We start from the raw sequence: 57,671 nt of genomic DNA, 5'->3' as shown, positions 1-57,671 counted from the left end.
TCCTAACAACTTATTAATTAAGCCGTTTTGATTATACATCCACATAAAAATGAGGGTTAATACAGCAGAAGATGTTAAGGTGGGTAAAAAGTAAACGATGCGGAAGAACTTCTCTCCCTTTAACCCTGCATTTAGCGTCGCCGCCAAGACCAAGGCCAAAAGAGTTTGGGCAGGAACCACAATCACCACGTACTTTATCGTGTTCCAAAGAGCGATTTTCGCCCGATCATCTTCCATCAGCTTAACGAAATTGTCTAGCCCCCGAAAATCATAAGATGGACCACCTAGCAGCTCCACCTTATGGAAAGATAAGAAAATGGCATAGAGAATGGGGGCAATAATGAAAACAGCCAACACAAAGATAGCAGGCAGCATGAATGTGTATCCTTGTCCAATTTCATACAACGTATATTTTTTTCTCTCTTTTTTCATGTTTATCAGCTCCATTATCCTATTTGTTGCAGTGAAATAAAAAAGAAAATCATGCAGTAGTTCCTAAACGAACTATCAAAAGCTTTTCTGAAAGGGCTCGTCCTCAATCCTTGATTTTACTAGATTTTATCATGAGCCCTTTCAGAGGATGAGCTGAAAGGTAAGTTTTATATACCTTTTTGGTCATCTTCTACTACATATATTCTCATTCATTAATTAGGATTTCCTTGTTTGCTTGTTTTTGAGCTTTCTTCAGTGCCTCTCTTAATGGCTGTTGACCTAAGAAGGCACTTAAAAATTGATTGTTAAAGTTTGTTTGGGCAATAGGCAAGTAAGGCCCATCCTGCCATACCGTTGCATAGGAAGCTCCTGCCACCAACGCACCGCGCAGTGGATCGTCTGCAAATCCAAGCTCCTTGGCTACAGATTTTCTAGTCGGCAACGCATACCCTTTGCTCGTCCATGTTTTCATGCCTTCTTTTCCCGTTAAATATTCAATCAGCCTCCATGCCGCCTCTTTATGTTTCGATTCTTTATTCATCACATAGGCAACCGTAAAAGCCATTGTATTCTTCTTTCCAATGGTCGGTACCTCCGCTGTCCCATAGGAGATATCCGGGAATGTATCGGCTAAATATGGTATGGCCCAATTCCCTTCTAAAACCATGGCTGCCTTTCCTTGCCCAAACATTTCAATTCCCGAATCCGCTCCGACCTCATTTGGCTGTGCAGCCGACTTATCGTTCAACCGCATGTCGAGGATGGATTGCAAACCTTCTGATACTTCTTTACTCGCAAAGCTCGCCTTATTATTCGTCATGACCTGCCCGCCTTTTGATTCTGCTAAAAAGTACAATCTCGCTAATTCAGGCATGACGCCAAAACCGTAGACACCGTCTTTCGTCAGCTTTTTTGCTGCTTCCTGCAACTCATTCCATGTTTTTGGCACCTCTACTCCTGCTTCCTCGAGCATTTCTTTATTATAGAAGAGGGCAAGTGTGGAATAATCTTTCGGAAACCCGTATGTTTTTCCATTATGCTGAAAAGCTTGTAGAAGTGGCTTTTCAAAATCTTCCATATCAAAATCCTCTTTCACATACTTGTCCAGCGGCTCGAGCACTCCGGCTTCCATTAAACCAGGTGCTTCAAATGCATCGAGATAAAAAACATCGGCGGCTGTTCCGCCGATCAAACGCGTTTTCAAAACGTCCATATATTGATCGGCAATGACATCATGCTTTACTTTTATATCTGGATTTTTCTTCTCAAAATCACGAATAGTTTGTTGAAGTAATTTTGTTTCAGTAGGATTTCCTCCCCATCCGCTTAACACAATTTCCGTTCTTCCGTCCGCTGTCTTGGAACTCTCCTCCTGACTGCAACCCGACAAAAGGGAAGCGGAAAACAGAGTAACAGCCAAAAACGATTGAAACCACTTTTTCATTACAACTCCCCCCGTTGGCATTATCTCGTTACAATCTTATAACCAGTCGTATTCTCCGTAATATTCATTGTAACCTTGTCGTTTTCTCTCCTCACAATAAGAGACAGCTTGCCGTTTCCAACTTTAATTCCTTCTAAAGAAAGCACATTCATGGATGGCAGAAGGTGTGGACGAATATGGATTTGTTTTTTTGTGCTGTCCGGAAACATGCCTAAGATGGATTGAACGAACAATAATGGTGTTCCTGCCGCCCATGCTTGCGGCGAGCACGCAACTGGATATAAAACTGGCTTCCATTGCTCTTTGGAATAGCCGCAGAACAGCTCTGGAAGACGGTCATATTCAAAATGAGCAGAGGCATCGATCAGTCCTTGAATCACCTCATTAGCCTCTTCCTGTTTCCCTACTTTACTTAATCCTAGTACAATTAGACTATTATCATGCGGCCAAATGCTGCCGTCATGATAGCTCATTGGATTGTAGCCGGCTTCATTCTCTCCCATCGTACGAATCCCGTAACCTGAAAACATTTTTGAAGAGAGGAGTGTCTTTGTAACAGCTTCCACTCGTTCAGAAGAAAGCATGCCAGACATTAAAAGATGGCCTGGATTTGAAGTGATCGTCCCCACTTGCTGCTTGTTGCCGTCAAGGGCAATCGCATAGAAAGAAACATCGTCCATCCAAAATTCATGATCAAATTTCTCCTGTAAGGCTTTGGCCTCCCCCCGAAGCACTGTTGCTTCTTCCACACGACCGACTGCCTCATAAATATCTGCCAAACCAGTCTTTGCTTGATAGACATAACCCTGCACTTCCGAGAGAGCAATCGGTGTATCGGCATAATCACCACTGCGGTGAACAATGGAATCACCAGAATCTTTCCATCCCTGGTTGGCAATACCCTTGCTTGACTCCTGGTGATATTCCAAAAACAAGTCTCCATCCCTATCTCCATACTCATTAATCCACTTTAAAGCCGCATCAATATTTTTCTGTAATTGTCCGATAATCTCGTAATCTCCCGTCCATTTGACATATTCAACAAGGAGAACTAAAAACAATGGTGTTGCATCAACGGTTCCGTAATAAGGCGTGAACGGAATTTGATTCGTGTTAGCCAGTTCTCCAAAGCGAATTTCATGCATAATCTTTCCAGGCTGTTCATCTCGCCACGCATCTTTATTTTCTCCCTGGTAGTGGGCCATAGTAATTAATGTTCCTTTTGCGATCTCCGAATTGAACGGCAACATTTGCAGGGCTGCAATTAGGCTGTCACGCCCGAATGGGACACCAAACCAAGGCAGACCCGCTACCGGGAACTGTCCATATCCAACATCCGTTAATAACACCCTTAAATCGGTTATCCCTCTTTTCACAAGGCTTTCAAGGGGTTTGTAATCAGTTTGGATCGTTGGAACTTTCTCTTCCCATTCTTTATATGATGATGTCAGCTTTTCTAATGCTTTTTCAAATGGAAGTATCTCTTGCTTCCTTTGCTCGCCAATTTGAGGTACAACCGTTATAATGATTCGATCTTCTTGATTATGTTTTAATGAAAAATGGAAAGTGACATGATTGTCTTCCGCTCTCTTCGCTTCTTTGTCCCATGTAATATGAGTATAACGATTAATTTCATCTGCTCCCTTGTACGCCAATGATAATGTATTGTTTTCCAGACTTTGTCCTGTACGATGCCCTACCTTGCCCGTTTGAAAGCCGCGAACAATAAACATGTCCTGAAAATCTGCATCTACCTCCATTTCCAATTCAAAACTAACCGGTTTTGGGTAGTAGTTTTTTACACTCAATTCCTCATATAGCACATCATCATAAATAAAACGCTTACGCTTGATTTGAATTGATTCTCTCCATAAAATCAATTCTCCCTCTTCCTCCATGTGCGGATTTGTGAGAAGGATGGTGGTCAAATGATTTTGATCTGCATCCGATGATAACAATATCGGATCCTTTCCATTTATCCTTATGTCCCATCTGCTTAAGAACCTTGTATCCTTTGTATATAACCCGAGACCATATGTATGATTTTCAGGAATGTTTCCGCTTTTATCCGTTAATAAAAATAAATCGTTTTCTTTCATCACTCTATAATCCATTTCCATTCCTCCATTTTTAACTATCCGAAACGTTTCGGATAAAGTGTAAAAAAATATTTAACTTCCTGCTGAAAAGCAGGAGAGTTAAACACTTCAAATTCGGGTACAGGATTCCCTTTGTACAAGCTTCGTCTCTAGTATACGATGGCGCTTCTTTGCTTTTCCCTCCAGCATGTCCACCAATAAATCCGCGGCTTCATAGCCCATTTCAAACATGTCTTGTTTAATGGTTGTCAAAGACGGCGTGACGTAGGATGCAAGCAAAATGTCATCATAGCCAATAATCGAGATATCGTTCGGGACAACGAGGCCTTGCTCCTGGCAAGCCTTTAACGCTCCCATTGCCATCAAATCACTGGCACAAAAAATGGCTGTAATCTCCGGAGTGGAAGACAATAAAGACAAAACAACTTCCTTTGCCATTTCTTCTTTAAACTCTCCATCTACAATCCAATTTCTTTTTACTTTGATCCCATTTTCTTTCAGAGCTATCTCATATCCTTTTAAACGCTGCTTACTGACAAAAGCCTGGTTAGACCCATTAACCATGGCTATGTTTTGATGGCCTAATTCAATAAGGTGTTCCACGGCTTTTTTAGCTCCTAGCACATTGTCTGTGGTGACATACCCTACCGTGTTCGTTTCTACGGGAATATCCACTAACACACACGGTATATCACTCTCCATGACTTCCTTCAGATAAGGATCATCCAGTTTAATCCCCTGAATGATAACACCGTCAACCTTTCGCTCACGACATAGCTGTGTATACGTTTTTTCCCTTTGGCGTGTGGAATCTGTATTAAACAAAATTAAATCATAATTCCTAACAGAAACGCATTCATTTATCCCGCATAACACCTGAAACGTAAGGTTATCCTTTACACTTTCTCGATTCATGCCCGACACAAGCAGCCCGATCGTTTGGGATTTCTTCATCACAAGCCCTCTTGCAAGTGTATTAGGACTGTAATTAAGTTGTTTAGCAATTTCCAATATTTTTTTTCGTGTTTCTTCATTTACATCAGAATAGCCGTTTAGAGCTCTGGAAACAGTCGTAACAGAAACACCTGCTACTTTTGAAATATCTTTAATTGTAGTCAAGATTTTTTCCTCCAAAACGTTTCGGATAATCTTATAAACCTAACTTTACAAGATTTAGAAACCGATTTCAAGCTTTTTTTAACGGTCTTCTTTGTCGTCATTTTCATTCACTATAACACAGTGGCTTATACAATATAAAAATTCCACTTAATCATTCAACACATCATCATTTCATCAAGAGGCAGATTGATATAGATGATTCTCGCTTCATTTAAATTGAATCATCGTGTTCATGGAATAAGATGATGGAGGTGAAGACAATGAGCAGTCAAAATAATGGAAATATTCAACGTCAAAAAAATTAAAGCATTAACCCGTAAGTTCACGGAAAAGACGTTGAATTTTCAAATGAGCCGAAAAGCACACTTGAAAACAGAGGAAAAATATCCAATATAAATATTTAAAACAAAAAAACGGAGGGCACGCATTCCTCTCCGTCTTCATCAAAAGCTCAATTTTTATATTTGTTTGTATAGTTCCTCCAATGGTTTCATAATCACCTGATTTAATTCACTAATAATCATACTCATTCGTTGTTCTGCTTCCATAAGCTGAGAAATTTTGGCGTTTTGCTGAACCATTCCAACAGTTGCTTGAGCCTCTTGAACCTCCTGATCGGAAATATCCTGCCCCATCATTTGCTTCTGCTGAAGATTCAGTTGAATTTGACGAAACTGATCAAACATTTGTTTTGCCTCAGAATCAGTTGTAACTGCATGATATGCTTCTTTCAATTTTCTATACTCATCACTTTGACGAATCGCCGTTTCTAATGCATAGGCAGAATCATATAAATTAATTGCCATTTTTAATCCACTCCTTTAAGGTACAATTCCTTACAACTATAACAAACTATTCAAAGAAAAGCGAGAATGTTCAAATCACCAACTTTTCCTTTATTACATAAGATACTATACACGAATGCCTATTTATTTAAGTATAAATGAGGAGTGATTATGTCTTTTCCATTCATCCCGCTCATAATGACGGTCAGAAAATCACCAGACAAACAAGATTGTCTTATACAAATGTCCCATCATTTGTATAACCAATTACAAATAAATCAATGCAATAATATTTACATGAAATTAGGAAGGACTACCATTAAGGCAAATATACAAATAATCGAAATGGTTTCCAATGAGATCATTCTTCCTGAAAATATGTTTCACCACTTTAGACTTCCAATAAATAGATATAAATTGAAAGCGAAATATTGTACAGCAGAAAATACGATCCTGTTGGGGCCGGTAATTGGACTCTTGACTGATTTTCACGTCAAAGAAAATGAAGAACCATTTTTTCGGTCCATTCACAGGTTCTGTGAGGAACTACATTATATAGTAAAAGATCACGGTGGATTTTTTTATGTATTTTCTTATGAATCCTTTGATTCGAAAGGATATTACTTTAGTGAGGGAAAATGGCATCCAGCCTCCCTGCCATTACCAGATGTTGTTTACAATCGCGTCCATTCTAGAAAACTGGAACAAAAAGAGTCATTTAAAAAATTCCGCAATGAACTCGAGAATTTGTCCATACCTATTTTCAATGACCGGTTTCTTTCTAAATGGGAAGTATTTGAACAGATAAAGAATGAAAATAAACTTTTAGACTCTATCCCTGATACGAAACTATTTTCAAAGGAGAATTTATTAGAGTTTGCTCAAAAATATGAAACTGTTTTTATAAAGCCGATTCACGGTAGCCAAGGAAAAAATATTATTAAATTAACCAAAGAAAGGGATGACTTATTTTCCATTCAAACCTCCATTAGTCCACCACCAGCGAATTCTAGACAAATATTTACACTAGATCAACTATATCAACAAATTAAATCACTTCAGCAAAATCGTATTTGCATTGTCCAGCAAGGGATTCATTTTCTTCCCTATCAATCTCGTCCACTAGATTTTAGAGTTCTAGTCCATAAAGATTTAAAACATAGGTGGAAAATTACTTCAATTGTTGCAAGAGTAGGAGCAGAGGATGAATTTGTATCAAACATGGCAAGGGGTGGTATAACCATGCGGCCACATGTCGTGTTTCAAGAATCCATGACTCGAAAAAAATCCATGGAAACTATCAAGAAAATAAAAAAACTCGCCATTGAAACGGCTGAGGGAATCAGCAAGAATACTTCAGGAATTACCGGTGAGCTTGGAATTGATATTGGAGTAGACAAAGAAGGTAATCCTTGGATAATTGAAGTCAACTCCAAACCATCTAAATTATTCCATGATGATGGAAAAATTAGGCCATCAGCAAAAGCCATTATTCAATTTAGTACGATACTTGCATTTGAATCCATTTAGGATAAGGAGGCTCATTAAATGTTAGCCCTTGGAATTATGTCATTACACCTAGATAGCGAAGCAACTTATATAACGGAAATGGCAAAACATTCACATTCATGTGGTGTGGAATGCTTTCGTTTTGTCCCTTCTCAAATTAATCCTCATACCCTACAAGTATCAGGTCTTAGATTTGATTCTGAAACCGAGAATTGGAGAAAAGATACTTTCACCATTCCTTCCATTCTTTATGACCGATGCTTCTATGGAGAAGATGAACATTCAAAAAAATGTCTGCCCATTGTATCCTGGCTAAAGAATAGAAAGGATATACATTTTTTAGGATATGGTCTTCCTAACAAGTTGGATTTATATGAATCATTAAAAACTACCGAATTATCTCCTTACCTCCCACATAGCCAATTGATCGAAAAAGCAGATCTCGTTATGAAGGAATTAGATGAAGGAAACAAAATTATTTTAAAACCAGTTAATGGTTCACAAGGATTTGGCATTTATTATGTAAAGAAATCTAATAAGTCCTTTCACGTAAAAACAGAAAAACAAAGAAAGATCATTTCAAGAATTTTTCCTACGGAAAGTAAACTACTTCAATGGCTCCAACCTCTTATTAAAAAGTACAACTATCTTCTACAGCCATATTTGGAATTATCAAATGAGGACCACCAACCATTCGATATTCGCATTCTATTGCAAAAAAATGAACATGGAATATGGAAAGAGCTTGGACGCGGGATACGAATTGGAAATACGGGAGGGATTTTATCCAATTTAAGTGCAGGAGGAACCATTGAAACATTTTCTAATTGGATCACTTCTATTCCGAAAAACAAAGCCGATTATATCCGGTCCGAACTAGACTACATTATAAGTGCCCTGCCCCGTCTACTTGAAGATCAGTTCCCACCGTTGTTTGAAATTGGAGTGGACATTGGTATCGCCAAAAACGGTTCTATTTGGATTCTCGATATCAATTCCAAACCTGGAAGAAAAGTACTTTTGTATACTTTTCCAGAACTAAAGGAGCAACTTTTCAAAGCTCCACTTCTTTACGCAAAACACCTTTCCGAAACAGATCATCAAGAAAGGAAGGACTTTTATGCGAAAACATTATCTCATTGAGTTCGTACAAAATGATCAAATGATCGTTTTTTGTCCACCATCTATTTTTCAAGATAAAGAGCTAACAAGAATTGCCTTTGGTTCTAAATCAGTGGAAGCAGAATTTCTTCCTCACCCAGACAGTGACAATTGCATTGTCATCAATAGGCACATTCAACATGCACTGCAAATTCCGGATTTCAAGCAGCCTTATCATCTTTTTATTAATGGAAATACACTTTTCATTGGTCCACTGGTTGGTATCTTTACAGCAGGTTTTACCGATATTGATGAACAACCGATCGGTGAAAGAACACAGTTTTTTTCTAAACTCTTATCTGTAAATAAAACGGTTGGTGCCCTATCTTTTGTGTTCGGGGAACAACATATTGATTGGAAACAAGGAACTATTGAAGGGTACTTTTATGAAAACAATCGATGGCAGCAACTTGAAGTCCCCTTTCCAAATGTGATTTACGATCGACTTCCTAACCGAAAAAGTGAAAGAATTCCAAAATTAATGAAGGTAAAAGAACGGCTTCAAAAAGAATATCTTATCCCTTGGTATAACCCTGGCTTCTTTAACAAACTAGATATTTATGAAAGACTAGAACAAGATAGCTCGGTTGAAAGATATCTCCCTGAAACTCATCCATTTACATCCTTCTCTATTATTGAAACCATGCTTTCCAAATATGGTCACGTGTTTGTCAAACCGAGAAATGGCAGCCTTGGATTAGGAATTCATCAAATCATCTATGATCGTGAAACAGGTAAATATTACTGCCGGTATCAAGATTCAGAAGAAAGAAATCGACTAAGAAAATTTCCAAGTCTAGAATTATTATTTAAATGGGTATTTAATAACCAGTCACTTGAAAATATGATCGTCCAGCAAGGAATACATCTTATCCGTAAAGGCCGACGTCCCATAGATTTTCGTGTTCATACAAATAAAGATGATACAGGAAATTGGAAAGTAAGTGCCATTGCAGCAAAAGTTGCTGGGCAAGGTAGTGTAACAACCCATAAAAGAAATGGTGGAGATGTCAAAACAATTAATGAAATATTTAATAAAGAAGAATGTAATCTATACACTGAAAAGCTTTCAAAAGCTGCATTGGACTTAAGCACCGTGCTTGAGCAAAATATTGAGGGTATTATTGGAGAGATCGGTTTCGACTTAGGAATTGACCGAAATGGTGATGTTTGGCTATTTGAAGCAAATTCTAAACCAGGCCGGTCGATTTTTAGCCATCCGAAAATGAAAGATTTTGATCTATTAACCCGTAAATTATCTCTGGCCTTTGCAGTTTTTCTGACAGAACAATCCTTACTTCATCCTGAGGAATTGTACAAATGAATAACATACAATCACGACCGCTTATCGGAATTTTATCAGCGCAAAATAAAGATGGATCATTAGCGGGAAATATTCCGCTATTTAAAAAGATTCAAAAAAAGCTTATTTCACTTCATGGAATAAGCTTTATCTTTACTTTGGAAGGGGTTCATCATGATTGGATTGAGGGTTTCATTTATTCCCCTGAACATAATAAGTGGAATAAAGCCTCATTTCCTTATCCGGATGTCATATATAACCGAATTCCGTTTCGAACAACTGAGCAATCCGAACTATGCCAAAAATTTTTTACCTCTTTAAAGGATCGAAAAATCCCGTATTTTAATCCAGGTTTTATTGATAAGTACAAATTTTATCAACTTATGGGTAATCATCCAAAAATAAAAAAATATATACCTGATACTATTCCTATACATGAAAAAACAGAATTTTTTTCCTTCCTTAATAAACATAAAAACATTTATCTTAAACCTGCTCAATCATCCAAAGGAGCTGGAATTTACCGTTTAAATACATCCACTACGAATCAATTGCTATTAGAAGGACGCTCAACACAAAAAACTTACTTATCGTACCAACATTTTTGGGATGTGTGGGGGGAAACTTTAATAGCCAAAAATTACTTGGCTCAAATGGATATCCACTCTGCCGAATATGAAGGTAAACGTTTTGATTTTCGAATCCTCGTTCATGCTGATCCATTGGACTACTCCTTAACTGGTGTTGGCATCCGCCAATCCCAAAGACAAGATATTACTACCCATACCATTTCAGGTGGCAGGATCGTGCCTTATCCATTATTGCAAACGGAGGAACATGATCAATTTATTCAATCGATCATTTCCCCAATCGGAAATACATTGTCAAAAGAGTTCGGTTTTTTTGGTGAATTTTCCATTGATGCGGGAATTAGCAAGGACGGCCGGTATTATATATTTGAAGTCAATTCAAAACCAATGAGTTTTAATGAACCGGAAATAGAAGAAGAAAAAATTGAACGACTATGCCGTTTATTTTATCAGATAACAAATTTTACCTAATTACATTTTTTTCTTTCCTTCCACTGTGTAAACAGGTAAGCTTGAAGTAAAGATGTTACAAACTTGTACACAGGGGGGAATTGGGACATGATCATGCATTTTCAGTTAAAGCCGTTATTTGAGAATAAGAACATTCCTGGATGGAATTTTTCCTTCTATTATAAGAAGGAACGATACACCGGAATTTATCATCAAACTGGAAAAATTGAATGGACGACAAATACCCCGGAACAAGAAGAAATCGAATTTCTGACAAGTCAAATTCATGAACTTATGCTGTACCATGTTTATGAATAATGGTGGATCTTGTATGAAAATGCCTCCATTCTCACAAAATATAATAAGATTTGGGAAAGGGATGGTAATCGTGCAAGAAAAAAATAAAGAGCTTATTAAGGAAGATACAAAATATGAAGGCAGAGACAAAGCCTACTTGGATATAGATAGAATGATAAATGAAGGATTGTCCGGCGGAACTGTTCACATACGTCAGAATGGAACAAATATTGAAGAATCCCATGTATTAGAAAATGAAGAGCCGCCCTATGAAGCGAAATAATTCTATACTACATTACAGGCTGAGCCAATAAATCGGGCTCAGCTTTTTTAATAATTAAAAATTTATTTGTTCCATTTCAAGAATTATCTAGCTCCAACACTCTTGCTGCGATACTCCTTCGGTCTCTTCCCTACGATAAGTTGACATCGATTCGCCTTTCGGCTATTCATGTTTCCTTTATCTCGGTTGGAGACCACCACAAGGAAGGATTCGGTAGCATCATCATCGCACGACCGAAAGCGATAGCTTTTGGGAGGAGGCCATACGAAGCTAAGCAGGGTGCTTGCGCTTTTCTAATGTTATAATAGATCTAAGATAAAAAATGGGGAAATGAATGATGTTAAGAAAGCTATTAACAATATATGAAGACGCGGTTTTGTTTTCTGAACCGCCAGTAAAACCTTCTGAACAGTTTTATATCTTTTATGATAAGAATGAAAATGACTGGGTCGGTATTCCGAAATCTTCTATTTCAGATAAGGAATTCACACTGCTTAAAACACTATACGAATTAAAGGAATTTCAAACCTCCTCTTACTCTACTGTAGCAGGACAGTGGCAGGAATACTTATTTTTAAACGGACCGAGCCCTACAAATAATAACAATACTTCATATCGTTTTATTCAATTTCAGATTTACGGAAATGAACCGGACCAAATAGAACTGGAATCAGCATTCAAAGGTTTTTTTTCTGATGAAGTCATTATTGTTTGGGAAAATCGCAATAAAGGAATCATTATTGAAGAAAAAAAACAAATTTCACTCTCTGAAGATGAATTAGTGACAGCTTCAGAGACTCTCGAAAGTGATTTTTTTGTAAAAATTTCCTTTTTTCTAGGAAAGCTTTATTCCATGTCAGAACAGCTTCGTGATAATTATCAACAAGAGAGAAACTATTTTACATTTGCCTTAGCCATATTGGGTTTCTCAAATCTTTATACATTTGAACGGGTTTTTCCAGCATACTTAGCTTACCATTCATCTTCAGATTTGATGACACCTGAACTAAAAAAAATGTTTGACCTATTTGAACAAGATCCGGATTTATTTTCAACGATACTTATTTTTTTAGAAAATAATTTAAACTCTAGTTTAACTGCAAAAAAACTATATATCCATCGTAATACATTGCAATACCGAATTGATAAATTTGTTGAGCGAACAGGAATCGGATTAAAGGATTTTTACGGAGCTTTTACCGTATTTTTTGCCTGCCAAATGTATATAAAACAACAAAAATAACACATTGAACAAAAAAGCGCTTTCATTTTTTGTGCAGAGTGTCCATATAGATTTTCAGCCAATGCCTGTAAACTGAAAATAACAAAAATTAGGGAGGCTTTCAAAATGGCTGAATTAAAATTAGATCATATTTATAAAATTTATGATAACAAAGTAACAGCTGTTAAAGATTTTAACCTACACATTCAAGATAAGGAATTCATCGTGTTTGTCGGCCCTTCAGGTTGCGGTAAATCTACCACTTTAAGAATGATTGCAGGATTAGAAGAAATCTCAAAAGGTGATTTTTATATTGACGGCAAAAGAGTGAATGATGTGGCGCCAAAAGATCGGGACATTGCAATGGTATTCCAAAACTATGCGCTTTATCCTCATATGACCGTATATGATAACATGGCATTCGGATTAAAATTAAGGAAATTCCCTAAGGATGAAATTGATCGTCGTGTAAAAGAAGCTGCAAAAATTCTTGGTCTTGAACCTTACTTAAACCGTAAGCCAAAAGCTCTCTCCGGCGGTCAGCGCCAGCGTGTAGCACTTGGACGCGCCATTGTCCGTGATGCAAAAGTCTTCTTAATGGACGAGCCATTATCAAACCTTGATGCCAAGCTTCGTGTTCAAATGCGTGCTGAAATTGCCAAGCTTCACCGCCGCTTAAATACAACGACAATCTATGTAACCCATGACCAGACTGAAGCGATGACTATGGCCACTCGATTAGTTGTCATGAAAGACGGCGTCATTCAACAAGTAGGGGCACCAAAAGAGGTATATGAAAAACCGGAAAACGTTTTTGTTGGAGGTTTTATCGGATCACCAGCTATGAACTTTTTAAATGGAAAATTAGAAGATGGCAAATTTATCATAGGCAATCATTCAATTACAGTTCCTGAAGGAAAAATGAAATATCTTCGCGAGCAAGGTTATGTTGGCAAATCCATGATCCTTGGAATCCGCCCAGAAGATATACACGATGAACCAGTTTTTATTGAAGCCTCATCCGGTACAAAAATTAATGCTCAAGTAGATGTTGCAGAATTAACAGGAGCTGAATTAATGATTTATTCAAGCATCGATGGCCAAGAGTTTGTTGCCCGACTTGATTCACGTTCGGATGTAAAACCTGGCGAAACATTAGAACTAGCTTTTGATTTAAACAAAGCTCATTTCTTCGATGCAGATACAGAAGTACGCGTACGTCCATCTAGTGAGATGTAAAATTCGATTTAAACCCTGTTCTTTGGAACGGGGTTTTATTCTCTAATAAACATTACTTCTTCATTTGCACACTTCGGACAGCGATACAAATGTGGACATTTATGGCCAGTAAAGGTGTCCGTAAATCCATCCTCCATTTTCATTAAATCAATATCCATATATGGGCTATAATCATCGTAATAATCTTGAAGCCTACCGCTTTCCAACATAGGTTCTCCACAGTTTGTACATAATACATATACTTCCCTTAATCCATTGCAAACCGGGCAAATGGACATATCAAATCACCCTTTATATTTAGAATATATCCTTAGTTTGTGTTAATGGATTGCCTCTATTACTGGGAATAAATTACCAAACCCAACAATCGAATAAGCCTTTAGAAATAAATCATAATAAAGAATACAAACAACAAAAAAACAAAAATTGATGGTTGAAAGGAAATCTTCATCAAACTGAAGATCATCTAATTAACAAAACAATCAGCTCCTTTATTTGCTAGATGGACAAGTTTTCCTAGTAAAAATCATTAATAATATGGGTTAGGCCAAGGCGGCTTATAATATGGTTCAATTCCATACTAACCCCAAACTTATTAAGAGGAGTGTTAACTACTATGCCTAACAACAACAACTCTAACCAACTTTTAGTACCAGGAGTACAACAAGCACTTGAACAAATGAAATATGAAATTGCTCAAGAATTTGGTGTAACTCTTGGCGCTGACACTACTTCTCGTGCAAATGGATCTGTCGGTGGAGAAATCACAAAACGCCTTGTACAAATGGCTGAATCTCAACTTGGCGGCGGATTTCAACGCTAAGAAAAAGTAAAACACATTATACAAATTAATAATATGGCTTAGCCCCCTCCATTTTGAGGGGGCTTTCATTGTTCCTTATTTTTTTACTATCCCCTTCCTCATTTCGGCTAACTTTATCAATTTTTTAATACAACACAAATTATCACTAGAAATTAAAAATAAAAAAGCTGCGGATATAATGCCCGCAGCCTATGCTTTTAAAATGGTATAACTAATATAATAAGTAAGTATTAAAATACTACCGATTGCAAGTACAACAGAGTAATCTGACATCAATACCCACCCCATCTTCCTTAATAAATATCTATAAACTACCATAACACTTGGTTTATTCCAGTGATAAAAATCACGCCATAGACAAAGTAACATGAACATTTTGTGAACATTGGGATTAAGATTATATATAGGTTAAATCTTTAATTATTTCTAGGGAATAATAGACCTGTCCTTTCGATAAACATATCTAGACAGTCAAAAATTCTTAAAAAAGACATTTCCCTATAAGGATCTAAAAAACGTTTTTAGCCCAGCTATATAATTTTACACATTATTATCATTTGGCTCCCTAATATTCAGATAAGATTCCGAGTAATATAAAAAGAGGATGCCCATTAAAGGTAATACCTTTGAGACACCCTCTTTTCCCTATTAATGTTCTTGGACAACCATTCGCTTAGGCATAGCTGCAATAACCAAAACAACGATTATTGCACTGATTATGAAGCTTGGAAGCATGTATGTTCCATTATATAACAATGAGTAAACGGCAACCGGCTGGCCTTCAGGGGCATATTCACCAAAAAAGACAATTCCAGATATGACATGACAAAAATAGCGAAGTAAGCTTCCTACAAATATTCCTACTACAACATAAACCATCCATTTCGATTTATCCCCTGATTCTATTGCTTTTCTAACGGATCCGGCAAAAACACCAGCAAAGCCCACTACAGTAAAGGCAATAAAATAATCTATGATTGCTTGGAGAATCGTGTAGATTTGTGCAAAACCAATTATGAATTGTAGAAGTCCCAGTAAAAATCCAGTTAATAAACCACCTTTTATTCCCCAGCGGTACGCGATCAAGAATACAGGAACCATAGCGATAGAAATGGAACCACCTTGAGGCCAAATCTTTAATGAAAGAATATTGGCTGCTAAATCCAATAAATAGGCTAATGCAGAAAATACGGCCACTTCAGCCATAAATCGAGTATTACTCCTTTTTTTGACCATAATTAGTCCTCCTCATAAATGTATCAATCTTGATTTTAGATCACATGTTTTTGCATTTTTTAATAAAAAAAGCAATGCAAGACGAAAGGATTTGTCTGCATTGCTAAATTTTAATCGGCAAATCCACATCCCTACGCTAGTGCTAACTAACAGGTTCAAAGGGTCAGAACTCGAACATTCACTCTCAGCCGCATGTCGCAGCCCCCCTTGTGGAACTATTCAATTATTACCATAACGAATATACTATTCTTTTCATCTCTTGACAAGAATCCTTATGGATTTTAATAAAAAAAAAGGATTTTTTCTTTCCTTCAGCGAATTATGTAAGTAATTAGTTATTTCCATAGGGGGATACAACATGTTTACGGGTGAAAAAACAGAATTAATGACTTATTTTGAAAAAAATGAGGAAAAGCTACTGAAAGAATGGGAAAGGCAAATTATTGTGTCGGAAAATGACCCTTTTAAAACAAAAATAACCAAGAACGCTAAATCCCTATTTCATGTTATTCTGAATATTTATCAACGCTCAGAAGACGAAATATTAAAAATCGTGAAAAAACTAGCTAATGAAATTTCAGAAGAAAGAGTAAAAGCCGACATTAACATAGGCGAATTCGTATATAATGTCAGCCTTGGCAGAACGGTCCTCTATAGTTGTATCAGTCAGCTAGATGTTCCATTATCAGAGCTGCAGGAAACAATGAATAAAATCAACTTTTGTTTTGATAAATTCTTATACTATGCCGTTTCGCATTATACAGAAGCAAAAAACAAAATTATTGAAGAAAAGAATATGTTTATTGATTCGACACACCAGGATAGGTTGACTTTACTAGGACAAATGACATCCAGCTTTATTCATGAATTTCGTAACCCTCTAACCTCCATCCAAGGATTTATTCAATTGCTTAAAGCTGATTATCCAGACATGAAATATTTAGAAATTATTTCAAGTGAATTAGATCAGCTAAACTTCCGAATTTCACAGTTCTTACTTTTATCAAAAAAAGAACTGATTGGAAAAGAGAAGGAATTTTTCAAAGTTAATAAACTAATAGATGAAGTGTTAAATTTCCTATATCCAAGCATTTTAGATAGTAAAGTGAAAATTAAGCAGTCATTATTAGGCGATGTTACATTATATGGCTATGCCGATGAAATTCGCCAAGTCATTATTAATATTATTTTTAATGCAATTGATGTATTAAATCATCATAACAACACAAATCCAACCATTGAAATCATTAGCAGTATACATAATCAAAACCTAATGATTGCTGTTTCAAACAATGGGCCAATGATTCCCGAAGAATTAAGAGAATCGATTTTTGAACCATTCTTTACAACAAAAAAACTTGGAACAGGCCTTGGATTGTTTGTATGTAAAGAAATTATTGAAAAACATAAAGGGACACTTTCTTGTGATTCTTCCCCTGAAAAGACAACATTTTCCATAACACTACCGATTAATATTCCATCGCCTGAAATAGAACAGCGAACATAGGAACAAGTCTGATCCCTCTTTCAAATTGGGATCTTTTTTCATCTAAATGTTATACTTACACGCTCATTTATAATTGCATATGCTGTAGTAAAAAAGATTGGGAGTTTTGCCCTTATGTTTACATTAAAAGTTGATCATGAAATTGAGCTTCAACTGTTTCAAATACAGCATGCAGAACAACTTTATCAGCTAATTGAGAAAAATCGCGGGCACTTACGCCAATGGCTTCCTTGGGTTGACAGCATTACTTCCCCCTATCAATTAATGTCCATTATACCTGTTTGGCTCACGCAATTTTCTGAGAACACTGGTTGCAATCTTGGAATTCTTTTTAGAGGAGAACTTGTCGGTTCCATTGGTCTCCATCAAATTGACTGGTATAACAAAATGGCAAGTATCGGATATTATCTTGCGAAAAAAGCAGAGGGTCATGGTATTATTACAAGATCTGTTCAAGCTCTGCTGAGTTATGCTTTCTTCGAGCTAGGATTAAACAGGATTGAAATTCGCTGTGGGATCAATAACCATAAAAGCAGAGCCATTCCCGAAAGATTAGGCTTTCAAAAAGAAGGAATTATTAGAGATGGTGAACTTCTGAATGGTTATTATCACGACATCCTTCTATACAGCATGCTTGCACGTGAGTGGAATAATCGCCCATTAATAAAACGTAACCAGTAACTCTGTTATTAAATTTCGTTAATATAGATGCTTCATTCATATTAGCTATATTCTCCCATAAAATGTAGATAACACTACCTAAAATATCCAGAACGTTTGACTGTACAGTTAAGATTCTTTATAATTATAGTTAATTTATTTTGTTGAGGTGGTAAAATGGGCTGTCTATTGAATGGAAGAGATAGCTAAGCGTACAATGGTTTCGAAGCGGACTAATGATTACTAAACAACTATTATATTAACTTATAAAAAACAGAACGCTCGAATCCAATTACCGCATCTATACGGAAAAGTCACTGGAGGCAATATAATATTAAAGAACGGAAAAAACTCCATTTGCCTTTAGAAGTGATGTAAAGAAACTAGATATAAAGAGGCTAGACGTCAAAGGTTGATAATCACAATCGTGCTCTTTAGAAGCATCACTATCTGTGTGATTTCATCCCGTTTCTTAATCAATTGGATGAAAAGCAATAGAAGTAAATGAACAGTAATTTAAGTCTGCTTAGAACAGCATTATTCAAATGGATTTAGTTAGAGTCATTTGTTATAAAACTAGGAGGTGACACCTTACTCGTTAATTACGAGCTAAGGGCTTATTTGGACATATTTAACTTGGTTTTGATAGCCATTTTAATTGCTTTAACTGCTTTTTTTGTAGCTTCAGAGTTTGCTATTGTAAAAATTAGAAGTTCAAAAATTGATCAGTTAATAGAAGAAGGTAATTCGAAGGCTGTATCAGCGAAGAAAGTAATCTCCAACCTGGATGAATATCTTTCTGCCTGTCAACTGGGTATTACGATCACCGCTTTAGGTTTAGGTTGGATTGGTGAATCAACCATTGAGCACTTGCTTGGTCCTGTTTTTGTTGCCATGCATATTCCAGACAGCGCAACAAAATTATTATCTGTATCTATCGCCTTTGCTTCTATTACATTCCTTCATGTAGTAGTAGGAGAGCTTGCCCCTAAAACATTGGCAATTCATAAGGCAGAATGGATTACACTGACCCTGTCACGTCCGCTCATTTATTTTTATAAGGTGATGTATCCTTTTATTAAGCTACTGAATGGATCGGCACGTCTTGTTTCAAGGATTTTTGGTCTAAAACCAGTTTCAGAAAACGAACTTGCCCATTCAGAGGAAGAGCTTCGAATTATCCTTTCAGAAAGCTATAAAAGTGGTGAAATTAACCAGTCTGAGTTTAAGTATGTAAATAAAATTTTTGATTTTGATAATCGAATTGCTAAAGAAATTATGGTTCCGAGAACTGAAATTGTCTCCTTGTCTAAAGATGACACTTTAGAGACATTTTTAAATGTAATAAAAACAGAAAAGTTTACAAGATATCCAATTATTGATGGTGATAAGGACCATATTATTGGTCTTGTAAACGCAAAAGAGGTTATGACAGATTTTATTGGTATTGAACAACCTTCTCTTCAAACGATGGAAAAGTATATCCGTCCGATTATTCGAGTAATTGAAACGATACCAATCCATGATTTACTTGTGAAAATGCAAAAGGACCGTATGCATATGGCAGTATTAATGGATGAATATGGCGGTACATCAGGGATCGTTACCGTTGAGGATATTCTTGAAGAGATTGTTGGAGATATTCGTGACGAATTTGATATGGATGAAATTCCAGAGATTCGCAAAATCAAAGAAAATCATTATATTATTGATTCGAAAGTGTTAGTAAGCGAAGTGAATGACCTTTTGGGAATCAATATTGATGACGAAGATGTTGACACGATTGGCGGCTGGATTCTAACTGAAAACTATGAAGCAAAAGAAGGAGACAAAATCGTCCATGACGCTTTTTCCTTTAAGATTCTGGAAATGGAAGAACACCATATTAAATATATTGAAGTAACAAAAATAGCAAATGATGAAGAAACAGATCTCAAACAGATCGCATTACCCGAATCAGAGGTCCTTTACTAAAAAACAAACCAATTATTTTGGTTTGTTTTTTTATGCATAGGAATTGAGATAAATGCCCATGCAAGACATTCCTCCTTCGCATACTCTGTCATTAAAAGGAGGGATCAATAATGAATTATTTACTAACACTATTTTTAGCCGTTCTAGCAGGATTTGCTTTATTAAGAGTAGAAGTTGTCTCATTTTTAGATAGTTTAACACCAATTCTCCAAACAATAGGATCAATTGCCATTATTATTTTTTCTTTCGCGCTTCTTTATCACGGTGTCAAAGCTTTATTCGGCAAAGAATAGATTTCTACTTCCAATCAATCATAAAAGACCAGGAAACAAACCTGGTCTTTTTATTATATAGAAAAGCGAAAGTGGCCTGTTCAACGGCATATATCCTCTTCCCAAAAGCTTTCGATTTCGGTCGTGCGATGATTATACCACTGTAGCCATTTTTATGGTGGCCTCCAACTGAGGTATAGGAAACATGCGTAGCGTATCAATGTTGAGTGATCAAGATACGTTGACAACTTGACGCTATAATGTTTATGCTAGAACATTCTCGAAATCGATTAGATACTTGAAACTATGAAAAAGGTCGTTTTCTTTTATCCCCATTATTTAGACTTTAACATGAATAGTTCCTCTTCTGTTCTAGCAATTTTCACAAGATGGGAGTCTAATCTTCGATTAATATGCTGGATTTGGTTATTATGAGTATTTTCTATTCGTTCTATGGCCTCTTTTATATCGGACAAGTCAATTTGGTTCACAGCTACCCGGTGTTCGATGCTGTCCACCTTTTCTAGTCTAGAAAGCCTTTTTTCGATTTGCACAAGAGTTTCATTTAATGTACGAATCAAACCCTTTATTTCATTAACATTTTCTGTTAACTTTATAAACTCACTTTCCATGGGCAATACTCCTTCATTTTGTTTCTATTATCATACCACCGTTTCTAATATGCAGTTGTTACAAAAACAGTAACATTCCTACCTCTCACCTAAAAGCAAATATGCCTATCATTTCAATAATAGAAAAAAATGAATTATTTTTTACATCTTTACTTTAAATAAGAATTTAGTGAAGAAAATCACAGGCAAATCATTCCAAATCAATTAACCTCAGTTATAGAACTATTCCCTATCATTCTAAAAAGGTTGGTGCTGAGCATGTTCATTACCATTGATGAAAAAGCTGTTTCTTGGTTTACCATGGAATTTGATTATACTAAACCATTTCACATTCGCTTATACCCTCAATATGCTGGTTTTGGCGAGAAACACAAAGGCTATAGTCTCGCGTTTTCCACCGAATCACCTACAAATCCGGCCTTCACAAAAGAAGTGAATGGTATCATATTTTATTTTGAAGAAAATGATCTATGGTTTTTTGAAGACACCGAAACTCATTTATCATTTAATCCATTACAAAATGAATTACAGGTAACATATAACGAAACTGCAAATTCATAATGACCTTATGACATCTCCCCTCCCCCATTTTATAAAAAGAACTTTCTCGAATCATATGAAGAGAAAGTTCTTTTTATTTGCTTTTAATGAGATATTTTTTGCTTTTTAAATAAAAATTGAGATAATAACCTATATGTCATTAATAAAAGATAAGGGGTACAATGATGTTGAAAGAGAAAAAAAACACTAAGTATTTGGCAACCTTTTCACTTCTTGTGATGACAGTCGGTTTCCTTGCCACCATACCAATGCCCTCATCAATTTGGAAAATAATTCTTCAAGGTGGGTTTGAAGCTGGACTAGTTGGTGGTCTTGCAGACTGGTTTGCCGTTACAGCCTTATTCCGGCATCCGCTGGGACTCCCTATCCCACATACAGCTTTACTGCCAAAGAATCGCAGTAAAATTGTTGCCAAAATTATCTCCATGTTAGAAAATGACTGGTTAACTAAAAAAAGTATCCATGAAAAAATTAACTCTTTTCAATTTACTGAGAAACTATTTGATGTAGTTGAAAAACAAATTCATACAGAATCAGTAAAAAGAACAATTATCGGACTTGCGAAACATGCAATTAATGAAGTTGATACTAAAAAACTTGCACCAATTATTGCTAAAGAGTTAAAATCACAAATTAACTCAATTGACATGAAGCACTTTATTCCAATACTGATCGACCAAATTAGCTTAAGAAAATATGATGAGAAAACATTAGATTTTATCCTTAAAGAAATTGATGACTGGGCAAGAAAAGAAGACACAAAATACAGACTTGGGAAAATAGCTGTCAACATGATCGAAAATATAAAAGCAGATGGTTTTATGCAGTTTGCCTTAAATGCATTCAGTAACCTAGTAAACGAGGAAAAATTGGGAGATATTATTCAAAATCTCATTTTAAAAGGTGTCGATAGTTTTCGCGACCCCTCTAATCCAAACAGACAAACACTAATGCTACATATTCATCAAAAACTGCAAAGTTTAAAAACCGATGAAAAAATTTATGAAGAACTGAACCGATTGAAATCACAGTTACTTGAAAAATGGAAAGTAGAAGAAAAAATTATCGAGTTTTTGGACCTGTTGAAGCAAAAGGCAATAGCTTTTGTTGAGGAACCTGTATTCTATGATGAATATTTTCTTCCTTTATTAAAAGATCAACTAAATGAAATTCAAACGAATACCGAAAAGATAGAGCAATTTGAAGTTTGGATGAAGTCACAAATATCCGATTTTGTTGATAAAAATCATTCAAAAATTGGCAAACTAGTCAAAGAAAACCTGGAAAAATTAGAAACGAAAACCTTAATTACCATGATTGAAATAAATGTAGGTAAAGACTTGCAATGGATTCGAGTCAATGGAGCTGTTTGTGGGTTTATCATTGGACTTGTCTTAGTAGGAATTAAAGCCTTATTCTAAATGCAATTAAAAAGCACCTCGGTCAAGGTGCTTTTTTTCATACTTTACACCTATAAATTCTCCATAATCAAACATTTTTCTTCCTAAAAATCTAAGTTCTACTTTTTTCCAATCCTACATATTTACTACTATAGTCACTATTTTTTTATGGGAAATGGAGGTTATAAAATGGGTGTTAAGTTTATTAAGATTTCTGTTTGTTACTTTGTCATTGGTGCCTGTATCGGAATGTATATGTCCATGACGGAACAATTTACTTTGACCCCTGTTCACGTTCATATTAATTTATTGGGCTGGACGGCCATGACGCTCGCTGGACTCATTTATGTCGCCTTTCCTGCAGCTGCCGAGACAACATTGGCAAAGGTTCACTACTGGGTCCATAATATCGCCTTACCAATCATGATGATTGGTCTAGCACTATTCGTTTCCGGTGTAAGTGCAGCCATTCCTGCTGTTGCCGCAGGTGGATCATTTTTGGTCTTTGGAATTATTGTTTTTGCTATTAATATCTTAAAATATGTGAAAAACTAAAATACGGACAAAAGACTCATTTTACAATATTATCATTTTATATTCGCTCTCTCCTAATATACGAGAACGCTGCATAATGACTGCAGCGTTTTTTTTCAATTTCCATAAGGTTTTATGGTGAAGTTCAATGAAATATTTTGTAAAATGAAACAAACAGCTTCATTACGATGGAGGTATTTTTTTGAGTTCAAAACTGCATGACCCTTTTAAAACATCTTTTGACAGTCTAGATGAATATGCAGATCTTATCAGTCAAGTGCTAAAATGCCCAATTACGATTGAAGATGCTAACCATCGGCTTCTTGCCTATAGTACACATGACGAACGAACGGATCCTGCCAGAATTTCAACCATCATTGGCCGAAGGGTACCGGAGAAAGTCATTAATCAGTTATGGAAGGAAGGTACGATCCCTACTTTACTAAAAACCAAGGAACCTATTCGTGTGAAAAATATGGAAGAAATTGGTCTGAGTCATCGAGTCGCAATCTCCATTTGGAAACAGGATGAGGTATTAGGATTTATTTGGGCTTTAGAGATAGATCAATCATTAAAGGAAGAGGATTTAGCTCTTTTAAAAAAAGCAGCAGATGCCGTGAAAAATAAATTACTGCAACTGCAGACGAGAAAAAATAAGAAAGAAGAACGCTTTCAGGAATTTTTTTGGAAACTATTAACCGGTCACTTAAAAGACCAAGAAGAAATTCTTGAGCATTTCCATGCCCTACAAATAAATCCTCCAGCTACATTTGCCATACTGGTTTTTCAGTTTAAGAAAAACATTTCTAGTAAAGAAGAACAATGGATTTCCTATTTACTACAGACCAATCAGCGCATAAAAATCTTGCTATACACGATTGACTGCAACCAATTGATTGTTTTAGTTTCTACGGACACTTTTCAAAATCCATTCTCTGAATTGGAACAATTTGTACAGGTCTTTGTAGAAAAAATGAATGAACGATATGGAATCAAAGACATTATTTCTGTTTTTAGTAGTATTTATGAAGATTATCAATTAATTGGTAAAGCCTATGAAGAAACACAATCTGTATTAGCGATTAAAAATAAATTTCCTTATGAAACAAAACATATTTACAATTATCACAAACTCGGAATTTATCAATTTTTTGATTTACTTTTAGAAAAAAGAAAAGTTGAACCTTATGAAAACTACTCCTTAAAAAAGCTTCATGAATATGATCAAAAACATAATAGCCATCTCGTTAAAACATTAGAGGTCTATTTAAACAATGATGCAAATATCAATGATGCGGCAAAAGAGCTCAATGTTCATGCCAACACTTTAACCTATCGCTTAAAACGTATCGCTGAAATTGGAGAAATTAATTTCAAAGATCCAAATCAAAAAATGATGCTTTATTTGGATTTAAAACTAGAAAAATATAAGGGGATTTGATCATTTGTGAAAATCCCCAAAATGTATAATGATTTTTCTCCTTTCTTAACAAAGAAATTCTTCACCAAACATTATATACTTAAAACATAGTAAAATTTTGTTAAGATATTGGGAGGAATTTGGATATGATCATTGGGGTACCAAAAGAAATTAAAAATAATGAAAATCGGGTGGCGCTTACCCCTGCAGGAGTTGTTTCTTTTGTGAATGCAGGACACTCAGTCCTAATTGAAACGAATGCAGGAATTGGAAGCGGTTTCACTGATGAAGCTTATGAAAAAGCTGGCGCTCAAATTATTAACAGTGCTGAAGAGGTTTGGAAAAAATCAGATATGATTATGAAAGTGAAAGAGCCTCTTGCTAGTGAATATCAGTACTTCCGTCAAGGATTAATTTTATTTACCTATTTACACCTTGCAGCTGAACCTGCATTAGCGCAGGCTCTTAAAGATAGTGGCGTAATTGCGATCGCTTATGAAACAGTGTCTGTTAATAAAACCCTTCCACTTCTTACACCGATGAGCGAAGTCGCTGGTCGTATGGCTGCTCAAATTGGGGCGGCATTCTTACAAAAAAATAACAGAGGTCAAGGCATTCTACTTGCCGGTGTACCAGGTGTAAGCCGAGGAAAAGTCACCATTATCGGTGGTGGAATCGTAGGTACCAATGCAGCCAAAATGGCAATTGGATTAGGAGCGGACGTAACAATTATCGACTTAAGTGCTGACCGCCTTCGTCAATTAGATGATATCTTTGGAAATCAAATCAAAACGCTTATGTCAAACCCATATAATATTGCGGAGGCTGTGGCAGAAGCCGATCTATTAATTGGTGCCGTTCTGATCCCAGGAGCAAAAGCGCCTAAATTAGTAACCGAAGAAATGGTTCGGACAATGAAACCGGGTTCCGTCATTGTGGATGTGGCGATCGACCAAGGAGGAATTGTTGAAACGATTGATCACGTAACCACTCACGATAACCCAACTTTCGAAAAACATGGAGTTATTCACTACTCTGTGGCCAATATGCCTGGAGCAGTGCCTAGAACTTCTACCATTGCTTTAACAAATGTTACGGTTCCATATGCATTGCAAATTGCTAACAAAGGTGTTTATAAAGCGATTGCTGAAAATCCAGCATTAAAGCTTGGTGTGAATGTGGCCAATGGTGAAATCACTTATGAAGCTGTTGCAAAAGATCTTGGTTACCAATATGTAACGGTTGAAAAAGCTTTGGAAAAAGAACTAACTTCACTATAAGATAAAAAAACCCCTCTGGAATATTTCTAGAGGGGTTTTATGTTGGAAGCAATAGATAACTTGGCTGTGAAAAAAGGAAACAATGGCACTTGCGGTTGACAATATTATCCATCAAAAACATTATCGCTTATCTTTTAAAAAACCATCCTGTACAAACCAGGATGGTTTTTTGATTTATAAATATTTCCGATGGACTCCTTTGCCATCATAAGAAAACAGCATGGTTCTTTCCTCTACAACCGTCTCCATGTGAACAGGTCTTCCCCATAACTGATAAATATATGGGAGTACCTTTTCAAGGTATTTGACGTCAAGTTCAATCCCTTCATACCAATGTTTCAAGTAAAGCTCGCCATTTTTCATATAATCACCGTCATTCACAGTGATATAAGGAAATCCGCCATTCACTCGCATGTTCACTAATTGGTCACGGACATTTTCCCATTGTTTGTCGACAATTTTATAATCCCGACCCTGCTTTTGAAACAGATACATATCCTCACGCATCACTAAATCTTTTGTCAAATAATTTCTCAAAAACGAAATATCAGATTCAATTTCCCGAACCTCAAAGATTTTCTCTCTGCCAGACCCTGGCTTTACTCCTCTTCGTTTCATTTCCTCGTCAGGATTGTTATATCTTTCCTCAATATCTTCAAATATCTTCAATCCAAGATAATATGGGTTAATGCCTGTTTTCGATGGCTGAACAACGCCTGCATTTAATTTAGCGAACTCAATAGCTTCACCACTTGTCAGGTTCATTTCCCGTAAAATACGTTGATGCCAATAAGACGCCCAACCTTCATTCATAATTTTTGTTTCCAGCTGTGGCCAGAAATACAGCATTTCCTCACGCATCATGGTCAAAATATCGCGTTGCCAATCTTCAAGTTCCCTGCTATAGGTTTCAATAAATAATAGCAAATCTTTTTCAGGTCTTGGTGGGAATTTCTTTTTACGAGGTGGTTTTTTGGTGACTTTTTTATTTCTCTCATCCAAGCTCCACAAGTCATCATAAGGGGTGGAAGGCCGCTCCTCCTCTTCCTCCTCTATATCATCCATTGTCCAAGCCAATTTAGGTCTCATTAACGAAGGGTCAATATGTTCATCAATCGATAATACTGCATCTAAAAAGCGCTCTACTTCCCTTTTTCCATATTGAATCTCATATTGGTGAATTCGTTCAGCCGTTGCTGCCATACTTTCTACCATGTCACGCTTCGTATTTTGAAAACGGACGTTATTTTTAAAGAAGTCACAATGAGCTAATACGTGAGCAACAATAAGTTTGTTTTGGATTAAAGAATTTGAATCTAATAAAAAGGCATAACAAGGATTTGAATTTATCACAAGCTCATAAATTTTACTAAGGCCTAAATCATAGTGCAGTTTCATTTTATAAAATTGCTTTCCAAAGCTCCAGTGTGAAAATCGGGTCGGCATCCCATAGGCTCCAAAGGTATAAATAATATCAGCTGGACAAATTTCATAGCGCATTGGATAAAAATCCAGCCCAAAACTGCTAGCAATTTCGGTGATTTCACTTATCGCGTATTCGAGTGCTTTCTTTTCTTGCTCATTCATTAGCCACTCCCCCTTTTCCTCTTACCACAATGTATGAAGAAAAAGGAGGAATGATGAAACAAGAACGAAAAAACAATAGACAGCTAATTCATTATCGTTTTTGAGACTCAACTGTTAAATGAACCAGCTTTTTGCTACTGAGATCATGGGTTACCTTAACGATTACATAGAATGGTTGCTGATTTTCTTGAACTTGAAACCGAAAAGAATCGATTACATTCGTTCCACTTAGCTTTTCCCTGCCTAAATATTCATATTCCTTAACCTCATCACCTGGATACTCAGCAGCAACAACAGCTATGGCCATTCGCCCATACTTTTCATAATCCGGTTTTTGTGCTAAACCATATTGATGATGGGTTACCAAACTTAACAAAATCAGTATTGCGGCAAAATATTTCTTCATCCTTATTCCTCCTATCGTTCTATCTTGAATATTTTTCTCCAATTTTGAATCCATATAAGTCATTTAATGTATTTTTTTTGCTTCCTTTGCCAGCACCAAACCAACACGTTGGTTCCTTTTCCATTCTTTATGGAAAACAGAAAGCGGTGGGCTTGTTTCTCCAACAAGTGGACTTATTTCAATTGTCATCGCCGGTTTATGATAACTAGTAATAAACCAGTCAGTAAATCCTCCTCCTATTGCATCTTTATCGGGCTTTGCCAACTTATAGCCAGTTACTTTGGATATTTTCTTGGCAATGGCCTTGTCCCTTTTAAGGTGTTTTCCATTTTTATAATTCCAAAAAATCTCCTGTCCTGCCGTATGATAGGCAACTGCAATAGAAGGGTTAATTTTATTTATAAAATTTCTTAACGCGATTACTTCGCGGGCTTCAAATGGCTTTTTTCCTTTATAATATTTATAATAGGGGATAGATGGTTCATTTTTCAGCTTCTTCCATCCCGCTGGATACTGTCTATTTAAATCAACTCCTTTTGCATTTGCCTTCCAACCTTTGAAATCAATATACCCGTCATTCATGATCAACAATTCTTTTTGTATTTCTGGAGGAAATCCTTCGATTCCATTCTGTTGAATAGTAACCCCATCAGGATTTAACATTGGAATAAACCAAATGGACACTTCGTCTAATGTAGCCATTGGCAACGAGCCGATACGTTCATTATGTAAATAAGCTTCAGAATAGTTTTCCAGCATTTTCATTAATAGCAGACTAGTTAGCCATTCCCTTCCATGATGAGCACCAATCAAAACAACGTTCTTCTTCCCTTTTCCCACCTTAATGCCCCAAATTTTTTGCCCTAAATGTGAAGTTCCAATTGCTTGAATTTCAACGATCTGACCATACTTCTCATCTATTTTTGCTATATCTTGCACAAGTCTTTGATACGAATATGCCTTATTTGTTTTTACAATTTGGGCGTGTACAGGTTGGATCACTAAAAACATGATTAGTAAGAAACATGAAATAATTTTTGTCATAATACCTCACATTGCTTGATATTTATTCAGGTAAAAGTTGAAAACCTCTTTATCACTTTTGTGTCAACATTTTCTGCGTTTCGTACATTTTTAAATGTCATACACTAAAAACAACTCCTAGTAAGGAGGAGAAGTTCAAAATGAATAGACTGGATTATGACCGAGCGTTATATTATACACATCGGTCTGAGTGGGATAATTTGCTGATTTTAATGGTGCGGACAGAAGATCATTTTTTATCAAAGAAAATCGAACATTTCCTGCATGCCTACAATTTTGAACATGACTACAGTATTATTGAGAAAAAACTAAATAGCCTGCTTCGTTATATTGACCATGCAAATGAAACACTGGAAAACGATTCAAATGAGATTCCGTTGTATAGTCTTTCCTGAAAATTCAAGTGAATTCCATAATTTCAAAGAAAAAAATTTACAACCGGACCAAAGAATTCCACCAAAAAAACACGGCTTCCACCATATTGAAGCCGTGTTTCATATATATCCCTAATATTGAATACATCCTTTTAGTATTGAACCTGTTTCATTTTGTCATCTACCAATTCCATAAATTTTTTTTCAATGGTTTGCAATTTGTTTCTGCTCTCTTCAAGGGTTTTACCATTTACTCCAAAGTAAAACTTAATTTTAGGTTCTGTGCCTGAAGGTCTTAAGCAAATCCATGACCCATCTTCGAACAAATATTTTAACACATTGGATTTTGGTAAATGAATTTTTTCTTCGCCACTGTTCGTTACACGAATACCCGCTAAATAATCTTCCGTAGATGCTGCTTTTAATGCCCCCAATGATTTTATTGGTTCGTTGCGGAAAGAAGCCATTATACGTTGGATCAATTCTGCGCCGTCTTTTCCTTTTAAGGTTAAAGAGCGAAGTCCTTCCTGATAATAGCCATATTTTTCGAATACTTGCATCATACCTTCATAAAGAGACATTCCCTGCTTTTTGTAATACGCACAAACTTCCGTAGCTAAAAGCGCCGCTTGAACAGCATCTTTATCACGGGCAAAGTCACCAATTAAATAGCCATATGATTCTTCATATCCGAAAAGAAATGTATGTTCTTTCGATTCTTCATATTGCTTAATTTTTTCAGCAATGAATTTAAAGCCTGTCAATACATCTACTGTTTCTAATTGATAGGCAGAAGCAATATTCCGGCCTAATTCTGAGGTAACAATTGTTTTCAAAACAACGCCATTTTTAGGCAAAGTCCCTTTTTTCTTTTTTTGAGATAACAGATAATCCAATAGTAAGGCTCCTGTTTGATTACCGGTTAAAACAACATACTCGCCTTCATGGTTTAATACGGCAATACCTAGTCGGTCCGCATCCGGGTCAGTCGCAATTAATAAATCCGCTCCAATTTTTTTTCCTTCCCGAATGGCCAGTTCAAAGGCAGCATGTTCTTCTGGGTTTGGACTCTTTACTGTTGAAAATTCCGGATCAGGAAGCTCCTGTTCCTTTACAACCGTTACGTTTTTATAACCAAGAGCCGCTAAACCAGCACGGACTGGCTTATTCGCTGTTCCATGTAGAGGTGTAAATACAATTTTAATGTCGGTTTCCTCAGCAAGTTTTGGATTTTCAGATACCGTCTTCAATTTTTCAATATAAGCTTGATCGATTTCTTCACCAATGGTTTGGATTAATCCTGAAGCTCTTAATGTTTCTTCGCTTTCCACTTTTATGACTAACTCATTCTCAATTTCATTTACCTTCGCAATAACCTGATCCGCAGCCTCTGGTGGCAATTGTCCCCCATCTGAACCATATACTTTATACCCGTTATATTCCGGCGGATTGTGACTGGCAGTGATTACGATTCCTGAAAAAGCTTTCAAATGCCTTAAAGCAAAAGATAGCTCAGGTGTCGGTCTTAATTCATCAAAAATATATGTTTGAATTCCTCTTGTTGCTAAAGTCTTAGCTGCTTCAAGGGCAAATTCAGGAGATTTGTGGCGTGAATCAAAAGCAATGACAACACCACGTTTTTTGGCTTCATCCCCATGTTCTTCTATGTATGCTGCTAGGCCGGCAGATGCTTTCCGGACGGTATATATATTCATACGGTTTGTACCGACACCAATTTCCCCACGCATTCCGCCGGTACCAAACTCCAAGTTCTTATAAAAAGCTTCCTCCAATTGCTTTTCATCTTGCTTTAGCTTTTCTAGCTGATTTTTTAATTCAGCGTCTAATTCTTCAAACTCCATCCAGTTTCTTGCTGCTAATTTCCAATCCATAAGAAGTTCCCCTCCAGTACTCTAGTCACTTATAATCTTTCTAAGTTACCAGCCAATACTCCTTTAAAAATTTACGAATATTTACCGACAATTTTCGCCATCCCTTGGGGGATACAGGTGCACCCTCTATATTACCTCAAAATTCCATTGAGAAGTAGCTAAAAATAAAAGCTTTTTCCATAGTACTCAATGTAACAGGAATTTTTATGAAATGATGATTACAATTTATTGATTAAACAATTATGGAGGTATGTAATTAATCGATTTAATATATTCTGCCGTATGGGAATGGATAGTATGTTGGGATATGAATTAAAATACCCTACGAGATTTAAAGACAATCATATAAATCGTGCTTAAGCTAAAATGAATGAGCATGATCATTTCCACTAATGTTTGTTATTGTTGATCGAATTAATCATAAAAAATGACAGTAGAAAGACTAGGGAATTGTATTCCCTAGTCTTTTTGCTTTACTCATTTTATTGTGTATGACGTTACTAACTATTTTCAAAACCATGCATATGAAGGTATTATTTAAAAATTTCTCTCTGAAAAGAACCCGTAACTTTCTTGGGCTTCATTTTTATATAAGCAGTTCATTATCTGCTTTCGTATAAATACTAAGCATAGGATTTTTCATGTTCTTTGCTTCTACAAACTGATCAAATTCAAATGGAAAATAAAGTCCAAATTCTTGTAGATTTGCTACATTTTTATTAAAAATAGGTGCATATTGTTCGTCCAGTTGGGGTGATTCAAGAATGGATATTAAAGTTTGTATACTAGCCATTACTTGGAATGCATCTTTTAATGTTCCAATCTCTTCGAAATGCTTTTTGGAGGTGTGTAATACCTTTAAGCGTTCAAATTGATGAATTTCATCATCTGTAAAATAAAGAGGAAAAATATTCGAATAAATATACCTCACAAGCTCACAAATTTCCTCTTCTTGACTTGGAGTCGAGGCATATACAATTTTCACTATTAAACCCACCTTTGCCATCACTATAATCTGTCGTATTATATATGTAAGAATAACATAACTATGTTAGATGTAATGGTGGTAATTAGTGGATAACTAAAAGGAGAAGAATATGCTAAATACAATTCGTTTGGGAGAATGGTTTCAGATCATTGTCCCTAAAGAGTGGGAAAACATAACAATAGATCATCTATTTCGCCATGTATGGGAAGCACCTAAAAAGCTGATCCATACCTTCCGAATGGAGAAAAAAGTCCAAATTAATGGAAAAGAAGCTAATTGGACCTTACCTCTAACAGCCGGGTCCAAACTTCAGATACAATTATTTGAAGAAGAAGAAATACTACTTACACCTTGGTTTCGTTCCATTGATATTTTATTTGAGGATGACCATGTCCTCGTACTAAATAAGCCGCCTTTTATGAATACTCATCCGAATGATCGAGAGACCGATACGAATACACTTATGAATGCTGTTGCTTTTTATTTGCTATCAAAAGGTGAAATACGAAACATACGGCAAATTCACCGCTTAGATCGTGATACATCAGGTGCCATATTATTTGCAAAACATCCATTGTCAGGTGCTGTATTCGACAAACTCCTTGAAAAAAGAAAAATTAAAAGGACGTATTTGGCACTCACTCACGGACTATTTCAAAACAAAAATGGCTCTATTAATGCTCCAATTGGCAGAGATCGTCATCATTCGACTAGAAGAAGGGTATCTCCAACGGGTCAACCTGCCATCACCCATTATCAGGTAGTAAAAGAAGATAAACAACAAAACCTTTCCTATGTAAAATGTTGGTTGGAAACCGGAAGAACACATCAAATTCGAGTTCATTTAAGTCATCTCGGTCATCCTTTAATTGGGGATGTATTATATGGCGGACAACCTATTGTAAAGCGACAAGCACTTCATGCAGTAAAATTAGAATTTCTTCATCCATTTACTTTAGAGAAAATCGTATGTCATGCACCTTTCCTAGACGAAAAACCAATATTTAAAGGAATCAATATTTATGATGTGTAATCAGAAAAGCGGAAGCGCCCTGTTTAGCGGCGTATAGCCTCCTCCCAAAAGCTATCGCTTTCGGTCGTGCGATGCTAATGCATCTGCAGCTTTCCTTGTGGTGATCTCCAACTGAGATATAGGAAACACGAGGAGCCGAAGGCGATTCGATGTGGACTTATCGTAGGGCGGAGACCGAAGGCGTCTCGCCGCTAGGACAATGAAGCGAGACAGTTCTAGAATTTGAAAATATAATTACTATTCTAGTTATAAAAGGCCTCCCATTTGGGAAGGCCTTTTTAGACAGTCATTTTTATTTAGCTTTTCTAAAAGATCTCATAATAAAGCTTACTAAAAGGACAAGTACCGCTGCTCCGATAATAGCAGGTATGATGGCAAAATCAGCCACATGTGGTCCCCAATCTCCTAAAATCCATGTCCCAAGCCAAGCTCCAACGAAACCTGCAATGATATTACCAATAATGCCTCCAGGTACATCTCTTCCTACGATTAGGCCAGCCAACCAGCCAATAATACCACCAACGATTAATGCCCAAATAAAGCCCATTTTAGAACACTCCTTTTTTCATTCATAACTGTTCATAAGCATCTGAGCGATTCAGACAATGAAAACATGTCTGTAGACATAAATTACCCTAAATTTTTTTTTTTACTCATGTCTTTTACATTTTTTCACTAACGGCTCAACAATTAGAGGCACTGTATAAAAAGAAAATCATGGGAAATAGTACAAGGTATATATTATGGTTAATTATTTGAAAATTCTAATGTTAAGTTTTTGTAAAATTGATGTCGAAGTTATTTCTTTTTTCGACAAATTTCAATAAAATTAATTTCGTTCAATTTACTTGTTTGGGACAAAAATTTGGAGGTAATTTTAATGGTTTTTAAAAAAAAGGATAAGTTTGCAGTATTACTGCACAATATTTCAACGAATCTTAAAGAAGGTGCCAACTTTTTTACGGAATATAAATTAAAGGATATTAGTGATTTAAAGATCTTTTCAGAAAAAATGAAAGAAATTGAGTCTAAAGGGGATTCATTCGTTCATGAGGTTATTAAAGAACTAAATGACGCTTTTATTACACCAATTGAGCGTGAAGATATTCTCCACCTTGCCATGACAATGGATGATGTATTAGATGGTTTAGAAGCAACCGCCGCACTATTTGAAATGTATTCCATTACTCAAGCGGACGATTATATGATTCAATTTGTTAACGCCATTCAGACTAGTGTTCATGAAATTGATCATGCAATTGAGCTATTATCCAATAAAAAACTTCTTCAAATTAGAGAACATGCCATTAAGATTAAAGATTATGAATCACAATGTGACCATGTATTAAGAAAATCCATTAAGAACCTATTTAATGTCGAGAAAGATCCAATTCGAATTATTCAATATAAAGAAATTTACGAGAATCTTGAGGATATCGCGGATAGCTGTCAAACCGTTGCCAACACACTAGAAACCATCATTATGAAAAATGCTTAAGGAGTAATCAGATGGACTTAGTTTTCATTCTTACAATATTAATCGTTGTCTGCGCGCTTGCATTTGATTTTATTAATGGATTTCATGATACCGCCAATTCTATTGCGACATCAGTATCCACAAAGGCACTAAAGCCTCGGCAAGCCATTTTATTAGCAGCAGTCATGAATTTTGCTGGTGCGATGACTTTTACCGGAGTAGCTAAAACGATTTCCAAAGATATTGTCGATCCTTTTACACTATCAAACGGAACGGTTGTTATTTTGGCTGCATTATTAGCAGCTATCTTCTGGAATTTGCTTACTTGGTATTACGGAATACCAAGTAGCTCGTCCCATGCCCTTATTGGTTCCATTGCTGGAGCAGCATTAGCTGCAGAAGGGTTAGATTCACTTAATTACAGTGGTTTTATAAAAATCATTGAAGCACTTATTTTCTCACCTATTCTGGCATTTACAATTGGTTATATTATCTACAGTATATTTAAAATCGTATTTAAAAACTTTAATTTAACAAAAACCAATCGTGTATTCCGTTATTTTCAAGTGGCAACAGCAGCATTACAATCATTTTCACATGGTACAAATGATGCCCAAAAGGCAATGGGAATCATTACGATGGCTTTGATCGCTAATGGATACCAAACCAGTAACGATGTTCAATCATGGGTTCAATTATCCTGTGCGCTTGCTATGGGTATAGGTACCTCTGTTGGCGGATGGAAAATCATTAAAACAGTAGGCGGCAAAATCATGAAAATTAGACCTATCAACGGGGTTGCTGCTGATTTAACAGGGGCTGCAGTCATTTTTGGAGCAAGTGCTTTGCATGTTCCTGTAAGTACGACACACGTAATCTCTTCCGGTATTCTTGGTGTAGGTGCTTCACACCGCTTAAAAGGTGTTAAATGGGATACCGCTCAGCGGATGCTCGTCACATGGGTCATCACCTTACCAATTACAGCATTTATTTCAGGAATTTTCTATTTTATTTTAAATTTATTCTTTTAATAAAGAAACCAGGGACAAAAATCCCTGGTTTTTTTACATAATAAAATCCCTTTAGTCAATCAACGGCGTATTGCCTCTACCAATCGATTGTTATTGGATAAGCCACAAAAGCCATCGTTTAAACTCTCCGATTGAGAGAAAGGAAACACTATAAATCGAAATTTATTATATATGGACAGATGGTTAGTGAGTCTGAGTTCAGTTCTAATAAAAAAACCACCATCAATGGTGGTTTTTTCTTCCTTAATAGCTGCTATTAGAAACTTCACCTTTGCAAATAGCCACACCAGAACTTGCCCCAATTCGATTTGCACCAGCTGCAATCATCGCTTCCGCATCTTCACGACTTCTTACACCGCCGGAGGCTTTAACACCGATATTTGGACCTACTGTTTCACGCATTAAGCGTACATCTTCAACAGTTGCACCGCCAGTAGAGAATCCAGTGGATGTTTTCACAAAATCTGCTCCTGCTTTTACAGAAAGCTCACATGCCCTTTTCTTTTCTTCATCTGTCAAAAGACAAGTTTCAATAATAACTTTAACTAGAGCTTTTCCTTTAGCCGCCTCAACAACAGCACGGATATCCTTTTCAACTAATTCATCTTGTTTATCTTTTAAAGCCCCGATATTAATAACCATATCAACTTCGGTTGCTCCATTCTCAATAGCATTCTTTGTTTCAAATGCTTTTGTCTCAGGTGTTGTTGCCCCAAGAGGGAAACCAATAACAGTACAAACCTTTACATTAGTACCTTTAAGAGCTTCAGCAGCCGTTTTTACCCATGTTGGATTCACACAAACAGAGGCAAATGAATACTCTTTTGCTTCTTCTGCTAATTTAATAATTTGGTCTTTTGTTACATCAGCTTTTAATAATGTATGATCAATCATTCCTGCAATATTTTGACTCATTATGTTTAACCTCCAATTTCATTAAACCAATAGTTATTTTACTAATATATTAACCAAAATAACTATATCAAAGCAGATCAATATTTGTAAATAAACGAATAAAGAAAAGTAAAGGATTGTTTTTGTTTTTATGTAAAACAAAATTATTTAGTACATTCATCCCATATTTTATAGAAATTATCATAATTACTATAAAATAACAAATACTATTGAAACCCATCCCAATAACAAGGAGGTTAATTATGAACAAAAAATACTTTCTTCTCCTATTAGCCGTTTTTTTCATTTTTTGGCAGTTAATCCCTCCATCAACGTTTGCCAAAAAAAATTCCTCCACGGAATCCATCATTAACCTTCGCTTGATTGCAACGACAGATTTGCATGCTGATTTAATAAATTTTGATTATTATCAATCAAAAGAAAATAACCGGATCGGTCTAGTAAAAACGGCTACGTTAATCCACGAAGCTAGAAAAGAAGAAAAAAACACTTTGCTTTTTGATGTTGGTGATCATTTAAAAGGGAGTCCGATTGGAGAATATCTTGCACGAATTAAAGGAATTTATAATGGGAAAACACACCCCGTTTATCGTGCATTTAATCATTTAAGATATGATGCGATTACAATTGGAAACCATGAATTTAATTATGGATTAAAATTTTTAAATGCAGCTTTAAAAGGGGCGAAAATGCCTGTAGTCAATGCCAATATACGTTCTAAAAAAACGAATAAACCCTATTTTAAACCTTACGTTATTTTAAAAAGAAAGATAGAGGATCAAAATGGGAAAAAACATACATTAAACATTGGGGTAATTGGGTTTGCGCCTCCACAAATCATGAAATGGGATAAAGCCAATCTTGAAGACAAGGTTTACGCAAAACCTATCGTAGAAACAGCCAAGGAATTTGTCCCAAAAATGAAGAATGAAGGAGCAGACATAATTATTGCATTGGCTCATACAGGTATCAGTGCCGAACCTTATCATCCCAATACCGAAAATGCTGTCTACTATTTAACGAAAATACCTGGTATCCACGCCATTCTCTCCGGGCATTCACATCGTGTTTTTCCAGGACCTGCTTTTAAAAAACTTCCTAATACAAATTTAAAAACAGGGACGATAAACGGAAAACCTGTAGTCATGGCGGGAGCTTATGGCAACCATCTTGGTATCATTGATTTAAGAATGATTAAAAAAGCAGGAAAATGGCGGGTAACAAAAGGAATCTCTAAAGTTAGGCCGATTGCGAATAAGAAAGGAAAATCCCTTGTACAAACAGATAAGAAATTATTTGAATTGTTAAAACCGGAGCATCAAGAGACGGTAAATTTGATAAAAAAATTGGAAATTAACAAATGAATGTAAGCAATTAAAATATAAAGGAGAAATCAAAAATGAAAAGCAAGAAAATAACCAAAAATAAATTAAGTTACGAATCTGATGGAAAAATGGGAGAGCAAAATGAAAAGAAGAAAAATCGTAATGACCAACCTGAATTTTTTAATTTCACACAAAATAGTGAATAAAACAAAATACATGGCTTCTGAATCTAAAAGCTTCCATTCATGGAAGCTTTTTCATTTAACACAAAAGGGAGATTTGCATTATTTTTAATCATTCATTTTTTGAAAAAATATAAAATATTTTGTAAAATTTATTGTATCTTACCAAATTAATAAGTAAAATTTTCCTAAAGCCTTATTTGGACGGTGAGATACATGGAGATTGCACAACATCTTTTTACAAATCTTTCCATAATCATTATCTTACTTTTTATTTGTATTATCTTTCTTGAGAAAAGAAAAAAATTTCCCCTGCCTAAAACTGCAATTATCATATTTTCCATCGTTCTAATATGGATTTGCATTCAATTCTCCTATACCCCTGTCTCATCTGCCAGGTATGATTTAAGATTAATTCCAATCGTTATTGGCAGTCTTTATTTTGAAATTGGGCCAATACTTACTGCCGCTGCTATAATTATTCGAAGCTTTTATGGAATTGATACGGGATTTTTTCAAACTGTCGCTCTTTACATACCAGTCTCCATTCTTTCATGGTGGTTAAATCCATGGTTTTGGAAACAGTCTTCCACTCGTAGAGTGATTATTTCCGTTTGCTTCGGAATGGCAATTGGCATCACTTCAGTCATATTAATGGCATTTAATAACACAAATATAAATTTGTTTGATGCTTTTATTGCATACCTTGTGATCCCTGCATTTGGGCTCGGTATCATTTCACATTGGATTGAATTTGTCTTAGTAAATGTGGAATTGAAGCAACAGCTAATAAAGGCGGAAAAACTAAAAGCAGTTGAGCAAATGGGAGCTGCTATTTCCCATGAAATACGAAATCCACTTACTGCTGCAAGTGGCTTTGTTCAGCTTCTTCAAGATGATTACCTTCCAAGACACAAAAGAAAAGAATATTTAGCCATTGTTCAAGAAGAGCTTTGTTCAGCAGAAAAGGTTATACAGGATTATTTAACCTTTGCGAAACCATCCATGGAAAAATATGAAGAACTTAATGTTAAAAAAGAATTAAAGCAAATTATTAGTATCTTAAAGCCACTATCCAATCAATATTCAGTAGAAATTTTAACTGATTTTTCGCTTATCGGTACGATTAGAGGAGATCAGCAATTATTCCGTCAATGTTTTGTTAATGTCATTAAAAATGCGATCGAAGCCATGCCAAATGGAGGTACACTAAAAGTAACAACTGAATATCGTCAAAATTCTATTACCATCAAAGTAAAAGATACTGGAATTGGTATGACTCCACAACAAATTCAAAGACTTGGTGAACCATTTTACTCAACAAAAGGGAAAAATGGAACAGGTTTAGGGATGATGGTGGTATACAGTATTACCCGTGCGATGTCCGGTTCCATCTGGGTAGAAAGTGAAGTTGGTGTAGGGACCACTTTTTACTTTAAATTTCCTGCCTATACTTTTAGTATGAAGGCAGCCAATGAAAAAACCGACGGTATAAAATGACCGCCGGTTTTTCTATGTAATAATTTGTTCAGCAATACTAAATCAGTATTGGGTGTATTGACTAAAAAACCGGCAAATGTTAAGCACTTGCCGGTAGAAGAAGTTCACATTATTTTTGGATAAACATTTGTGTCCAATGTTTCCCTGTAGGTTCATAACCTACCCCGATATGTGTAAAGTTAGGGTTGAGAATATTTTTACGATGTCCTTCACTGTTCATCCAAGCATTTACAACTTCTTGCGGTGTTCTTTGTCCTTGGGCAATATTTTCACCTGCAGATTTATACGTCACACCTTGGTCCCTCATCATATCAAACGGAGAGCCATATGTTGGACTTGTATGAGAGAAATAATTATTTTGCTGCATATCTTCTGATTTTTTTTGCGCCACACTATTTAATTTGGCATCAGCTTTTAAAGCAGGTAGACCATTTTTACGGCGCTGTTCATTTGTTAAATCAATAACCTGCTGAACGTACTGGCTAGCTGAGCCTGTTGGTGCTTTCGTTTCTGTTTGTTTTTCTGGTGCAGGTTGTGCAGCCTTTGGTACTGCTGTCTGTCCTGACGGCACCTGTGCTTTTGGTTGTGGTACTCTATGTTGGATTATACCAGTATTTTCTTGTCCAGGATCTATACGGATAAATTGATACTTAGCATCCTGTATTAAAACCGCCTTAGTGTGCGGGTACTGATTGCTATTCATGCTTGTATGATAAGCAGAAATTAAATCGTCATCATCATGGATTCTTCTGTTCCTGTCATTTTCATTAAACAGATTTACATCCCAATCCGGTTCATTATTATTGTTATTTGTATAATCCTCTGTCAGTAGTCCATTGTGGTCAATGAAATCATCCCTGCCATTTTGGACATTTAACATATCATTATCTCGGTTATTATTGTATCCTACTCGATTATCGACATTATCATTATCATTGGCATTACAAGCCGCCAACCCTACTGTGATTAAGGCCGCAGCAATCACACTAATAGATCGTTTTATCAATGCCAATCCCCCCTTTTAAATTTGTGTTGCTTTTATATTTTTAATATTTTTCGTAAAAGTATTAATGGAAATAATCGACGTTACAATAAAAAAAATCCACCGATTACTACTCGGTGGACTAATGCTTATTTACCTTTTCATTTGGATCATAAATTTATAACGGTCAGCACGATAAACAGATTTTACAAATTCGACAGGGGTTCCATCCTTTAAAAATGTGCTCCTTTGAATAAGCATGACTGGTGACCCTTTATTAATTTTTAGAAGCTTTGCTTCATTTTGGCTTGCTATTGACGATTCAATCGTTTGCGAAGCATAATCAATCTTTAAGTTTAAGTGCCCTTCTATATAGGCATACAATGATTGCATGACAATTTGTTCAGTTAGACCTTTCACAAGATTGGCTGATATATAATTGGTTTCCAATGCCATTGGTACTCCATCTGCCAAGCGAATCCTTTTAATTTCGTAAACAGGGGCATACTCCGAAATTGACAATTGTGTTGCCACTTGATTAGATGCTGGAACAATCTCAAAATGAATTAATTCACTCCCCGGCTCCATCCCTCTTGCTTTCATATCCTCCGTAAAACTGGTCAATCCTTGAAGAGGCTGTTCAATTTTACGCTCCGCAACAAAAGTCCCCTTGCCTTGAAGACGATAAAGATAGCCTTCATTTACAAGTTGAGTAAAAGCTTGTCTAACTGTCATACGGCTTATTTTATATTTTTCAGCATATTCCCTTTCAGGTGGTAGAGCATCTCCTGGTTGTAGTTCTCCTGTTTCAATACATCCTTTGATTTGCTCAACAAGCTGAAAATAAATGGGGATGGGGGAATTTTTATTAATCATTTCTTAATACACCTTTCTGTCAAAAATCTGCAAATGAGCGGTCTTTATGACAAGTTAAGAATGCATCTTAAGTCCAGCAACCGCTGCTTGATCTGCAATAATTGTAACATATGGGTGATTTTTCAGAATAGATGCAGGAAAACTTTCTGTCACTTCCCCGTTCCAAAGCTTATGCATGGCATCATTTTTGGACTCACCGGAAACTAAGAGTAATATTTCCTTACTCTTCATAATGGTGGCTATTCCCATCGTTATTGCTTTAGTAGGTACCTCTTCCTCGTTGTCAAAAAATCTTGCATTCGCTTTAATAGTAGACGGAGCTAAATCAACAACATGGGTATTTGATTGAAAGGATGTCCCAGGTTCATTGAACCCAATATGACCATTTTGACCAATTCCAAGTAATTGCAGGTCAACGCCGCCGTGTTGGGTAATTAATTGCTCATAACGAAGACATTCGGCTTGGATATCCTTCGCAACGCCGCTAGGAATAAAAGTATTATTTTTATTTATATCAAGATGATTAAACAATTTTTCATTCATAAAGTAACGATAGCTATTTGGATTATTGCCAGAAAGACCAATATATTCATCCAAATTAAATGTAGTTACCTCTTGATAAGAGGTTCCATTCTTTTGATGATCTTCAATTAAAATTTTATACGTACCCACCGGAGTGCCGCCGGTTGCTAGACCAAGATTGATTCTTGGATAGTTCCTCACTTTTTCAATAATATATTCTGCCGCTTTTTGGCTCATTTCGTTATAATCTTTTACCTCAATTAATTTCATTTGATATCGTCCTCCTTGTGAAAGGCCACTTCACCACGACAAATCGTCATAAAAATTTCTCTATTATGATCAAGAATGACGATGTCAGCATCTTTCCCTTTAGCGATGCTTCCCTTTCGGTCATAGATGTTTAACTGTTTGGCAGGATTCACAGAAGCCATTTGTATCGCATCCTCAATGGAACATCCTGTATAATTTAAAATATTTTTGAATGCTTGCCCTAATTTGAGAATACTACCAGCCAATGTGCCATCTTCTAATACAGCTTTTCCATCTTTAACGGTAACTTCTTGTCCCCCTAAATCATATGTTCCATTTTTTAAGCATTTTGCCCGCATTGAGTCTGTAATTAAAATAAGACCTTCACGTTGCTTTTGTTGATAAGCCAGTTTTACCATTTCAGGCCGGACATGCACCCCATCTGCTATAATTTCTGCCTTTAATTCATCATGTAAAAAGGCGGCTCCTACGACCCCTGGTTCTCGATGGTGTAGTCCTTTCATTTGATTAAATAGATGAGTCACATGATTCGCGCCTGCTTCAATTGCCTCAACAACTTGTTCGTATGTGGCATCTGAGTGTCCAATAGAGGCAATAATCCCGTTTTCTTTTAAATAGCGAACCATTTCCAATCCATTTGGCTGCTCCGGTGCTAATGTCACCAACTTAATTGAATGGTTAGAAAGAGCCAGCCATTCCTTTAAAAAAGATACATTTGGGTCAATGATATGATGAACAGGCTGTGCACCTGCTCTTTTCGCATTAACAAAAGGACCTTCCAAATGAATCCCTAAAACTTCTGCTTTTCCTTGGTCAGCCTGTGTTTTCATATATTCCCCAGCATTAATTAATGCTTTTTCAATTTCTTTTCGTTCTTGGGTTATGGTTGTCGCTAAAAAGCTAGTAGTTCCTTCTTTGGGAAGTGCGCTTGCCATCGTATCTAATGCTTCCTTCGTCGCATCCATTGTGTCGGCTCCATTTACTCCATGAATGTGAACATCAATAAAACCTGGTACGGCAATAAACCCACTCGGAACCTCAATTATTTGATAATCTTGATCATTTTCAAGATCAGATAGTACCCCGACCTCAATAATTTTTTTATTTTTCATTATTATATATCCGTTTTCTATAAAACGGTCTTCCGAATAAATTTGAATATTCTTTATTAAAATAAGATTATCTTTTGGGATCATTTTTCTATACTTCCTTTCCAATGATACCTACATATTAGCATTGAAGTAATCTAGTTGTCTATACCAATTTACTTTATTATATATTAATTTAAACTTAATCATCACCTTTTTTAATACAAACAATCGTATTTTTTATTAGCAATCAAAAAATTGGTATAGACATCTATAAATGTGTTGTGTATTATGTTAGTTGATAAGCGCTTTCAGATTGATTTATTTTTATTAAAGGAGAGAACACTTCTATGCTAGGGTTTTTACAACGAATTGGGAAAGCACTTATGCTTCCTATCGCAGTGTTGCCAGCAGCAGGTTTATTACTTCGCTTCGGACAACCGGATTTATTAGATATTCCTTTTATTGCGAATGCAGGAAATGCTATTTTTGCAAATTTAGCACTAATATTTGCGATTGGTGTCGCAATGGGGTTTGCTAAAGATAATAATGGTGCTGCTGCCTTATCAGGAGCTATCGGTTATTTAGTTTTAACAGAAGGTACAAAAGCTATTGATGAAAATATCAATATGGGTGTTCTAGGAGGTATAATTACCGGTATCATTGCCGGAAGCTTATACAATCGCTATCGTGATGTCAAACTACCAGAATGGTTAGGATTCTTTAGTGGCAGACGTTTTGTTCCAATTGTCACTTCCGTTACTATGGTTATTATTGCTGGTGTTGCAGGATTTGTATGGCCTCCGATCCAAGATGCAATTAATGGGCTTGGAAATTGGATCATTGGTTTAGGGGCTATTGGTTCAGGTATTTACGGATTTTTAAACCGACTTCTTATTCCATTAGGTCTTCATCATGTGTTAAACAGCTTATTCTGGTTCCAATTTGGTGAATTTAATGGTCAAGAGGGAGATATTGCCCGCTTCTTTGCAGGTGATCCAAATGCAGGCGGTTTTATGACTGGTTTCTTCCCAATTATGATGTTTGGTCTTCCTGCAGCTGCCTTTGCAATTATTGCTGCAGCCAAACCTGAAAAAAGAAAAGCCGTTTCCGGTATGTTTATTGGATTAGCCTTAACTTCTTTTCTTACTGGTATTACCGAACCAATCGAGTTCTCATTCATGTTTATCGCCCCTCTATTATATGGGGTCCATGCCGTATTAACAGGATTATCGATGTGGGTCACCTCCATGCTCGGAATTAGAGACGGATTTACTTTTTCAGCAGGTGCCATTGACTATTTATTAAACTTTAATATTGCAGAAAAACCATTGCTTTTATTAGTAGTAGGACTAATTTATGGAGTTATTTATTTCGTTCTTTTCTATATATTAATTAAAACCTTTAATTTAAAAACACCAGGTCGTGAAGGCGAAGAAGAAACTATGGAAAACGCTCCTACATCGGATTCTACTAATATGAGTAAACATGAAAAACTGGCTTATCACTTTATTAAGGATATTGGTGGTAAAGACAATATTTCAAATATCGATCATTGTGCGACTCGATTGCGTTTGTCGATTAAAGACATGGATAAAGTAAATGATGCAGCTTTAAAGGCACATGGAGCAAAAGGCGTAATGAAATTAAATAAAACAAATTTACAAATTATTGTCGGAACCGAAGTAGAGTTTGTGGCAGACGCTATGAAAAAATTGGATCCATCATCCGTTCATTCAGAGGAAACTACCGAAACAGTATCCACCCCTCTGCAGGGACTTCCGACCTTATCTGACAAAGAGTTCGTGATGCCTATTGAAGGGGAAATCATTGAATTAAGTGAAGTGCCAGATCAAGTATTCTCACAAAAAATGATGGGAGATGGATTCGGTATTATTCCAGCGAAAGGATCCGTTGTATCACCTGTCGACGGTGAAATTATCAATATATTCCCAACCAAACATGCGATCGGAATTAAATCAAAGCATGGTTATGAAATTCTTATTCACATTGGAATAGATACGGTCCATTTAAAGGGGCAAGGCTTCAAAGTTCTAGTTAATGAAGGAGAGCTAGTCACTAAAGGAAAAGAAATACTCACATTTGATTTAGAGTTGATCAAAAAATCAGCTCCTTCGACAGTGACTCCTATTATTTTTACTAATTTAACTAAGCTAAATATGAAAAAACAAGGAAAAGTAACTCAAGGTCAAAGCGGAATCCTTTCCATTGAATAGAAAAAAGCGGCAGGTGAATAAAAGGCACCTGCCGTTTTTTATACCAATACTTCAGAATTCTCCTTATGAAAGAAAGTTTTCATGGCGTGGAAAACATCTGCTTTTTGTTTAAGAATATAATAACGGAATCGCTCATCTTTGATATTCTTGTAAGCCGACATGAGGGTAGAATGGCGATTATACTGATTAACTTCACCATAGCCGAACATGTTAGATACTTTCATTAATTCTTCTACTAATTTCACACAACGCGCATTATCCGATGTAAGGTTATCTCCATCTGAGAAGTGAAACGGATAGATGTTAAATTTTCTTGGATTATATTTAGAATCAATAATTTCAAGTGCCTTACGATAGGCCGATGAACAGATCGTTCCCCCACTTTCTCCTTTAGAAAAGAAGTCTTCTTCTGATACAATTTTTGCTTCTGTATGGTGGGCAATAAACTCAATATCCACTGTTTCATATTTCGTCCGCAAGAAACGCGTCATCCAGAAGAAAAAGCTTCTTGCCATATACTTTTCCCAAATCCCCATAGATCCGCTTGTGTCCATCATCGCGATGACTACGGCTTTTGAATCGGGCTTTACAACTTCATTCCACGTTTTGAATTTCAAATCTTCTTTATAAATTGGATGAAATCCCGGTTTACCTCTCATGGCATTCCGTTTAAATGCCGCCATCATCGTTCTTTTCTTATCGATATTGCCCATTAACCCGGTATTACGAATATCGTTAAATTCGATATTCTCAACAAGATGTTCCTGCTCCTCTTTTTTCTTTAAGTTCGGAAGCTCTAATTGCTTAAATAAAGCTTCCTCAAGCTCCATTAAGGATACCTCAGCCTCAAAATAGTCTTCTCCTGCCTGATCGCCGGCTCCTTGCCCTTTACCAGGGCCTTTCTGAGCACTGGATCCATCACGTGCCACTACATCACCGATTTGACTGTCACCATCACCTTGGCCCACATGTTTGTTTTTGTCGTAATTATAACGAATTTTGTATTCATCCAAAGAACGTATCGGAATTTTTACCACATCTCGTCCGTTAGACATAATAATGCTTTCTTCTGTTATTAAGTCGGGTAAATTATTTCGAATCGCCTCTTGAACTTTTTCTTGATGCCGCTGCTGGTCATCGTATCCTTTACGATGGAGGGACCAATCTTCTTTTGAAATCACAAACTGATGGTTATTGACAGACATTATAAACCCCTCCTTTTAACATTTTGTCATGAAAGATGCACATAATTTTTTATAATACATACAATATCGCGAATGGAAAAAATACGAATAAAGATGGATTACTTTATCCTATGCATATTCATAGAATAATTTACAAATAATTTCGATAATTAGTTATCTGCCTATAAGGTTGGACAATCTTTTTTTCGTATTCTAAAATGTGCTAATGTCGTCGATCTAGAACCTGATTAACTATTCTCCGCAAGACAAGCTTTCCTCCCGAGAGCTGGTACACATCACGTAACGATGCTAAAATCTTGCTACCCTTTACATTTTTGAAAAAAACAGACCGGCAGAGTTTCCGCCAGTCTTATTTCCATTACCTATTCAATAAACTTCCTACATAACGCAATAATTCATTTGCTGAAGTGGAATTATAGCCATATTCATCAATCAGTCGAGCAACTACCTCGTTAATTTTCTTTAGCTGTTGCTCATCTGGTGTTTTCGTAGATGTCGTTATCTTCACAACATCCTTGAGATCGGCAAACAATTTCTTTTGAATAGCCTCTCGTAAGCGATCATGGGAATTATAATCAAAACGCTTGCCTTTTCTTGCATAGGCGGAAATACGGATAAGTATTTCTTCCCTAAATGCTTTTTTAGCATTTTCTGAGATACCAATTTGTTCTTCAATAGAACGCATAAGCTTTTCATCCGGATTGATTTCTTCACCTGTTAAAGGATCGCGTAACTTAGCTTTGTTGCAATAGGCCTCCACATTATCCAAATAATTGTCCATTAATGTTTTGGCAGATTCTTCATAAGAATATACGAATGCTTTTTGAACCTCTTTCTTTGCAATGTTATCATACTCTTTTCGAGCCAATGAGATAAAATTCAAGTAACGTTCACGTAACTCTGGTGTAATGGACGGATGTTGGTCTAGCCCATCTTTCAGTGAACGTAATACATCCAGTGCATTAATGGAAGGTACTCCTTTGCGAATAATCGTAGAGGAAATCCGGTTAATGACATAGCGTGGGTCAATTCCGCTCATTCCTTCATCCGGATATTCTTTTTTCAATTCAGCGACATCAGCAGAGTTGTACCCCTCCACATTTTCACCGTCATACAAGCGCATCTTCTTAATGAGGTCAATATCAGCTTTTTTAGGTTCTTTCAAGCGTGTAAGAATGGTAAACATGGCTGCCACTCTAAGAGTGTGTGGAGCGATATGAACATCAGCAACATCACTTTCTCGGATCATTTTTTCATAGATTCGCTCTTCTTCTGACACTTTCAAGTTATACGGGATTGGCATGACGATAATCCTAGAGTGAAGCGCTTCGTTTTTCTTATTGGCAATAAAAGAACGGTACTCTGTTTCATTTGTATGTGCTACGATCAGTTCGTCAGCACTAATGAGAGCAAATCTTCCCGCTTTAAAATTTCCTTCCTGTGTTAAGGATAATAAATGCCACAGGAATTTCTCATCACACTTTAACATCTCCTGAAACTCCATCATACCCCTGTTCGCTTTGTTAAGTTCACCATCAAAACGATAAGCACGCGGGTCTGATTCGGAACCATATTCGGCAATGGTTGAAAAATCAATACTACCTGTTAAATCAGCAATGTCCTGAGACTTAGGATCGGATGGGCTAAAGGTTCCAATCCCTATCCGCTTATCTTCCGAGAAAAAGATACGCTCTACTAGAACATCTTCAATTCTTCCGCCATACTCCTCCTCCAAACGCATCATATTCAGAGGTGAAAGATTCCCTTCAATTCGAATACCGTATTCTTCATAAAAGTCTTGTCGCAAATGATGGGGAATTAAATGGAGTGGGTCCTCATGCATGGGGCATCCCTTAATTGCAAATACTGCACCACGGTCTGTTAGTGAATATTTCTCTAACCCTCTTTTTAGCATAGTGACTAGGGTCGATTTTCCTCCGCTAACAGGACCCATCAGCAGTAAAATCCGTTTTCGGACATCCAGTCTTTTGGCTGCTGGGTGAAAATACTCTTCCACCAGTCTCTCCAATGCTTCCTCTAAACCAAATAATTCATTACTAAAGAAATTATATTTCTTCGTTCCATTGACTTCTTCAATTCCCGCATCTTTAATCATATTATAGACACGAGAATGTGCAGACTGTGCAACCCATGGCTTTTCTTTTAACAATTGTAAATAATCAGCGAACGTCCCTTCCCAACGAAGTTTCTCTTCTTCTTCACGGTATCTTTCGATTTTTTTTAAAATATCCATAAGGCCCTCCCCCTGTAGTTAATCAGAGACGATTAATATACTTTATGCACTTGGGCAATTGAACATGCATCCCGATGTTGGATTACTCTGTTTCTTTTGTAAAACTCAGTTTATTACGATGATTCAGATAATAGAAGTAAGAAATGGAATTTTTTCTTCTTACCCTTTTCATTTTGTTAACTTAGGCTATAATAAAACTATATGTGTATAAATGAAATTCAATAACAAGGGGGCAATACATAATGGGTACGTTCCTAATCCTTTTAGTTATGGTCGCATTTTTAGCAGCAATCTTCACTTCAGGATATAACGACAAACCAGGTTCTAATAAATAATTTAAAAGAAAAAGAAAAGCACCCTATTCAGCGGTGAATAGCTTGAAGGTTCTCCAACTGAGAAAAAGGAAATACGATGAGTGAAGCAATTCGATGTTGACTTATCGTAGGGTAGAGAGCAAAGGAAGGGTGCTGAAGCTAGACAACTCTTGAAGTCGAACATTACTTTCTTATCTCTTTACAAAAGGACTGCTATTCTAGCAGTCCTTTATTTATTAATCATAAAACCCCTCTTTCCCACTCGTATTCACTTGAATAATGCTGATGGTGGAAGTAGCCTTCTGCCTTGCTTTTAAAAATTACTAAATGTGCTCATCCTTTTTGAAATTCATATTTCATTTATTCATGTCTTTCCTAGTACAAATAAAGAGGCCCTATACTTCTAGGCCTCTTTTTATTTATTTTAAATTTGGATAATTTTGTTGACGTAATGCCTCATATATAAGAACGGCAGCTGCATTGGATAAGTTTAAGGAACGTACTTTATCTGTCATTGGGATTCTCAGACAGACATCTTTATTTTTTTCAATGACATCTTTAGGGAGACCATTCGTTTCCCTGCCAAAAATAAAGTAATAGTCTTTGTTTAAGTCACTATAATTTAAGGAAGAATGCGGTCTTTGTCCGAATTTCGTTAAGTAATAATATTCTCCGTCTGCATTTTTTTCATAAAATTCATCTAAGGAATCATAATAGAAAATACGAACAAATTCCCAATAATCTAGACCGGCTCTTTTTAGTGTTTTGTCATCCATTGAAAAGCCCAATGGACGGATCAAATGAAGCGTAGTATCTGTAGCCGCGCAAGTGCGGGCGATATTACCTGTATTTGAAGGGATTTCTGGCTGATATAAAACAATGTGCAATGACATGAATTTCACCTCATTAAAAGCTCTATCAGTTATTATACCACTCTCACTCCCCTCATCAAGCAGGCTCATCCATCCACAATCGTATAAAATTTATATTTTATATTTGGTGTGTAGGCAGATGAATCTTCATAAGCCCAGTATCTCATTCGGCTATTATAAGTATGTGCATTGACTAAAGGCATATTGTATGCATCCTTGGCAACGACGATCGTATTATGATTAAATCTGCCGTCGCCTTCAAAATCATAGCAAATCACATCCCCATACGTTAATTGATCAGGACTGCTAACTTCTTTCGCTCGTAAACCGATTTTGGAATTTGCCAAATAATTTTTTAACGAATGTGCTACAGCCCAACTATAACTCCAATTGTTATTTTGCATCCACCAACCATTCCCTCGGTTTGGGTAGCCTCTCATAGGAGCCCCGCCTGCATGTAAACATTGAGAAATAAAATTGGTACAATCATTTTCAAATTTTTTATATGCTGGATTATAGCTATTCCACCAACGCTCAGCATATTGTACGGCTTTAAGACGATCATATTTAAAAACTATATGGTCACCTTTTGTAACACGTTCTATGGAATCCCTAAAGGTATCTTCTTGAAAATCTAGTGCTGGAATCTCTTCATCTGAGATAATGGAATTTTTATATAGTTTAGCTAGTCTTTCTTCTACCTCTTCCTCGATATAGAAATTTCCTTTTTGTTTGATCAAATAACGATAATGAGCGAGATATTTTACTTTTTGAATACCATCTTGATCAGATTTGTCTATAATTTTTCCTGTTGCTTTTACCTTAACAATTTCAGCCGATCTTTTTGAACAGGAATCCAGCTTACGTTCCGCCTTTGGAAAAAAATCCTTGTATTCTCTATTCGAAAGAACAAACTGCTGAACTCTATTTTCAAACAACTCTTGAAGTGATTTATACATTTGTTTCACTCCCTTCACTCCATACATATGAAAGGATGAAGAATTTAACATCAAAGGAAGGTTAAAAATAAATTTTGTCGTCTATTCGAAAGCCGAATATTCTTTCCCCATTAAAAAAAGAGCGAATCTCTATTATTCGCTCTTTTCGTCCTTGTAAAGACTTAATCCCTTTTCAATTTCTATTAGAACAACCGGATCCATTTCCCGTTCTTTTGCTTCCTTTAAGGCAGTAAACGCCTCTTCTCCACCAATTTTTCCTAGTGCCCAAGCTGCCGTTCCTCTAGACACCACACTAGCTTCTTTCTGTAATACATCCACTAGATCTGGTACAGCTGATTTGTCCTTAAAATGGGCCAATGCTAACATTGCGTTCCGTTGTATCGGTTTCTTCCCTCTCCAAGCTCCAGCCAAATATCCAAACTTTGATTTAAATTCTCGATTGCTTAATTTCAGGAGTGGCTTCAGCAATGGCTTCACAATCTCTGGGTCGGGCTCCATCTCCTCATGAAAATGAAAGTTTTTACCCTTATTATACGGGCATGCGGTTTGACAAGAGTCACATCCATATAGGCGGTTGCCAATTTTTCCCCTAAACTCATCTGGAATGAGTTCTTTTGTCTGTGTTAAATAGGAAATACAGCGTTGTGCATTAATCTGTCCTCCTTGAACTAGTGCACCGGTTGGACAAGCTTCTAAACATTTTGTACAGGAGCCACATTGGTCTTCCACTGGCGTATCGGGAGGAAAAGGAATATTTGTAATCATCTCACCTAAGTAAACATAGGAACCAAACTCAGGAGTAATAATGGCACAGTTTTTTCCACTCCATCCTATGCCAGCCCTTTCGGCCACAGCCCGATCAGAAAGCTCACCAGTATCAACCATCGACTTTAAACGAGCTTCTGGTAGCTTCGATAAAATAAATATCTCAAGTTTTTGAAGCCTTTCCCTTAGAATATGATGATAATCCTGTCCCCAAGATGCACGTGCAAACATCCCCCGCCTCATCCCTTTTTTTCCTTCAACCCGATCTGTCATTTTTGAAGGATAAGCAAGGGCAATAGAGATGATAGATTGAGCCCCATCTAACAATAGTCCTGGCGTGACTCGCTTTTCAATATCCGGCTCTTCAAATCCTGATTGATAGCCTAGTTCCTGTTGTCGTATCAAGCGATTTTTTAATTCTTTAAAAGGTTCTGCTGAAGTAAACCCTATTTTATCAATTCCTATTTCTTTACTATAGGCAATGATTTCTTGTTTTAATTGTTGAACGTCCATCATTTACCTCCCTTCACTTAGGTTGATCTATATATCAAATGTTTAATTTTTTTAGGTTGCACATCTATCTATGATAAACTATTTTTAGATAAATTTGGAGGTGGAATCGTTGGAAATTCAGCTTTCATCGGAAATTACTAAACTGATTCCCCATTTTAAATTAGGGGTAATTGAATATAAGAATATTACTATTGGAGATTCACCGCAAATGCTTCGAGGGAGACTCCAGCTTTTCCAAGAATCCATTTATTTTGATTTAGAAGGAAAAAGTGTAACTGATCTTCCCGGCATTCAAGAATGGAGAAAAATCTTTAAATTAATAGGGAAAGATCCAAACCGTTATCGCCACTCAGCCGAAGCTTTGTATCGTAGAGTGCATAAACAAAATTATCTTTCTTCTGTTCAAAGTGCAATTGATTTAAATAATTTCTTCTCATTAAAATACCAGGTACCAGTGGGTATTTATGATTTGGATTTACTCCAAGGACCAGTCAAAGTGCGCATTGGCATGGAAGGTGAGGAATACATAGGCTTGAATGGGAGGAAAAATTCAGCGGCACATCTTTTATTGACATCCGACCAAAAAGGGCCATTTGGAACACCCTTCGTCGACTCCGAAAGAACAGCTGTAACAAATACAACAAAAAACGCCTTACAAATCGTTTATATAAGACCATCTACAGATTACACAAATGCTCATAAAATGACAGAATCACTCATGAACATGTTTGTTCAAATACATGGAGGAGAAGCTTCCTATCAAATAATTGGGTGTCTATAACTAGAAAAGTAAGCCCCCACTACTTAGCAGTGTATGGCCTAGAGCTCTCCAATTGAGATAAAGAAAATAGGATGAAACGAATGGAGAATCGATGTTGACTTATCGCTGAGTAGGTAGAATAGGCGTTTCGCCACTAAGGGGCTTGCTATACACAGTACTTGAAATCAAATATACTTTTTAACCAATAAAAAAACGCAACATATCGTTCTTTTTCGAAACAATACACTGCGTTAGTTATGTATGGAGCGGGTGATGGGAATCGAACCCACAACAACAGCTTGGAAGGCTGTGGTTTTACCACTAAACTACACCCGCATTTTATATAAATTTGTCAAATTAAAGAACCAATAATTTATCAACGATTATTATAATACATAGAAATGCCATGGACGTCAAGAGTAAATTGCAGGTTTTTGTCGAATTTTTTAAGAAAAAATGAAAGCTGTCATTTGCTACTAAAATTTCTACGGGAACAACGTCAAATATAAAGAGCACTAAATGTGCTCTTTTATTGTTAGCTATTTTAGCCAGTTTTAAATGGTTATATAACTGGATACTGAGAAAAAGGCAGCATAGCCTAGAATCATTAAAATCTGAAAAACAATTCCAACAATACTACAAATAAACCCTACAGTTGCTAACGCTTTGCCACTTTCATTTGTATTATTAATCTGTTTTACAGCTTTCCTTGAAAAAACGATTCCAATAATCCCTAAGATCAAACCAATAAAAGGAATAAATAATGATAAAATACCAACTGTTATAGAAACTACTGAACTATTATTTATTTGATTTTGTACTGACATTTCTTTTCCCCTTTTTAGATAATTTTACCATTTTTATCAAACTTGGATATAAACTATCCTTATTTTTTAAACCTTTTATTGGTGAACTCTTAGGGGATTCACATACATTAAAAATTTATATTCGGGTACCGACAAAGTTTGATCGATATTACAATCCACTTTTGTAAACCTAAAAGGATGAATCATATATAGAAATTACCTATATTGAGAAGCACTATTTCATCAAAATAATCTCTTTACAAACTAATGACCAAGATTAATAATATTAGAATTATATTAAAGTTCAGTATTAACTGAATCTCTCCTAAATAGTAAGTGTTTATTAATCAAAATCAATTTCTTCTTCTACTTTTAGTATCCTTCCTGATCTCGCCAAAATTTCTACTTCAAATAACCTATTATCTTCTGTTAATATGAAGACTTCATAAACTAAAACACCATTTTCTAAATCCATATCTACGTGTAGAATGGTCCCTGGCACACGATTAAGGGCAATTTCTTGAGCTTGTTCCTTTGTAATTCTTTGTCTATACATAGATGATGGAGTGTGATAATAATAATTTCCATACATTTGTAAATTTCCTCCCCAACGAAAGTTCAACTCATTTATCCATATGTACTAGACAAATTTTTTGTGTATATTCCTAACCATTATTTGTAGTGATAATTCTTAATAATAGAACAATTATCCATACAGTGATTTAAGTCAAACTTGTTGATAAATAATTGTTGAAAGTTGTCTCTTTCCAATTAATAAAAATTATGATTCAATTAGAACGTAAAAGTATATAATTGGAAATAATGTTTGGGTAATTTAATGTATTGGAAACTAAGGAATCGAAACCCTAGAACTTTCACAAACATTTAAGTTGTGAAAGTTCTAAAATAAACAATATTGTTTTCAAAGCAAAAAAACATTACTTCATTAAGAAGTAATGCCTATTACACTTATTTATCAAACTGTCAACTCATTCATATTGTTTTTTTGAAAAGAAGGATTTCTTAGATAATCCGTTATAGAACTCTTTCTTAACTGGTATTGATCCACTCATCTTCTTAATGGAATTGGACATCAATTTTATTTTTGGTGTTTTGAGTTAGTTTTGGCATTCTTACTTCAAGTACGCCATTTTTGTAAGTGGCCTTAACTCCTTCACTTGAAACAGGACCAGGTAGTGAAACAGTTCTATGAAAACTACCAGTATAGCGTTCTTTTCTATACATATTCTCTTCTTTTACTTCGTTCGTTTTATTCATTGTGCCACTAATGGTTAACATATTGTTTTCAATATCAATGTTGATGTCCTCTTTCTTTTCAATGCCAGGAATATCACAAGTGGCTATCACTTCATGGTCTGTTTGGTGAACATCTACCCTAATGTTTCCAAGATGGTTTTCATGAGTAAAATCAAAAGGGAAGTTAGAGAAAAAACGATCAAAGTCTCTCCTTACATTGGCTAATTGTCTAAATGGATCATAAGGTGTTAATGCCATAAGTACAGCCTCCTATGTGATTTTTTTTACTTTTGTATTATGTACTCTTAGCTGTAAGTTATTCGCATTAACAAGTTAATCCTTATTACTGAATTACTCATTCTAAAAACAACATAAGGAACTCCCCTTCAAAAAAATATTTTGCAAATGAATAGGTTTACCCATTTCTATTCATTTGGAATCTACGTGCGGCATTTATAAAATTGTTAGCTGCCCCCTCACAAGAATTCAAATATATATGTGCATAGCTTGCCACGACATTTTGTTGATGAAAACCGTCCATATACTCACGCCCATCACTGGTTTTTGCAGTATAGAAATCCGATAAAATCTCAGAACTTACGACCCGAGACTGGTGAAACTCCTGACCTCGAATAACCGTTCCGGCACAACCGAGTAACGAATCGTGACGTGTTGTCAGCTCGATATATCGAATTTGCAAATATGACGAGTCCATAACAAAATCAACGGGTAAAACACCACTCATTGAGTAGGTTTTTCCGTCAAATCCAGTCAGCGAACGCCCGAGATAAATCAGGCCTCCACATTCGCCGAAAATCGGCATTCCTAATTTAGCAGCATGACGCAGCTGCGTAGCCAGATTGACGTTATCCTCGAGTTCACGAACGAAACTCTCTGGATATCCCCCACCAAAATACACTGCATCCGTATCAGGAGGCAACGTGTCTCCCTTGATTGGAGAAAACTCTACAATTTCAAATCCTGCCTCTTTCAGAGCTAATAAATTTTCCTCATAATAAAAACAAAACGCAGCATCACGTGCGACAGCTAAACGAGCAGATTGTGTTCGAATTACTGGCTTCGAAAATGACAATTTTGAAATTTCATTTACTTTTAACTCCAGTCCAAAAATCTTATCGACATCCATTTGCTTTGCGACGTGATTTAAGTCGCTGTTATCATCGAACTCTGTATTCTCATATGTGGTAATAAGCCCAAGATGACGCTCGGCCACTTCAAGGGCTGGGCTATTACATATGGTAGTTACTACTTGGTTCCAACGTTCCACACCGATAGCGTCCTTGATTAAGTTTTTATGAACTTCACTACCAATGTATCCACATCGGTTTAGAATATATCCAGCAATTTTCATATGAGGGTCAAATGTTGCCACTCCATCCATTATCGCTGCGGTCGTGCGTGTCATCCCGTATACGTCTATAACCACGACGACAGGTATGTCGAGAATTTTAGCGATATGTGCGGCACTCCCCTCATCTGTACCATTCGCACCATCAAACAACGCGCCCATTCCCTCAATAACTGCGATGTCCGCTTTTTGGCTCCACCGTGAGAAAGTCTCGCGAATTCCAGCTTCCCCCATCATCCAATAATCCAAGTTCACGGATGGCTTGTCAACAATTGCAGTGTGATACATAGGGTCGATGAAATCTGGTCCAATTTTAAACGGCTGAACATTCAATCCTTTTGCTTTAAGAGCGGCAAGCAATGCTCGTGTCACTGTCGTTTTACCCGCTCCACTATGCGTGGCTGAAATAATAATTGCAGGCGTTTGATTGTTTGGTTGCATCTCTTTTCTCCTTATTGATCGTTCCTTTACTTACTACGATATATATAATTATCTAATACAGGTTGAAATGATGCTAGTATAGTTTCATGGACACAACTAAGTTAAGTTTTTTGTAAATCTGACCATACTAGGTATAGAAAGGTTGTGTCCAAATGGTAAACAAAAATACAGGTAAAAAATATAATGCGGATTTTA

General features: G+C 36.2%; 55 protein-coding genes, 1 tRNA gene and 1 riboswitch (1 of these 57 running past the window's edge). Of the genes, 27 read left to right on the top strand and 29 right to left on the bottom strand.

Annotated elements, in window-relative coordinates; all coding sequences use genetic code 11:
* The 5 genes from G4Z05_RS10635 to G4Z05_RS10615 all read right to left on the bottom strand — a co-directional run.
* Positions 1-432: the start of a carbohydrate ABC transporter permease gene (locus tag G4Z05_RS10635; RefSeq protein WP_163251914.1), read on the bottom strand. Its footprint begins 468 nt before the window's first position; only the first 432 of its 900 coding nucleotides appear in the window; it begins with the start codon at positions 430-432; its stop codon lies beyond the left edge, outside the window.
* Between the two features lie 205 nt (positions 433-637).
* A complete protein-coding gene (locus G4Z05_RS10630) occupies positions 638-1,876 on the bottom strand; it encodes an ABC transporter substrate-binding protein (RefSeq protein ID WP_163251913.1) in 1,239 nt (412 codons plus the stop codon).
* Positions 1,877-1,896: 20 nt separating this feature from the next.
* Complete coding sequence (locus G4Z05_RS10625; RefSeq protein WP_163251912.1) at positions 1,897-3,990, bottom strand: amylo-alpha-1,6-glucosidase; 2,094 nt, start codon at positions 3,988-3,990, stop codon at positions 1,897-1,899.
* Positions 3,991-4,083: 93 nt separating this feature from the next.
* Positions 4,084-5,094, bottom strand: coding sequence for a LacI family DNA-binding transcriptional regulator (locus tag G4Z05_RS10620; RefSeq protein WP_163251911.1), 1,011 nt, complete (start codon positions 5,092-5,094; stop codon positions 4,084-4,086).
* 458 nt (positions 5,095-5,552) lie between these two features.
* Entirely contained in the window at positions 5,553-5,900 is a 348-nt protein-coding gene (locus G4Z05_RS10615; RefSeq protein WP_163251910.1) for a YlbF/YmcA family competence regulator, read from the bottom strand.
* Between the two features lie 150 nt (positions 5,901-6,050).
* Here G4Z05_RS10615 and G4Z05_RS10610 point away from each other — a divergent pair, with 150 nt between their 5' ends.
* The 8 genes from G4Z05_RS10610 (at position 6,051) to G4Z05_RS10575 (ending at position 13,933) form a co-directional block, all read left to right on the top strand.
* Positions 6,051-7,409 (top strand): YheC/YheD family endospore coat-associated protein, encoded by a 1,359-nt coding sequence (locus G4Z05_RS10610; RefSeq protein WP_163251909.1) that lies wholly within the window; start codon positions 6,051-6,053, stop codon positions 7,407-7,409.
* Between the two features lie 18 nt (positions 7,410-7,427).
* Entirely contained in the window at positions 7,428-8,531 is a 1,104-nt protein-coding gene (locus G4Z05_RS10605) for a YheC/YheD family endospore coat-associated protein (RefSeq protein ID WP_163251908.1), read from the top strand.
* A complete protein-coding gene (locus G4Z05_RS10600; protein WP_163251907.1) occupies positions 8,509-9,873 on the top strand; it encodes a YheC/YheD family endospore coat-associated protein in 1,365 nt (454 codons plus the stop codon). The genes G4Z05_RS10605 and G4Z05_RS10600 overlap by 23 nt, the downstream gene beginning before the upstream one ends.
* Entirely contained in the window at positions 9,870-10,913 is a 1,044-nt protein-coding gene (locus G4Z05_RS10595; RefSeq protein WP_163251906.1) for a YheC/YheD family endospore coat-associated protein, read from the top strand. Before G4Z05_RS10600 ends, G4Z05_RS10595 begins: the two co-directional genes overlap by 4 nt.
* Positions 10,914-11,000: 87 nt before the next feature.
* Positions 11,001-11,210: a YheE family protein gene (locus G4Z05_RS10590; RefSeq protein ID WP_163184177.1), complete on the top strand. Its 210-nt coding sequence runs from the start codon at positions 11,001-11,003 to the stop codon at positions 11,208-11,210.
* Between the two features lie 70 nt (positions 11,211-11,280).
* Positions 11,281-11,472: a hypothetical protein gene (locus tag G4Z05_RS10585; protein ID WP_338036759.1), complete on the top strand. Its 192-nt coding sequence runs from the start codon at positions 11,281-11,283 to the stop codon at positions 11,470-11,472.
* A gap of 337 nt (positions 11,473-11,809) precedes the next feature.
* Positions 11,810-12,715: a PucR family transcriptional regulator gene (locus tag G4Z05_RS10580; RefSeq protein ID WP_163251905.1), complete on the top strand. Its 906-nt coding sequence runs from the start codon at positions 11,810-11,812 to the stop codon at positions 12,713-12,715.
* Positions 12,716-12,820: 105 nt separating this feature from the next.
* Positions 12,821-13,933, top strand: coding sequence for an ABC transporter ATP-binding protein (locus G4Z05_RS10575; protein WP_163251904.1), 1,113 nt, complete (start codon positions 12,821-12,823; stop codon positions 13,931-13,933).
* 35 nt (positions 13,934-13,968) lie between these two features.
* Here the strand turns inward: G4Z05_RS10575 and G4Z05_RS10570 are convergent, their stop codons facing one another.
* Complete coding sequence (locus G4Z05_RS10570) at positions 13,969-14,211, bottom strand: hypothetical protein (RefSeq protein ID WP_163251903.1); 243 nt, start codon at positions 14,209-14,211, stop codon at positions 13,969-13,971.
* Between the two features lie 338 nt (positions 14,212-14,549).
* Here G4Z05_RS10570 and G4Z05_RS10565 point away from each other — a divergent pair, with 338 nt between their 5' ends.
* Positions 14,550-14,756, top strand: coding sequence for an alpha/beta-type small acid-soluble spore protein (locus G4Z05_RS10565; protein WP_038540155.1), 207 nt, complete (start codon positions 14,550-14,552; stop codon positions 14,754-14,756).
* A gap of 648 nt (positions 14,757-15,404) precedes the next feature.
* On the opposite strand, the gene thiT is transcribed toward G4Z05_RS10565, so the two are convergent.
* The gene (gene thiT, locus G4Z05_RS10560; protein WP_163251902.1) at positions 15,405-15,992 is read right to left on the bottom strand and encodes an energy-coupled thiamine transporter ThiT; all 588 of its coding nucleotides are present in this window, start codon (positions 15,990-15,992) and stop codon (positions 15,405-15,407) included.
* Positions 15,993-16,103: 111 nt separating this feature from the next.
* Positions 16,104-16,210: riboswitch (TPP riboswitch) on the bottom strand.
* A gap of 140 nt (positions 16,211-16,350) precedes the next feature.
* Between thiT and G4Z05_RS10555 the strand changes: the two genes are divergently transcribed.
* From G4Z05_RS10555 to G4Z05_RS10540, 4 genes are all read left to right on the top strand, one after another.
* Positions 16,351-17,499, top strand: coding sequence for a histidine kinase N-terminal domain-containing protein (locus tag G4Z05_RS10555; protein ID WP_163251901.1), 1,149 nt, complete (start codon positions 16,351-16,353; stop codon positions 17,497-17,499).
* A 114-nt stretch (positions 17,500-17,613) separates the two neighbouring features.
* A complete protein-coding gene (locus tag G4Z05_RS10550) occupies positions 17,614-18,180 on the top strand; it encodes a GNAT family N-acetyltransferase (protein ID WP_163251900.1) in 567 nt (188 codons plus the stop codon).
* 600 nt (positions 18,181-18,780) lie between these two features.
* Positions 18,781-20,133 (top strand): hemolysin family protein, encoded by a 1,353-nt coding sequence (locus tag G4Z05_RS10545; protein WP_163251899.1) that lies wholly within the window; start codon positions 18,781-18,783, stop codon positions 20,131-20,133.
* 110 nt (positions 20,134-20,243) lie between these two features.
* On the top strand, positions 20,244-20,426 hold the full coding sequence (locus G4Z05_RS10540; protein WP_163251898.1) for a hypothetical protein: 183 nt from the start codon (positions 20,244-20,246) through the stop codon (positions 20,424-20,426).
* A 314-nt stretch (positions 20,427-20,740) separates the two neighbouring features.
* Here G4Z05_RS10540 and G4Z05_RS10535 read toward each other — a convergent pair whose 3' ends face one another.
* The gene (locus G4Z05_RS10535) at positions 20,741-21,037 is read right to left on the bottom strand and encodes a hypothetical protein (RefSeq protein WP_163251897.1); all 297 of its coding nucleotides are present in this window, start codon (positions 21,035-21,037) and stop codon (positions 20,741-20,743) included.
* A 258-nt stretch (positions 21,038-21,295) separates the two neighbouring features.
* Here G4Z05_RS10535 and G4Z05_RS10530 point away from each other — a divergent pair, with 258 nt between their 5' ends.
* The 5 genes from G4Z05_RS10530 (at position 21,296) to ald (ending at position 26,232) form a co-directional block, all read left to right on the top strand.
* Positions 21,296-21,598, top strand: coding sequence for a HesB/YadR/YfhF family protein (locus G4Z05_RS10530; RefSeq protein ID WP_163251896.1), 303 nt, complete (start codon positions 21,296-21,298; stop codon positions 21,596-21,598).
* A gap of 164 nt (positions 21,599-21,762) precedes the next feature.
* On the top strand, positions 21,763-23,019 hold the full coding sequence (locus G4Z05_RS10525) for a DUF445 domain-containing protein (RefSeq protein WP_163251895.1): 1,257 nt from the start codon (positions 21,763-21,765) through the stop codon (positions 23,017-23,019).
* A 168-nt stretch (positions 23,020-23,187) separates the two neighbouring features.
* A complete protein-coding gene (locus G4Z05_RS10520) occupies positions 23,188-23,553 on the top strand; it encodes a cytochrome-c oxidase (RefSeq protein ID WP_163251894.1) in 366 nt (121 codons plus the stop codon).
* A gap of 181 nt (positions 23,554-23,734) precedes the next feature.
* Positions 23,735-24,973 (top strand): PucR family transcriptional regulator, encoded by a 1,239-nt coding sequence (locus G4Z05_RS10515; protein WP_163251893.1) that lies wholly within the window; start codon positions 23,735-23,737, stop codon positions 24,971-24,973.
* A gap of 125 nt (positions 24,974-25,098) precedes the next feature.
* Entirely contained in the window at positions 25,099-26,232 is a 1,134-nt protein-coding gene (ald, locus tag G4Z05_RS10510) for an alanine dehydrogenase (protein ID WP_163251892.1), read from the top strand.
* A gap of 174 nt (positions 26,233-26,406) precedes the next feature.
* Here ald and G4Z05_RS10505 read toward each other — a convergent pair whose 3' ends face one another.
* From G4Z05_RS10505 to G4Z05_RS10495, 3 genes are all read right to left on the bottom strand, one after another.
* The gene (locus G4Z05_RS10505; RefSeq protein WP_163251891.1) at positions 26,407-27,819 is read right to left on the bottom strand and encodes a SpoVR family protein; all 1,413 of its coding nucleotides are present in this window, start codon (positions 27,817-27,819) and stop codon (positions 26,407-26,409) included.
* A gap of 91 nt (positions 27,820-27,910) precedes the next feature.
* On the bottom strand, positions 27,911-28,225 hold the full coding sequence (locus G4Z05_RS10500) for a DUF3889 domain-containing protein (RefSeq protein WP_163251890.1): 315 nt from the start codon (positions 28,223-28,225) through the stop codon (positions 27,911-27,913).
* Between the two features lie 63 nt (positions 28,226-28,288).
* Complete coding sequence (locus tag G4Z05_RS10495) at positions 28,289-29,269, bottom strand: M14 family zinc carboxypeptidase (RefSeq protein ID WP_163251889.1); 981 nt, start codon at positions 29,267-29,269, stop codon at positions 28,289-28,291.
* Between the two features lie 140 nt (positions 29,270-29,409).
* Here G4Z05_RS10495 and G4Z05_RS10490 point away from each other — a divergent pair, with 140 nt between their 5' ends.
* On the top strand, positions 29,410-29,664 hold the full coding sequence (locus G4Z05_RS10490) for a YhdB family protein (RefSeq protein ID WP_038540111.1): 255 nt from the start codon (positions 29,410-29,412) through the stop codon (positions 29,662-29,664).
* A gap of 131 nt (positions 29,665-29,795) precedes the next feature.
* Here G4Z05_RS10490 and G4Z05_RS10485 read toward each other — a convergent pair whose 3' ends face one another.
* Together G4Z05_RS10485 and G4Z05_RS10480 are read right to left on the bottom strand one after the other, a co-directional pair.
* Positions 29,796-31,535 (bottom strand): phospho-sugar mutase, encoded by a 1,740-nt coding sequence (locus G4Z05_RS10485; protein ID WP_163251888.1) that lies wholly within the window; start codon positions 31,533-31,535, stop codon positions 29,796-29,798.
* A 586-nt stretch (positions 31,536-32,121) separates the two neighbouring features.
* Positions 32,122-32,520 (bottom strand): YhcU family protein, encoded by a 399-nt coding sequence (locus G4Z05_RS10480; RefSeq protein WP_163184303.1) that lies wholly within the window; start codon positions 32,518-32,520, stop codon positions 32,122-32,124.
* A gap of 112 nt (positions 32,521-32,632) precedes the next feature.
* Here G4Z05_RS10480 and G4Z05_RS10475 point away from each other — a divergent pair, with 112 nt between their 5' ends.
* Complete coding sequence (locus tag G4Z05_RS10475) at positions 32,633-33,556, top strand: RluA family pseudouridine synthase (RefSeq protein ID WP_163251887.1); 924 nt, start codon at positions 32,633-32,635, stop codon at positions 33,554-33,556.
* A gap of 292 nt (positions 33,557-33,848) precedes the next feature.
* On the opposite strand, the gene G4Z05_RS10470 is transcribed toward G4Z05_RS10475, so the two are convergent.
* Complete coding sequence (locus tag G4Z05_RS10470) at positions 33,849-34,103, bottom strand: GlsB/YeaQ/YmgE family stress response membrane protein (protein ID WP_038540101.1); 255 nt, start codon at positions 34,101-34,103, stop codon at positions 33,849-33,851.
* A gap of 333 nt (positions 34,104-34,436) precedes the next feature.
* Here G4Z05_RS10470 and G4Z05_RS10465 point away from each other — a divergent pair, with 333 nt between their 5' ends.
* Positions 34,437-35,054, top strand: coding sequence for a DUF47 domain-containing protein (locus tag G4Z05_RS10465; RefSeq protein WP_163251886.1), 618 nt, complete (start codon positions 34,437-34,439; stop codon positions 35,052-35,054).
* Positions 35,055-35,065: 11 nt separating this feature from the next.
* Positions 35,066-36,064: an inorganic phosphate transporter gene (locus tag G4Z05_RS10460; protein ID WP_163251885.1), complete on the top strand. Its 999-nt coding sequence runs from the start codon at positions 35,066-35,068 to the stop codon at positions 36,062-36,064.
* Between the two features lie 243 nt (positions 36,065-36,307).
* On the opposite strand, the gene deoC is transcribed toward G4Z05_RS10460, so the two are convergent.
* Positions 36,308-36,979, bottom strand: a complete 672-nt coding sequence (gene deoC / locus G4Z05_RS10455; protein ID WP_163251884.1) for a deoxyribose-phosphate aldolase — start codon at positions 36,977-36,979, stop codon at positions 36,308-36,310.
* 242 nt (positions 36,980-37,221) lie between these two features.
* Between deoC and G4Z05_RS10450 the strand changes: the two genes are divergently transcribed.
* The 3 genes from G4Z05_RS10450 (at position 37,222) to G4Z05_RS10445 (ending at position 39,986) form a co-directional block, all read left to right on the top strand.
* On the top strand, positions 37,222-38,343 hold the full coding sequence (locus G4Z05_RS10450) for a metallophosphoesterase (RefSeq protein ID WP_163251883.1): 1,122 nt from the start codon (positions 37,222-37,224) through the stop codon (positions 38,341-38,343).
* 35 nt (positions 38,344-38,378) lie between these two features.
* A complete protein-coding gene (locus G4Z05_RS16630) occupies positions 38,379-38,510 on the top strand; it encodes a hypothetical protein (protein ID WP_276207640.1) in 132 nt (43 codons plus the stop codon).
* A 192-nt stretch (positions 38,511-38,702) separates the two neighbouring features.
* Positions 38,703-39,986 carry a sensor histidine kinase gene (locus G4Z05_RS10445; protein ID WP_163251882.1) on the top strand — a complete coding sequence of 428 codons (1,284 nt, stop codon included), beginning with the start codon at positions 38,703-38,705 and terminating at the stop codon, positions 39,984-39,986.
* A 109-nt stretch (positions 39,987-40,095) separates the two neighbouring features.
* Here G4Z05_RS10445 and G4Z05_RS10440 read toward each other — a convergent pair whose 3' ends face one another.
* The 4 genes from G4Z05_RS10440 to nagA all read right to left on the bottom strand — a co-directional run bounded on the left by G4Z05_RS10440 (position 40,096) and on the right by nagA (position 43,832).
* Positions 40,096-40,992: a CAP domain-containing protein gene (locus tag G4Z05_RS10440; protein ID WP_240465362.1), complete on the bottom strand. Its 897-nt coding sequence runs from the start codon at positions 40,990-40,992 to the stop codon at positions 40,096-40,098.
* 129 nt (positions 40,993-41,121) lie between these two features.
* Positions 41,122-41,844: a GntR family transcriptional regulator gene (locus tag G4Z05_RS10435; protein WP_163251881.1), complete on the bottom strand. Its 723-nt coding sequence runs from the start codon at positions 41,842-41,844 to the stop codon at positions 41,122-41,124.
* Between the two features lie 54 nt (positions 41,845-41,898).
* Positions 41,899-42,636, bottom strand: coding sequence for a glucosamine-6-phosphate deaminase (gene nagB, locus G4Z05_RS10430; protein ID WP_163251880.1), 738 nt, complete (start codon positions 42,634-42,636; stop codon positions 41,899-41,901).
* Positions 42,633-43,832: an N-acetylglucosamine-6-phosphate deacetylase gene (nagA, locus tag G4Z05_RS10425; RefSeq protein ID WP_205597523.1), complete on the bottom strand. Its 1,200-nt coding sequence runs from the start codon at positions 43,830-43,832 to the stop codon at positions 42,633-42,635. Before nagA ends, nagB begins: the two co-directional genes overlap by 4 nt.
* A gap of 242 nt (positions 43,833-44,074) precedes the next feature.
* Between nagA and nagE the strand changes: the two genes are divergently transcribed.
* On the top strand, positions 44,075-45,961 hold the full coding sequence (gene nagE / locus G4Z05_RS10420) for an N-acetylglucosamine-specific PTS transporter subunit IIBC (protein ID WP_163251879.1): 1,887 nt from the start codon (positions 44,075-44,077) through the stop codon (positions 45,959-45,961).
* 38 nt (positions 45,962-45,999) lie between these two features.
* Here the strand turns inward: nagE and yhbH are convergent, their stop codons facing one another.
* From yhbH to queG, 5 genes are all read right to left on the bottom strand, one after another.
* Positions 46,000-47,166 carry a sporulation protein YhbH gene (gene yhbH, locus G4Z05_RS10415; protein ID WP_163251878.1) on the bottom strand — a complete coding sequence of 389 codons (1,167 nt, stop codon included), beginning with the start codon at positions 47,164-47,166 and terminating at the stop codon, positions 46,000-46,002.
* Positions 47,167-47,524: 358 nt separating this feature from the next.
* On the bottom strand, positions 47,525-49,420 hold the full coding sequence (locus G4Z05_RS10410; protein ID WP_163251877.1) for a PrkA family serine protein kinase: 1,896 nt from the start codon (positions 49,418-49,420) through the stop codon (positions 47,525-47,527).
* A 733-nt stretch (positions 49,421-50,153) separates the two neighbouring features.
* The gene (trmL, locus tag G4Z05_RS10405; protein WP_163251876.1) at positions 50,154-50,627 is read right to left on the bottom strand and encodes a tRNA (uridine(34)/cytosine(34)/5-carboxymethylaminomethyluridine(34)-2'-O)-methyltransferase TrmL; all 474 of its coding nucleotides are present in this window, start codon (positions 50,625-50,627) and stop codon (positions 50,154-50,156) included.
* Positions 50,628-50,692: 65 nt separating this feature from the next.
* Positions 50,693-51,565: an amidase domain-containing protein gene (locus G4Z05_RS10400; RefSeq protein ID WP_163251875.1), complete on the bottom strand. Its 873-nt coding sequence runs from the start codon at positions 51,563-51,565 to the stop codon at positions 50,693-50,695.
* A gap of 132 nt (positions 51,566-51,697) precedes the next feature.
* On the bottom strand, positions 51,698-52,843 hold the full coding sequence (gene queG / locus G4Z05_RS10395) for a tRNA epoxyqueuosine(34) reductase QueG (RefSeq protein ID WP_163251874.1): 1,146 nt from the start codon (positions 52,841-52,843) through the stop codon (positions 51,698-51,700).
* A gap of 109 nt (positions 52,844-52,952) precedes the next feature.
* Between queG and G4Z05_RS10390 the strand changes: the two genes are divergently transcribed.
* Complete coding sequence (locus tag G4Z05_RS10390) at positions 52,953-53,624, top strand: B3/B4 domain-containing protein (protein ID WP_163251873.1); 672 nt, start codon at positions 52,953-52,955, stop codon at positions 53,622-53,624.
* A gap of 241 nt (positions 53,625-53,865) precedes the next feature.
* Here the strand turns inward: G4Z05_RS10390 and G4Z05_RS10385 are convergent.
* The 5 genes from G4Z05_RS10385 to G4Z05_RS10365 all read right to left on the bottom strand — a co-directional run bounded on the left by G4Z05_RS10385 (position 53,866) and on the right by G4Z05_RS10365 (position 57,476).
* Positions 53,866-53,939, bottom strand: a tRNA-Gly gene (locus G4Z05_RS10385).
* A gap of 218 nt (positions 53,940-54,157) precedes the next feature.
* Positions 54,158-54,430, bottom strand: a complete 273-nt coding sequence (locus tag G4Z05_RS10380; RefSeq protein ID WP_163251872.1) for a DUF4190 domain-containing protein — start codon at positions 54,428-54,430, stop codon at positions 54,158-54,160.
* Between the two features lie 322 nt (positions 54,431-54,752).
* Positions 54,753-55,001, bottom strand: a complete 249-nt coding sequence (locus G4Z05_RS10375; RefSeq protein WP_163251871.1) for a PepSY domain-containing protein — start codon at positions 54,999-55,001, stop codon at positions 54,753-54,755.
* A gap of 485 nt (positions 55,002-55,486) precedes the next feature.
* A complete protein-coding gene (locus G4Z05_RS10370; protein ID WP_163251870.1) occupies positions 55,487-55,924 on the bottom strand; it encodes an Hsp20/alpha crystallin family protein in 438 nt (145 codons plus the stop codon).
* A gap of 157 nt (positions 55,925-56,081) precedes the next feature.
* Positions 56,082-57,476, bottom strand: coding sequence for a cobyrinic acid a,c-diamide synthase CobB (locus G4Z05_RS10365; RefSeq protein ID WP_163251869.1), 1,395 nt, complete (start codon positions 57,474-57,476; stop codon positions 56,082-56,084).
* Positions 57,477-57,671 lie beyond the last annotated feature (195 nt).

Source organism: Neobacillus thermocopriae (assembly GCF_010975035.1).
Classification (GTDB): Bacteria; Bacillota; Bacilli; order Bacillales; family Cytobacillaceae; genus Neobacillus; species Neobacillus thermocopriae.
The sequence above is the reverse complement of the archived record's forward strand: the minus strand, read 5'-3'. Positions and strand labels throughout refer to the sequence as shown.

Excerpts from the sequence above, each read along its gene's own strand:
- yhbH (WP_163251878.1), bottom strand. The coding sequence starts at position 47,166 with ATGTCTGTCAATAACCATCAGTTTGTGATTTCAAAAGAAGATTGGTCC.
- G4Z05_RS10615 (WP_163251910.1), bottom strand. The coding sequence starts at position 5,900 with ATGGCAATTAATTTATATGATTCTGCCTATGCATTAGAAACGGCGATT.
- nagE (WP_163251879.1), top strand. The coding sequence starts at position 44,075 with ATGCTAGGGTTTTTACAACGAATTGGGAAAGCACTTATGCTTCCTATC.
- G4Z05_RS10400 (WP_163251875.1), bottom strand. The coding sequence starts at position 51,565 with ATGTATAAATCACTTCAAGAGTTGTTTGAAAATAGAGTTCAGCAGTTT.
- G4Z05_RS10465 (WP_163251886.1), top strand. The coding sequence starts at position 34,437 with ATGGTTTTTAAAAAAAAGGATAAGTTTGCAGTATTACTGCACAATATT.
- thiT (WP_163251902.1), bottom strand. The coding sequence starts at position 15,992 with ATGGTCAAAAAAAGGAGTAATACTCGATTTATGGCTGAAGTGGCCGTA.
- G4Z05_RS10550 (WP_163251900.1), top strand. The coding sequence starts at position 17,614 with ATGTTTACATTAAAAGTTGATCATGAAATTGAGCTTCAACTGTTTCAA.
- G4Z05_RS10595 (WP_163251906.1), top strand. The coding sequence starts at position 9,870 with ATGAATAACATACAATCACGACCGCTTATCGGAATTTTATCAGCGCAA.
- nagB (WP_163251880.1), bottom strand. The coding sequence starts at position 42,636 with ATGAAATTAATTGAGGTAAAAGATTATAACGAAATGAGCCAAAAAGCG.
- G4Z05_RS10470 (WP_038540101.1), bottom strand. The coding sequence starts at position 34,103 with ATGGGCTTTATTTGGGCATTAATCGTTGGTGGTATTATTGGCTGGTTG.
- G4Z05_RS10460 (WP_163251885.1), top strand. The coding sequence starts at position 35,066 with ATGGACTTAGTTTTCATTCTTACAATATTAATCGTTGTCTGCGCGCTT.
- G4Z05_RS10630 (WP_163251913.1), bottom strand. The coding sequence starts at position 1,876 with ATGAAAAAGTGGTTTCAATCGTTTTTGGCTGTTACTCTGTTTTCCGCT.
- G4Z05_RS10520 (WP_163251894.1), top strand. The coding sequence starts at position 23,188 with ATGGGTGTTAAGTTTATTAAGATTTCTGTTTGTTACTTTGTCATTGGT.
- G4Z05_RS10580 (WP_163251905.1), top strand. The coding sequence starts at position 11,810 with ATGTTAAGAAAGCTATTAACAATATATGAAGACGCGGTTTTGTTTTCT.
- G4Z05_RS10575 (WP_163251904.1), top strand. The coding sequence starts at position 12,821 with ATGGCTGAATTAAAATTAGATCATATTTATAAAATTTATGATAACAAA.
- G4Z05_RS10540 (WP_163251898.1), top strand. The coding sequence starts at position 20,244 with ATGAATTATTTACTAACACTATTTTTAGCCGTTCTAGCAGGATTTGCT.
- G4Z05_RS10475 (WP_163251887.1), top strand. The coding sequence starts at position 32,633 with ATGCTAAATACAATTCGTTTGGGAGAATGGTTTCAGATCATTGTCCCT.
- G4Z05_RS10590 (WP_163184177.1), top strand. The coding sequence starts at position 11,001 with ATGATCATGCATTTTCAGTTAAAGCCGTTATTTGAGAATAAGAACATT.
- G4Z05_RS10410 (WP_163251877.1), bottom strand. The coding sequence starts at position 49,420 with ATGGATATTTTAAAAAAAATCGAAAGATACCGTGAAGAAGAAGAGAAA.
- G4Z05_RS10500 (WP_163251890.1), bottom strand. The coding sequence starts at position 28,225 with ATGAAGAAATATTTTGCCGCAATACTGATTTTGTTAAGTTTGGTAACC.
- G4Z05_RS10600 (WP_163251907.1), top strand. The coding sequence starts at position 8,509 with ATGCGAAAACATTATCTCATTGAGTTCGTACAAAATGATCAAATGATC.
- G4Z05_RS10530 (WP_163251896.1), top strand. The coding sequence starts at position 21,296 with ATGTTCATTACCATTGATGAAAAAGCTGTTTCTTGGTTTACCATGGAA.
- G4Z05_RS10435 (WP_163251881.1), bottom strand. The coding sequence starts at position 41,844 with ATGATTAATAAAAATTCCCCCATCCCCATTTATTTTCAGCTTGTTGAG.
- queG (WP_163251874.1), bottom strand. The coding sequence starts at position 52,843 with ATGGACGTTCAACAATTAAAACAAGAAATCATTGCCTATAGTAAAGAA.
- ald (WP_163251892.1), top strand. The coding sequence starts at position 25,099 with ATGATCATTGGGGTACCAAAAGAAATTAAAAATAATGAAAATCGGGTG.
- G4Z05_RS10370 (WP_163251870.1), bottom strand. The coding sequence starts at position 55,924 with ATGGCATTAACACCTTATGATCCATTTAGACAATTAGCCAATGTAAGG.
- G4Z05_RS16630 (WP_276207640.1), top strand. The coding sequence starts at position 38,379 with ATGAAAAGCAAGAAAATAACCAAAAATAAATTAAGTTACGAATCTGAT.
- G4Z05_RS10610 (WP_163251909.1), top strand. The coding sequence starts at position 6,051 with ATGTCTTTTCCATTCATCCCGCTCATAATGACGGTCAGAAAATCACCA.
- G4Z05_RS10495 (WP_163251889.1), bottom strand. The coding sequence starts at position 29,269 with ATGACAAAAATTATTTCATGTTTCTTACTAATCATGTTTTTAGTGATC.
- G4Z05_RS10485 (WP_163251888.1), bottom strand. The coding sequence starts at position 31,535 with ATGGATTGGAAATTAGCAGCAAGAAACTGGATGGAGTTTGAAGAATTA.
- G4Z05_RS10535 (WP_163251897.1), bottom strand. The coding sequence starts at position 21,037 with ATGGAAAGTGAGTTTATAAAGTTAACAGAAAATGTTAATGAAATAAAG.
- G4Z05_RS10375 (WP_163251871.1), bottom strand. The coding sequence starts at position 55,001 with ATGTATGGAAATTATTATTATCACACTCCATCATCTATGTATAGACAA.
- G4Z05_RS10365 (WP_163251869.1), bottom strand. The coding sequence starts at position 57,476 with ATGCAACCAAACAATCAAACGCCTGCAATTATTATTTCAGCCACGCAT.
- G4Z05_RS10555 (WP_163251901.1), top strand. The coding sequence starts at position 16,351 with ATGTTTACGGGTGAAAAAACAGAATTAATGACTTATTTTGAAAAAAAT.
- G4Z05_RS10625 (WP_163251912.1), bottom strand. The coding sequence starts at position 3,990 with ATGGATTATAGAGTGATGAAAGAAAACGATTTATTTTTATTAACGGAT.
- G4Z05_RS10450 (WP_163251883.1), top strand. The coding sequence starts at position 37,222 with ATGAACAAAAAATACTTTCTTCTCCTATTAGCCGTTTTTTTCATTTTT.
- nagA (WP_205597523.1), bottom strand. The coding sequence starts at position 43,832 with ATGATCCCAAAAGATAATCTTATTTTAATAAAGAATATTCAAATTTAT.
- G4Z05_RS10525 (WP_163251895.1), top strand. The coding sequence starts at position 21,763 with ATGTTGAAAGAGAAAAAAAACACTAAGTATTTGGCAACCTTTTCACTT.
- G4Z05_RS10380 (WP_163251872.1), bottom strand. The coding sequence starts at position 54,430 with ATGTCAGTACAAAATCAAATAAATAATAGTTCAGTAGTTTCTATAACA.
- G4Z05_RS10490 (WP_038540111.1), top strand. The coding sequence starts at position 29,410 with ATGAATAGACTGGATTATGACCGAGCGTTATATTATACACATCGGTCT.
- G4Z05_RS10445 (WP_163251882.1), top strand. The coding sequence starts at position 38,703 with ATGGAGATTGCACAACATCTTTTTACAAATCTTTCCATAATCATTATC.
- G4Z05_RS10570 (WP_163251903.1), bottom strand. The coding sequence starts at position 14,211 with ATGTCCATTTGCCCGGTTTGCAATGGATTAAGGGAAGTATATGTATTA.
- G4Z05_RS10505 (WP_163251891.1), bottom strand. The coding sequence starts at position 27,819 with ATGAATGAGCAAGAAAAGAAAGCACTCGAATACGCGATAAGTGAAATC.
- trmL (WP_163251876.1), bottom strand. The coding sequence starts at position 50,627 with ATGTCATTGCACATTGTTTTATATCAGCCAGAAATCCCTTCAAATACA.
- deoC (WP_163251884.1), bottom strand. The coding sequence starts at position 36,979 with ATGAGTCAAAATATTGCAGGAATGATTGATCATACATTATTAAAAGCT.
- G4Z05_RS10565 (WP_038540155.1), top strand. The coding sequence starts at position 14,550 with ATGCCTAACAACAACAACTCTAACCAACTTTTAGTACCAGGAGTACAA.
- G4Z05_RS10605 (WP_163251908.1), top strand. The coding sequence starts at position 7,428 with ATGTTAGCCCTTGGAATTATGTCATTACACCTAGATAGCGAAGCAACT.